The sequence below is a fragment of the Psychroflexus sp. MES1-P1E genome (assembly GCF_002836055.1).
Lineage (GTDB): Bacteria > Bacteroidota > Bacteroidia > Flavobacteriales > Flavobacteriaceae > Psychroflexus.
This window is the reverse complement of sequence record NZ_PJBS01000163.1, coordinates 1-56,310: the sequence shown is the minus strand read 5'-3', so window position 1 is coordinate 56,310 and position 56,310 is coordinate 1. Positions and strand designations below refer to the sequence as shown.

Genomic DNA, 56,310 nt, shown 5'->3' with positions numbered 1-56,310 from the left:
AAATGAAGAATTTGTACATATGGTCTGCGAGAACAATGTAAAAAATACTATAGACCAAATTAGAATAAACAGTCCTATTCTAAAAGAAATGGAAGCTAATGGAGAAATAAAAATTGTAGGTTCCGTTTATGATATGGATAAGGGGAAGGTTGTTTGGTTAGAATAGAGTCCTATTGAAACAAAAAATCCATAATGTAGAATATTTAAGTGCCCTCTTAAAATTTAAAACTTATACCATTTAGATCTACATTAATTTTAAACCAAAAACTCTGTTTAAGAAATTAAACAGGGATTTATTTATTTTACATGATTCTAAACCAAATAGAATTTAGATAATCTTATGTTTTTTTCTGTCCATTTCTTTTAGGTATATTTTTCTAATTCTCAAATGTTTTGGGGTTACCTCCACATATTCGTCTTTTTGAATATATTCTAAAGCCTCTTCTAAAGAGAATTTCCTAGCAGGGACAATTTTTGCTTTGTCATCTGCACCTGAGGATCTAACGCTAGATAGTTTTTTCTTTCAGGCTATCACTCATCCAGTTGTTAAGTACCGAACCGTAAACAGCTGGAAAGTCCAATTGCCATTCCTCTGCACCAAGCTCAAACATCAAGTCAAACACTTTTCGTGTACCTCTTCTGGAGTACAATTAAGCTTGTCGACTTTATTGATAACAACACAAGGTTTAAGATCTAAAGCTTTTTGTAAGACGGAACGATTTTGTGACATAGGACCTTCAAAGACATCTACCACTAGCAGAACTCCATCAGCCATATTCAAAACACGCTCTACTTCTCCTCCAAATCAGCGTGATCGGAAGTGTCAATACTATTTATTTTGGTGTCTTTATAGATGACAGAGACATTTTTAGATATACTAGTAATTCCACCCTAATGCTCCAAATCATTATTATCTAAGATAAGATCTCCTGTTGATTCGTTGTTGCAAAACAATTTACAGTAATGCCTAATTATGTCTGCCAAAGTTGTTTTACCATGGTAGTCGTGAGCAATAATAGCAATATTCTTGATGTTCATAAAAAGGCATAATTTAAAGCATTTAAATTATGGTTTATTTTAATGATATTGCCCTGTTTTATGATGTGAAAATAACAAGACACCAACACCTTACAATATTTTAACGATTTAATAAACTCAGGATATGACTTTCTAACTTAGGATCATTCAGGTTCAAAGAATTATCTGTAATTGTAAAAGATTGATCAACAACATATACCTTATTGAGATAATTTCTAAAAAAAGAATATTTACTAAAGGGTGCATCAGAGATGATTTGAAATTCGGTGCTATATTTAAAGTCGAGTTGTTTTAACGCATTTTGCCAAAGAGCTCCGTTTTGAAAATCTAGGTTTATACTTAAAAACTTAACTTTAGGATATTTAGCTCTCAACTCATCGATTTTTTTCAAATTGCTTTTTTTGGCCTCTAAGGATAAAGCGGACCACGTATACAAAACCACAGGCTGTCCTTGAGCAAGAGATTTAAAACTTAAAGTGTCTGAACTGGTGGATTTAAATCTTGCCTCTTTCAAGCTACTCCCTATTAGATATTGACTTTGAATAGCTGTTAATTGATGTAATTCTTTTTCATCTAATGTAGGGCGATCAAATTTCTGAATGATGGATAAGGTTTCTTCTAGCTGGGCTTTAGTTTGAGAAAAAACAATTTCACGCCGAATTAGTCGATTAAAAAAGTTGGTTTTCAAATAGTCATTTTGAAATAACCCGTGAACTAAATTCAACCGTCGCTTCAAGTTTTTATGGTCATTCAAATCGAAGCACTCTCTGTTGGAAGGTTCACAAACTTCAATAGAATAATTTTTAAGATAATTATCCAAAAATCGCATATAACTAAAGTTGGAAACTAAATCGGAATCATTAAAATTCACATCTTCTCGATAGCTAAAATAATCTTTTGGAAATTCTTTAAATTTTATTGGGATGTATTTCCTTATGAGAAATGCGTAGCGTTCTCGCATATCATAATGTTCATAATTAATAGTACTTAAGGCGATATTCTTAAAATAAGGACTAAAATTCGATTGACTCTCTAGTGTGTTGAATTTTGCCAATCTTAATGCTCTCAAAGAGTCAGTTTTTTTGGTAAAAGCATCTGGAGATATTCTATAGTAGGAAAGAATTAGATCGTTATCCTCTTCATTAAGAAGAAACATATTGATCAAAAAATTATTTTCTTCTGACGAGTCTCCATCAAAACTCAAGGATTCGTCGAAGGCCATAGTATTCACCCTTAATACTGAACTATCTCCGGGCTTCAGATACATCGATTGACTTTCTGGATGGTGTTTAAAAGTATAAACAGATTCTTTATCTATAGAAAATCTGAAACCGAAATTATTGTTAGAATCTAAAGCAATGGTGTCAATAATGTCATCATTATGTTTTAGAGTGACGTAATTAGTATTTGGGTTAACAATTCTACCACCGACATAAGTTTCCTTATCTTCAGTGTGATTTGTACATGACAAAAAACTTAATATTAGTAATAGGTAGGTATATCTCATAAAAACTGAACAATACACACAAATCTAACTTTACCAAATCGTTGAATATGTTAACTCACAGTTAAAAAAGCAGTTTTGTTAATCCTTCATGAATTGTCATAAATTGATTACTTTTGCAAAAAATTAGATTTATTATGCTTTCAGTTTCAAATCTTTCTGTGCAATTTGGTAAACGTATTCTTTTTGATGAAGTCAATACGACCTTTACCACTGGGAATTGCTATGGTATTATTGGTGCCAATGGTGCTGGAAAATCAACGTTCCTAAATATCATTTCTAACAAAATGGATCCCACTTCTGGCAATGTCACCTTAGAGTCTGGTAAACGGATGTCTGTCTTGGAACAAGATCACTCCATGTTTGATAATTATAATGTCCTAGAGACGGTCGTAATCGGGAATGAGCCGCTTTACAAGATCAAAAAGGAAATGGATGAGATCTATGCCAAAGAAGATTTTAATGATGCCGATGGTGAACGCGTTGGAGTCCTTCAAGTTGAATTTGAAGAAATGGACGGTTGGAATGCCGAGAGTAATGCCGCTGCCCTACTTTCTAATTTAGGCATAGAGTCAAGTTCTCACTATACATTGATTAAGGACTTAGATGGACCACAAAAAGTGAGAGTACTCTTAGCTAAAGCTATTTTTGGAAATCCTGATGTATTAATTATGGATGAGCCTACCAACGATTTAGATTATGAAACTATATCGTGGTTGGAGAATTTCTTAGCAAACTTCAATAATACCGTTATTGTCGTTTCTCACGACCGTCACTTCCTAGATGCGGTTTGTACTCATATCTCTGATATAGATTTTGGAAAAATCAACCATTATAGCGGTAACTACACCTTTTGGTATGAATCGTCTCAACTCGCTGCCAAGCAACGTGCACAGCAAAACAAAAAGTCTGAAGAAAAGAAAAAGGAACTTCAACAATTTATTGAGCGTTTTAGTGCTAACGTGTCTAAGTCGAAGCAAGCGACGTCGAGAAAGAAAATGTTGGACAAGTTGGACTTCCAGAATATCAAACCTTCGAATAGAAGATATCCTGCTATTATTTTTGAAAAAGAAAGAGAAGCCGGAGATCAAATTTTACATGCTGAAAACCTATCGGCTAGCATAGACGGTGAAGTCATTTTTAAAAATGTTCACATCAATTTAAACAAAACCGATAAAGTGGTCTTTTATTCAAAAGATTCTCGTGCTACCAGTGCTTTATATGAAATCATAAATGGCAATGCAGAACCAGATACAGGCTCTTATAAATGGGGAGTCACGACCAACCAATCCTACTTACCTAACGACAATAGTGACTATTTCGAAAGTAAATTTTCTCTTGTAGATTGGCTAAGACAATGGGCTAAAACTGAAGAAGAGAGAGAGGAAGTTCACATCCGTGGATTTTTAGGTAAGATGCTTTTCAGTGGCGATGAAGCACTAAAAACTTGTAATGTACTTTCTGGAGGTGAAAAAGTAAGATGTATGGTTAGTAGAATGATGATGACTAGAGCCAATGTTTTAATTTTAGATGAACCTACCAATCACTTAGATCTTGAAACCATAACCGCTTTCAATAATTCTTTAAAGAATTTCAAAGGAAATATTTTACTTACTACTCATGACCATCAATTTGCACAAACAGTAGGTAATAGAGTGATTGAACTCACACCTAATGGCATCATTGACAAATTTTCAACGTTCGATGAATACATGTCGGATCCCAAAATCAAAGAACAACGTGAAAAGATGTATACTGTAGAAGCCTAAAAGGCAATACATCATCAACTAAAAAAGACTTCGAAATTCGAGGTCTTTTTTAGTTGATAGAGGAGATTAAATTTTATCTATAGATCTTTTGCTCATTCACCCAGTTTTGATACAGCCGAGCATTGCGGTTATGCTGAGCATAAGTTTTAGCAAATTTATGATACCCCATATTTTCTGTATCAGCAACGAAATACAAATAGTCATGAGATTCTGCATTCAGCACAGCGTCTATAGAAGACACATCCGGCATAGCGATAAGCCCTGGAGGTAATCCTTTGTTCTTGTACGTGTTATAAGGAGAGTCCAAATCTAAATCCTTATACAAAACACGTTTAATTTGAGTTTCAAAATCTTGATTTTGGTTTTGGATAGCAAAAATTACAGTAGGGTCTGCTTGTAACTTCATTCCTATGCGAAGTCTATTTAAATACACTCCTGCAACCTTGGGTCGCTCCTCTACTTTAGCGGTTTCTTTTTGAACTATAGCCGCTAAAGACATGACTTCTGTAGGTGTCAAATTAAGAGCATTAGCCTTTTTAGTTCGGCTGGTATTCCAAAATTTAGTATAATAATTGACCATTCTATCCCGGAATTCTTCTCCAGAGGTATTCCAGTAAAATTCGTAGGTATTTGGAATATAAAATTTTAGGCTTTCTAGAGCTGTTATTTGTAGAGAATCCAAAAAAGTACTATCCACCATAGCAGATAATAGAGATATGCTGTCGGCTTCAATTTGTTCTGCAATTCGTCCAGAAAGTTCTTCTAGCCTATGTTGGTTGTTAAAGCCAACTTGAATGGGAACATTCCTAGATCGTAAAGTGTTGACAATTCTGTTATTATTCATTCCTTTTTCCAACACAAAATGGCCGGCTCTTATTGAATTTTGATAGCCTTTCTTTTCTGCTACAGTAATAAAATCCTCTGTGTTTATAAGTAAAGGATGAATCTGATCAACAACCTGCTGAAGACTACTCCCTGTTAAAATATAAACCGATTGCTTTTCAGCTTCGAACGTGGTATTTGGGGAGAAAATAGTTGTGTAAATAGCATAACTTATAACACCTAGAATAACTAGACCTACCGCAGAAGCTGCGATTAATATTTTTTTAATGTACATGCATTATTTTTTGAAGTAAATATTCACTTTGAAATTTACCAGCATTAAATCTCCAATCTTTCTTAAGACCAATTTCTTCAAATCCAAAGCTTTTAAAAAGCCTTAAGCTATTTTTGTTATTTTCTATAATTGAAGCGAATATTTGATGCAAATCCAAGACATCAAACGTATAATCTAACATCAATTCCAAAGCTTCTGTACCATAACCTTTAGCCTGGTAATCCTTAAGAATTAGAATACCAAGACCAGCTCGCTTATTTTTAGGATCAAAATCATAAAGATCTATAAATCCAATAGGTTGCTTATTGTGCAAGGCAATAACCAGTCGCATTTGCTTAACTTCATAAATATCTTTGTAAGCATTTTGTAAGTATTCTTTTAAGACCGATCTAGAGAAGGGCTGAACTGTATCACTTAAATACCAAAAGTGTTCATCATTTTCCACCAGCTCAAGAAAATCCAAATCTTCTAAGATCAAGGCTCTAAGTAAAATGTGTGAACTTTTAAGTTTTATCATTATAATTTCCTTCAAATACGAATGTAGCAGGTCCCTTTAACCAAATATTTTTAGCTGCATTTAAACCTTCAATTTCAAAATAAACTTCCAAAGATCCGCCTTTAGTAAGAACCTTCACCGGTAAATCTTCAACTTTATTGGACATTTTTGATGTTATAGCCGCAGCAGTAACTCCGGTGCCACAAGAATAGGTTTCATCTTCCACTCCCCTTTCATAGGTTCTTACATGGACATCTCCGTCAATAACTTGAATAAAGTTAACATTGGTTCCACCTATGGCCTCATAGTTGGGAAGATTTCTTATTCTGCGACCCTGTACAAAAACGTCAAAATCTTTCACATCATCCACAAAAGCTACATGGTGTGGAGAACCTGTATTCATAAAAGAAGCTTCTCTACTTAAATTTACAGTGGGAACATCTATCATTTTTAAACTGACTGTCTCCCCTTTAATAATAGCAGAATGTAAACCATCTACAGCTTCAAAAGTTGTTTCAGAATCGATAATGCCAAGCTGTTTTGCAAAAGCGACTATACATCTCCCACCATTCCCACACATGCTGCTTTCTTTGCCATCTGCATTAAAATAAATCATTTTAAAATCTGAAATAGAATCGGATGGATTTTCCAGTAAAATAAGACCGTCCGCTCCTACACCAAATCGTCTATCACATAAGCCTTGGATGAATTTGGCATCGTTTTTGAAAACTGGAATCCTGTTATCTATAAGTACAAAATCGTTTCCCGTTCCCTGATATTTAAAGAAATGTAAGTCCATTAATTGTAATTGTAACTTGCAAATATAGGATAATAATAAGGGAAACGCTTGGGTTAAAAATGGGTTAAATTCATTCTTAATCTGAAGACATAAAGTAATTTTAAATTCACTAAAATAATACTAGTCATGAAAAAAAACATTAAATTTTTTGCTCTAGCTCTAATGGTCACCTTTCTTAGCGTTGGAGTATATAAAATCTTTTTTGAGGCACCGCCCCTAATTTCTGAATCTTACCAAATACCCTGGCAACAAGATAGCATGAATCCAACAGTGCAGCTTACTTCAGCTCTAAAAGAAAAGTCTGAATTAAGTTTTACTGAGGCTGCAGAAAGAACTGTAAACGCCGTTGTTCACGTAAAAAATGTAGCCACTACAAGGCAACCTAGAAGTTTATTTGACTATTACTACGGAAGCGGAGAAACTCAAAAAGCAATAAGAGGTGCCGGATCTGGAGTAATCTTGAGTCCCGATGGATTAATAGTCACCAATAATCATGTGATTAAAGGAGCCTCTGAACTCCAAGTCACCTTAAATAACAACAAAACCTATGTGGCAGAAGTCATCGGTACTTCATCTCAAAACGACATTGCTTTATTAAAAATAGACGCGACAAATTTGGATTATCTCCCTTTTGGAGATTCCGATCAAATTAAGGTTGGCGAGTGGGTCCTAGCCGTTGGTAATCCATTTAACCTCACCTCTACAGTAACTGCAGGTATTGTAAGTGCAAAGGCTAGAGATTTGAGTGGAAGTGATGATCAATTTCAGTCTTTTATACAAACAGACGCCGCAGTGAATCCTGGAAATAGCGGTGGTGCTTTGGTTAACACACGAGGAGAACTCATAGGTATTAACACCGCTATCACTTCTCAAACTGGCTCCTTCGTAGGCTATTCTTTTGCTATTCCAAGTAACAATGCCAAAAAAATAGTTGAGGATTTAATCGAATTTGGTAATGTAAGAAAAGCAGTTCTGGGGATTAGAGGAACCGACTTGAGTAGCGAGACAGCAAAACAACTGGAAATCAAAATATCACAAGGTTTTTATATCGATGGGGTGGACCCTAAAGGTGGTGCCTATAAAGCAGGTCTTAAAAAAGGTGATATTATTAAATCTATCGATAATATTAAAATCAGAAAGTTTGCAGATATGACAGGTTACTTGAGTTCGAAAAATCCAGGAGAAACTGTGACTATTACTTACTTGAGAAATAATAACGAACGTGAGTCTAAAGTAACCTTGGATATCTTTAAAGTCTACCAGATTGAAGATATCGGTTTAGAAGTATCGGAGATTTCAGAAGATCAACTTCAAAAATATGGTGCGTCTTCGGGCGTGATAATCAGTAAAGTTTTACCAAATAGTTTTACTAAAAACGATATCACGGGAGTATTGATTACTAAAATTAATGACAAGGAGGTTTACACAATTGAAGATGTAAAGTCTATCATAAAAAATAAAAACCCTGAAGAACCTATGCTAGTGACCTTTCTAACCCCAAAAGGACAAGAAAAAACGTATGTATTTAGGTAAATGAAATTAGTTTTTTCAATTCAAAATAGAACTCTCAATCTCATAGATTGGGAGTTTTTTAATTTTACTTTCCTATTCACTGAGTTGTACCCATTAATAGGTTATGAATTCCTATATTTGCGCTTTTATTAATTTCAACAGTATGATCAAAATTCACGATTTAGAATTCGAACCCTATCTAGGTCCTGAAAAGATCCAAGATACTATAAAGCAACTCGCTGAAGAACTTTCCAAAGACTACTCTTCAAAAACTCCTATTTTCCTAGGAATACTAAATGGTGCCTTTATGTTTTTATCTGACTTGTTGAAATATTACAAAGGAGATTGTGAAGTCAGTTTTACTAAATTAGCTTCTTACAAAGGAACTTCTTCTTCGGGTGAAGTGAGCACATTGCTCGGCGCGGGAAACTTGAAAGACAGAGACGTTATTGTAATTGAAGACATCGTAGATACAGGACTTACGCTAGAACATATTGTTAGTCAATTAAAAAAAGAAGGAGTCGCTTCCTTCAAAATAGCAAGCCTATTTTTTAAGCCAGAAGCTTATAAGAAATCCCTTCCCATAGATTATGTTGGGCTGGAAATTCCAAATAAGTTTATCGTAGGTTATGGATTGGATTATAATGGATTAGGAAGAAATTTGCCAGAAATATATCAACTTAAATCAAGTATAGATGATTAACATCGTGTTATTTGGCCCTCCAGGCGCTGGAAAAGGAACACAAGCAGAACACCTTAAGGAGAAATATGGACTTGTACATATTTCAACAGGAGATTTGTTTAGGTACAATATCAAAAATGAAACTGAACTTGGAAAACTAGCCAAATCTTATATGGATAAAGGTGCGTTAGTTCCCGATGAAGTCACCATTAAAATGCTCAATGCCAAAGTTGAAGACCATCTTGATAGCAAAGGTTTTATTTTTGATGGGTTTCCGAGAACTCAATCACAAGCTAAGTCTTTAAACAAATTAATGATTTCAAAAAACTCTCAAATTAACTCAATGGTCGCTTTAGAAGTTGCAGATGGTGTTATTGTTGAGCGGTTATTGGAACGAGGCAAAACCTCGGGGCGTAAAGACGATGCCAGCGAAGAAGTGATACGCAACAGAATAAAAGTATATTATAACGAAACAGAAATTCTTAAGGAATTTTACAAAAAAGAGGATAAATACTTTGGTGTGAATGGTGTGGGCTCAATCTCTGAGATTACTCAACGCATCAGTAAAGTCATTGACTCTTTATATAAATCGAGCATTTAGCTTACTATTATGACAGAAGGTAACTTTGTAGACTATATCAAAATACACTTAAAATCTGGAAATGGAGGAAAAGGCTCCGCGCATCTAAGACGGGAAAAATATATTCCGAAAGGTGGTCCAGACGGTGGTGACGGTGGTCGTGGTGGTCATATTATTTTTAAAACAAATAAAGATCTCTGGACCTTGTTTCATCTTAAGTTTAAAAGACACATTAGAGCTACACATGGAGGACACGGTGGTAAGGAAACAAGTACGGGTGCAGGAGGTGAGGATCAATACATAGAAATCCCACTAGGAACAGTTATCCGTGATACCTTAACCAATGAAGTGATTAAAGAAATGACGGAACATGAAGAGGAATATATCGTTGCACAAGGCGGAATGGGTGGTAAAGGTAATTCTTATTTTAAAAGTTCGACCAACCAAACTCCACGCTATGTTCAACCCGGTATTCTTGGTGAAGAACTAGATATTACTTTAGAGCTCAAACTTCTTGCAGATGTTGGATTGGTTGGATTTCCAAATGCAGGTAAGTCCACTTTACTTTCAGTTATAACCGCTGCAAAACCAAAAATTGCAAATTACGAATTCACCACACTAAAGCCCAATTTGGGTATTGTACAATACAGAGATTATAAAACTTTTGTAGTTGCAGACATTCCTGGAATAATTGAAGGAGCTGCAGAAGGAAAAGGGTTAGGCTATAGGTTTTTAAGACATATTGAAAGAAATTCAACCTTATTATTTCTTATTCCTGCAGATGCTGGAAGCGTTAAAAAACAATATGAAATCTTATTAGATGAACTTAGGCGTTATAACCCTGAACTCTTGGACAAGTCTAGAGTTATTGCAATTACCAAGACCGATCTTTTGGATGATGAGCTAAAAACAGAATTGGCTGAAGAAATTGAACATGCGTTTGATACTATTCCACACGTCTTTATCTCATCTATCGCACAACAAGGATTACAACCTCTGAAAGATTTGTTATGGAAAACATTGAACGAAGATAAGATTAAGAAAGCTTAGGTAGTCTTATTTCAAAGGTAGTCCCCTTCTCTGCAGAACTGGTTAAAACCCGAATTTTACCGTAATGATAATCTTCTATAATTCGTTTAGAAAGTGAGAGTCCAAGACCCCACCCTCTCTTTTTTGTGGAATAGCCTGGCTGAAAAATAGTTTTAAATTTTGAGGCTGGAATTCCTTTTCCAGTATCCTTAATATGGATTTTAAATCCATTCTTATCTTCAAATAACAGAAGACTTAGTTCCCCCCTACCCTTCATAGCATCGATAGCATTTTTGGTGAGATTTTCTATCGTCCAACTTAAAAGGACTGGATTCAGTTTACAAGTGAGTTTCTTATCTGGTAGCTCAACTGAAAACTCGATCAATTTAGAACTTCTATCTCTCAGGTAATTAAAAGAATGCTCCACCACTGTATTAAGGCTAGCCTCTTCCAAGGTGAGCTTTGAGCCTACTTTAGAAAAACGCTCCGTAATTGTTTTTAAGCGATCTATATCTTTTTCAATTTCCTTAATATAATCTGGATTGACATTTTCTGATCTTAAAATTTCCATCCAACCCACAAGTGAAGATAGTGGTGTACCTATTTGGTGTGCAGTTTCTTTAGCCATCCCTGCCCAAAGTTTATTCTTCTCACTGTTTTTTGCAGTGATATAATACAGGTAAATTAGCCCTAGTAAAAGAAAAATAATAAGCAAAAGGATAAAGGGATAATATTTAATTTTAGTAAGCACAGCAGAATCACTGTAATATAAATATTGCTTACCAACCTTATCTAAGTCAATGACTATAGGTTGATTTTGAGCTTTAATAGATTCAAAATATCGCCTGAGTTTTGTAGAGTCTTTTGAAATGCTTTCTGGAATATTATTGACCTCCTTAAATTGATTGAACTCATCAACAATAAACATAGGAATGTCATCATTGGCATTCAATATCTCCAGTTCGAGATTCAAATCTTGCTCTTCTCCTGCTTTATTTATCGATTCTTGGGCGGAAGACCATATCCTCATTTTTTCACGCTCTTCCTGTTTCACACCCTCATAAAACACAGAAATATTCCAGACAACAACCCCAATGACCACAAAAGAAGTGATTAAAATAAAAAACCTAGCATAAACTGTGTTTTCAAAAAATTTCATGGATTTATTATTTGCACAATAATAACGAAAAGCGATATGATGTAGTATACTTCTTTTAAAAATGAAATTTTTTGGAAAAGCACACACCACAGTAAGTAATTCTCTTATTTTTGTGTCATGACACATTACTTCTCATCCGACTTTAAACTTGGTATTTTAGGTGGAGGACAGCTAGGTAAAATGATGCTGTACGACACTAGAAAACTTGATATCCAAACCTATGTTATGGATCCAAACCCAGAGGCGCCTTCAAAAATTTCCTGTAACCATTTTGAGACAGGTGATCTTATGGATTACGATCGCGTCATGGAGTTTGGAAAACAAGTTGACGTACTGACTTTTGAAATTGAATTTGTAAATGTCAAAGCCTTAGAAGACCTAGAGGCTTCTGGAGTAAAAGTATACCCCTCTGCTGCTACTCTAAATAAGATTCAAAACAAATCTGTACAAAAGGAATTTTATAAAGCCAACCAAATACCTACAGCAGATTTTATGACTTATCCATCTCTAGACGCTTTGAAGAAAGATGTTTCTGAAGGAAAAGTCAAATTCCCCTTTGTATGGAAAAGCAGTACAGGAGGTTATGATGGAAAAGGAGTAAGTGTTATTAAATCTGAAAAAAATCTAGAGGCTTTGCCCAATGGTGAATGTCTTACTGAAGAGTTGGTAGATTTCAAAACTGAAATCGCTATTATTGTAGCGAGAAATGTCTCTGGAAATATCAAAACTTATCCGGTGGTGGAGATGGAATTTAACCCCCAAGCCAACCAAGTGGAATATGTGCTTTGCCCAGCAAGAATAGAGCCTTCTATTGCTGAGAAAGCAAGAAATTTAGCACAATTAGTATCCAATAGATTTGAACATGTAGGCTTGTTGGCCATAGAAATGTTTCTAACCCAAGACGATAATATCATTGTTAACGAAGTTGCTCCAAGACCACACAATAGTGGTCATTTTAGCATTGAAGGCAGTTATACAAATCAATTTGAACAACACTTAAGAGCAATCCTCGATTTACCTTTAGGAGAGACTTCCAGTAAAACCAACTCGGTTATGGTCAATTTAGTTGGTGACGAAAATCACACTGGAGATGTGGTTTACCAAGGCATCCAAACCATTATGGATATGCCAGGGGTAACTCCTCATATTTATGGTAAAAAACAGACATACCCTTTCCGAAAAATGGGACATGTCAACATTATCCATAGTGATATAAAAGAAGCTCGAAAAATTGCCGAACACGTCAAATCCACAATTAAAGTTATTTCTAAACACTAAAGCTATGGGTAAAGTTGCTATTATCATGGGAAGTAAAAGTGATCTTCCTGTTATGCAGGAGGCTATTGATATTTTAAAAGACTTTAAGATTGAAATAGAAGTCGATATCATATCCGCTCACCGAACACCTGAACTTATGATGGAATTTGGAAAACAAGCTCACCATAGAGGAATAGATGTTATTATTGCCGGGGCCGGCGGCGCTGCTCATTTACCAGGCATGGTAGCTTCTTTAACGCCTCTTCCCGTAATAGGTGTGCCTGTAAAATCGAGCAATTCCATAGATGGGTGGGACTCTATTCTTTCCATTCTACAAATGCCTAATGGCGTTCCTGTGGCTACAGTGGCACTTAACGGGGCAAAAAATGCTGGTATACTAGCCGCTCAAATCCTAGGAGTGAAGGATCAAAGTATCCAAGAAAAAATATTAAATTATATGAATCAACTCACAGTAAAGGTTCAGGAAATGAGAGATGATCTTTAATATTTTGGTAAGAAAGAGGTCGGTTAACAAACAAAATTCTAAATATTTAAAAAAATGAGAGTCAGCTTTAGCCTATTATTAATTATCCTTTTAATGATTTCATGTAACACACCAAAGGTATTTACCGACTATGCTGCAGAAACCAACTTTGGAGAATACAAAAGTTTTAATTTTTATGCCGTAGAAAATTCTGGCCTATCGCCTTTAGATGAAGACCGGGTTTACGTCACTCTAGTAGATAGTCTAGTTGGTAAAGGTTTTGAAGAAAAGCTTATTCCAGACTTCAAAATTAATTTCTTCGCTGAAGTATTTAATCAAACTTCAAATAGCAATTTTGGAATAGGCATTGGAGGTTATGCTGGTGGAATAGGAACTACGGTCTCCCCACAAAGCTCTAAACGAACCATTGCTCTGACTGTAGAATTTGCAGATGGATTAACCAATAGTTTATTTTGGCAAGGAGTCGTAGAAGCACGCTTTAAGGAAAATTTGAAAGGTAAAGCTAGGGAGGAATTTATTCAAAGCCTTGTTAGCGAAATACTTCAAAAGTATCCACCAGAATCAGAAAAATAATTTATCAACTTATAGAGAGTTAAGTTAAGCCTATAATGACACCTCTGGTTTTTTAAATCAGCCTTATACCAACCTATCCTTCAAATGTTGCATTTTATATTTTGCTTTTTCTTCAAAAGCAAAAGAACTCATTTTTAAAAACAATAGGCTTAAGACTTTGAGTTGTTGTACAAAGATTTTATAATTCCATCAACTAGACCAATCTTAGGCACATGTACAGATTTCGATCTACTCCATTTCATCGCTGATAAATAAATCTTTGCCGCAGGTATGATCACATCTGCTCGATCTTCGTTTAAGCTCAACTCTGAAATTCGCTCTTCATACGTAAAAGAGTTTAAAAGCTGGTAGTAAGAACTTAAGTAAAGATAAGACAAGGGGTTTCCTAGCTTTTTATTGCTGGATTTAAAAATGTTATTGATATTTCCACCAGATCCCACCATTTCAATTCTGGAATACGGTTTGGTAATAAACCTTACCCAAGCCTCCGCTTCCTCCCAGACATCCTTACTTATAGTATTGTTTAAAATACGAACTGTCCCTAGTTTAAATGACCTAGAATCGATGATTTTCCCGTGAGAAAACAAAGTAAATTCTGTACTTCCTCCACCCACATCAACATACAGATAAGTTTTATTGTTACCTACTAAAGTATGCAAGTCTGAGGCCGCAATAATAAAGGCTTCATCACTTCCATCAATTATTTCAATATCGATGTTGGCCTCTTTAGAGACTAAGTTTACCATAGCTTCACCATTTTTCGCATCTCTCATTGCAGAAGTTGCGCAAGCCCTATAGGCTTCAATTTTATGAGATTTCATCAATAAACCAAAGGCTTTCATGGTATCTACTACCCTTTGGCTGTTTTCATCTGAGATATAAGCTTTTGTAAACACATCTTGACCAAGCCTTATAGGCACTCTGACTAATGATGTTTTTTTAAAAGTTACTGGTTTATTATCTGGTTCGGTAATGGTAGAAATTAAAAGCCTAACGGCATTAGACCCAATGTCGATGGCTGCGAATTTTTTTATCGAAAGCATAACGATTACTTTTTGGTTTCTGCTGCTTGCAGTTTATTTTTATAATACGAGTAAGTTTCAAATTGACTTCTAAAATCTGGTCCAGACTTTGGCCTGTAAGCGTTTTCTCTATTAGAAGAGAAATCCCTTGCTTTTACATTATCCTTCCAAGAAATATTAAAGGTCTCTATCAGTTCTTGTTTAATATCATTATCGTAAATAGGGCAAGTCACCTCTACTCTATGGTCTATGTTTCTAGTCATCCAGTCTGCAGAAGAGATGAATACCACTGGGTTATTATCATTCTCAAAAATATAGAGTCTAGGATGCTCCAAAAATTTATCAACGATACTTATAGATTCAATGTTATCGCTCATACCTGGCACTTGAGGGATAAGGCAGTTTATTCCTCTTATAATCAATTTGATTTTCACACCAGCTCTACTAGCCTCATAAAGTTTATCGATCATTCCGTAATCTGATAAACTATTCATTTTAATAGAAATCCCAGATTTTTTTCCTTCTTGTTGATTTTGAATTTCTTGATCAATCAAAATTGAAAATTCTGTCCTTGTGTAGTGAGGCGAAACAATAAGGTGCTTGTATTTTTTAATTTTATAATTCACTTCAAAGAAATCGAAAACCTTGATGATATCTTTTAGAATACCTTGGTGTGCAGTAAACAAAGTATAATCTGTATAAATCTTTGCTGTTTTCTCATTAAAATTCCCCGTACTTATAAAACCATAATATTTTATTTTTCGATTTTCTAAGCGTTCTATAATACAGGTTTTGCAATGTACTTTAAGACCCGTTACCCCAAAAATGAGCTTAACACCTTCTCTTTCCATTTTCTCTGCATACTTTATGTTATTGGCTTCATCAAAACGGGCTTGAAGCTCGATAGAAACAGTAACTCGTTTTCCATTTTTAACCGCATTTATCAAGGAACTCGCTATATGTGAAACAGATGCCAATCGATAAATTGTAATCTTTATTGACTTTACTTTAGGATCTAATGCGGCCTCTCTTAAAAATTTGACGGTATAAGAAAAAGTTTGATAAGGAGTGTATTGCAAGAAATCCTTTTTAGAAATTTTTTCCAATAAACTCCCTTGAATTTCAAGTCCAGGAATTGGAAGAGGTACTATTCTATCGTACAATAAATGCTTAGCACCAAGGTCTGGGAAATTCATGTAATCTCTTCGGTTATGGTACTTTCCCCCAGGAATTAGACTGTCGGTAGTGTCAATTTCCATTTTATTCAATAAAAAGTCTAACGTATCTTGTTCAATTTCTTTATCGTACAAGAATCGAACTGGGTCGCCCTCTAACCTATCCTTTACGCTATCCATTAGCTTTTCTATATAACTTTTGCTCAAATCCCCTTCAAGATCCAACTTAGCATCTCTTGTAATTTTTACCATATGTGCAGAAATACTGGTATAATCGAAAATGTTAAAGATAACATTGAGATTAAATCGAATTAAATCATCCAAAAGAATAACATATTTCTTTCCGTCGTCAGAAGGAATTACAACAAAGCGTTCTACACTCGACGGAATCTCTATTAAAATATATCTGTTTGACAATCGATCTTTTTCAAACTGAACCATTTTCACAGCTAAATAAGCTTTTAAATCTGTCAAATTTGGAACATTGTCAATATCATTCAGCATAATTGTGACTAGGGCTGGACTCACTTTTTCTAAGAAAAATTCTTTTAAAAATTCAGCTTGATCAAGTGTGACTTCTGTTTCGTCGATGATAAAGATATCATGGTCCTTAAGCTGATGCTGGATAGAAGCCAAAATATCTAAGCTTTCTGCTTGATTTTTGATCACAATTTGTGTGATTTCCTTTAGCAGTCTACCCGCATTAAAACCGCCCAAAACTTTCTTACCTGATTTACCAGCTAGATCTATTCGCTTTACTGTGGCATAGCGTACTTTAAAAAATTCATCTAGATTATTAGAGAAAATCCCAAGAAATCGGAGTCGTTCAATTAGGGGAACGGATGGGTCTGCTGCTTCTTGTAACACGCGTTGATTAAATTTCAACCAACTTAATTCTCTATTATCGTATCTATTGTGATGCATTATCTCAAATGTTTTGGAAATAAGTATAAATTGGTTTGCCCTGACTGGACTTTCTTCCATGAGTCAATCTCAAAAAGGATACTTACAAGACCCGTTGTAGGCAAGTTTTGTATAGGTAAACTTCCCAATGTATTAACAAGCTCAGTATAGGCGGGATTATGGCCAAATAGCATTATAGTTTCAACTTCATCACTTACCTTACTTATAAACTTTAAAACATCAATTGCATTGAAAGTGTAGAGCTCGGGTTTGATATGAAAGTGATTATCTGTTATGTGTAACTCTTTTTGGAAGAGTTCCGCAGTAGTTAATGCTCTTTTAGCATCACTCGTAAAGACCTCGACAGGAAAATCTTTATAACTTTTAAAAGCAGAAATAACATGTTCTGCGTCTTTATATGCACGACTAGATAAAGGTCTTTGCCTATCTTCTACTGGAGAATCCCACGAAGACTTTCCGTGCCTTACAAAAATTATTCGTTTCATACTACGGAGCTAAACGTTCAATCTTCCAATCTAAATCATCAATTAGAGTAAATCTGAATCTGTCATGAAGTCGATTAGGTCGACCTTGCCAAAATTCCATACTCTGTGGTCTCACTAAAAAGCCTCCCCAGCTTTTTGGCCTTGGCACTTCTTTATTTTGGTATTTGTCTTCAAGAGATTTTAATTCATTTTCCAAAACTTCTCTATTTTCGATTATCTCACTTTGATTGGACACCAGAGCACCGAGTTGACTCCCTTTAGGTCTTGATGCAAAATAATTGTCTGAAACAGTGTCTGGAAGCTTTTCCGCCAAACCTTTTATAATGACTTGTCGTTCCATATTTGGCCAAAAAAAAGATAAGCAAGTCTTAGGATTATCAATCAAGGCTTTGCCCTTTTCACTCTCGTAATTGGTATAAAATACAAACCCATTTTCATCGTAATACTTTAAAAGTACGATTCGGTTTTTCGGAAAATCGTCTGCTCCAATTGTAGAAACAGTCATAGCATTTGTCTCGTCTAAACTGCCTGATTTTTCAACATCGTTAAACCATGATCTAAACTGCTGTAGTGGATTTTGATTTAAATTCCCTCTATCCAAGCTTGATTTTTCGTATGATTTTCTGTAATCGTGTAAATTGTTATCCATGGTAGCAAATTAAAAAATTAATGAATGAGAAACAATATAATTCATAAAAGATTCCTGCTAATCGCACCTAAATATTTTTCCGGTTTCTGCGTTTTCAGCATTATCAAAAACCACTTTAGCCTCTTTTTCAAAGAGAGACAGATCTTTATAACGCGCCGAAAAATGACCTAAAATTAATTTGTGAACTTTTGCTTTTTGTGCAATAATTCCCGCTTGTTTTGCAGTGGAGTGTTTGGTCTTGTTGCACAAGTGTTCTTGCTCCTCAAGAAAAGTAGATTCATGATATAGCAAGCTCACACCTGTAATTTGAGGAACTATATTTGGCTTAAAAGCCGTATCGCTGCAAAAGGCATAGCTAAGCGCAGGTTTGGGATCTTCGGTTATATCTTTATTGTTTATCAACTCTCCATCTTTGGTTTCGACATCTTTACCCTTGACGATACTTTTGTAATAAGCCTTATCGATATTTAGATCAAGAACTTTGTCGATGAGAAGTTTACGGTCGCCAACTTTAGCCTTAAATAGAAATCCATTGGTATAAATTCTATGATCTAATGGAATGGTTTCTACTGTTAATTTCTCATTATCCAAGATCATTTCAGACTTTGAAGACGCAAGAGTATGGAAAATTAAGGGGTAAGACATATAAGAATGACTAGCCTTAAACTGTAACTTTAGAATCTCCTCCAAACCTTTGGGAGCATGAATATGAAGTTCTGCAGTTCTACTTAATAAACTGAAGGTAGAAAGCAGTCCTATGAGACCGAAATAATGATCTCCATGTAAATGAGAGATAAAAATATGGCTCAAGCGAGAAAATTTTACTTTTTGCTTACGGAGTTGAACTTGTGTCCCTTCCCCACAATCAATGAGCATAAGCTCCCCATTTATATCAAGAATTTGAGCTGTGGGATGAGCATTTGCCCTAGGGGTAGCTGAGTGGCAGCCCAAAATGGTGAGTTGCATCATCTTAAAAGCCTAAATCTCTTTCGAGCTCTTCTAAACCAATGAGGTCCTCGGCTTCTTGCAGAGTTGGGACGACATGTATCTCCTCTGGAACTAAATCTATATTGATGGTATCATTAACAATCACAAAGGATTTTTTTCCTTTTCGATGAGTAGTCGATAATTTTAAAAACATAAGAAGCTCTTCTAAAGTGAGCTCACCATACTTAGTGATGTCCGTAACGATGTTTTTATCTTTGAACCGATCTTGTATTTGAGTTAAGAACTCTGCAAAGTCATTGACATCCTCTTTTTCATCTCTAAATATGGTATAATTATCTTTTTCTTCAGTTTTCATATTGCTTAATTTTTGAAGCTAATAGATACATGACTGCCATTCGAATAGCAACACCATTTTCTACTTGATTAAGGATTATGGAATGTTCAGAATCGGCTACATCACTTGTAATCTCAACGCCTCTATTAATAGGGCCAGGATGCATAATTGTGATAGGTTTGCTAAGGGTATCGAGAAGAGCCTTGTTAACTCCATATTGCTGAACATATTCTCTGGTACTAGGAAAATAAGAATGTTCCATTCGTTCATGCTGTACTCTAAGCATATTAGCAATTTCACACCACTCTAGAGCAGCTGTAAGATTGTATTCAACCTCGACCCCTAAGCTTTCAATATGCTTTGGAATAAGCGAATTAGGACCGCAAACTTTTACTTTAGCCCCCATTTTTTTTAAAGCAAATATATTGCTCAAGGCCACTCGAGAATGCATGATATCTCCAATAATCACAATTTTCTTCCCTTTTACATCACCGTATTTTTCTCGAATTGAATAGACATCTAAAAGAGCTTGTGTAGGATGCTCATGAACCCCATCACCTGCATTGATAATACTTGCCCCAATATGCTTTGAAAGGAAAACTCCAGCTCCAGGATTAGGATGACGCATGACGACCATATCTACCTTCATAGCCAAAATATTATTGACTGTATCCACCAAGGTTTCCCCTTTTGTTACCGAGGAAGAGGAGGCAGAAAAGTTAATAATGTCTGCGCTCAATCGCTTTTCTGCCAATTCAAAAGACAAGCGCGTACGGGTACTATTTTCAAAAAATAGATTAGCAATTGTAATATCTCTTAAACTCGGAACTTTTTTGATCGGTCTATTGATGATTTCTTTAAACTGATCTGCAGTTTCAAAAATAAGGTGAAGATCTTCAGTGGTAAGATATTTTATTCCTAGTAAATTTGAAACACTAAGTTCTTTCATAATTGGCTTTAGTTATTCATAAGATAAATGGCATCTTCTCCATCATTTTCTTTCCAACACACTTTCACATGTTCATCGTTAATGGCGTCTACCTTTCTGCCATTATAATCTGGCTGAATGGGTAGGTGCCGGCTAAATCGTCTATCGATAAGAGTAAGCAATTCAATTTTTGAAGGTCTACCAAAAGATTGTAGTGCAGTTAAAGCTGAGCGAATACTTCGTCCTGTAAAAAGAACGTCATCTATCAAGACGACATTTTTATTTTCGACAATAAAATCAATTTCAGTTTCATTAGCTTTTAGCATCTTATCGCCTCTTCTAAAATCGTCTCTGTAAAAGGTAATATCGAGTTTACCGACTTTTAAGGCGTTCAACCCATAATCTTTATCTAGGATATGATATAATCTCTGTGCTAAGAAACTTCCTCTAGGCTGAATGCCTATAAGGGCTGAATTTTGAAAATCTTTGTGGTTTTCGACTAACTGACAAGCTAAGCGATGAAGAATAATGTTGATTTCTTTTGCGCTAAGAAGCAATTTTTGACTCATCCCGATTTAGTTTAGTGACGCAAAAGTAATTAAAATAAGCTGTAATGATAAAAAGTAATTTCACTTTATGATTTAACTATTGAAATTGTGACATTTTGAAAAAATAGTAATAAGATTGTCAAAATTTAGAACCCCATTTGAAAGCTCTACTTAAATACATCGGACCAGGTTTTTTATTGGCAGGCGCAGCTATTGGGGTTTCACATTTGGTTCAAGCTACAAGAGCAGGTGCTGATTATGGTGTAGTTTTAATTTTCGCAATTTTGATTGCTTGTCTTACCAAATATCCTTTTTTGGAATTTGGATCAAGATATGTCTCCTCCACTGGGAAAAATTTAATAGAGGGCTACAGAACTCTCGGGCGATGTCACGTCGTTATTTTTGCGTTAATCACCATTTTCACTATGTTTATTATCCAAGCCGCCGTAACAATTGTTTCTGCTGGTTTAGCTGAATATTTGTTTGGTTTTGGTTGGTCAAATTTTACTTGGTGTCTAGTATTGTTGATATTCTGCATTCTGATTCTACTTATAGGAAAGTATAATAAATTGGATTTATTGATGAAAATTGTCATAAGTCTTTTAACCATTTCAACGCTTTTTTCTGTCATCATTGCTGGCTTTCAAGTTGATTTTTCAACCATCAGTTTCAATAAATCTACCGAATTATGGACCCTTAGTGGTATTGGTTTCATCATTGCATTAATGGGATGGATGCCAATTCCTATAGATGCAGCGGTGTGGCATTCCTTATGGGCAAGAGAAAAAACCCTTCAAACCAAATACCAGCCAAATTCTAGAGAAGCAAGTTTAGATTTTAATATTGGTTATTTATCAGCAACTTTTCTAGGTGTCTTATTCTTTCTAATGGGACTTTTATTAATGAACGGCAGCGACATAATATTTGCATCTGCTAGTGTGCCTTTTTCGGCACAATTAATAGAAATGTACACTCAAACCCTAGGAGAATGGAGTAGAATTTTAATTGCATTTATTGCTTTTATCACTATGTTCAGTACCACCCTAACGGTAACCGATGCCTTTCCAAGAGTGATGTCAAAATTGGTACAAAGCGAAAAACAAACTCATAAAAAATTCAATGCTTACCATGTCTTTATAATTATCATACCGATGATAGCGCTTGTAATTCTTTATTTTTTGAATAGTACTTTTACAGTTTTGGTAGATTTTGCGGCTGGATTATCATTTTTAGCGTCTCCAGTTTTAGCTTGGTTTAATTTGAAATTGATTATTCAGAATAAAAACAAAGATCTTATTAAAATTAGCCCTAACTATTTACTGTTTTCTAGAATTTGTTTATTCTTTTTAGTTTGTTTTGGCTTAGGATATCTAGTTTTTAAATTTTTATCATAAAAAAAAACCGCTCAGAATTGAGCGGTTTTAGTACTATTAATGTGAATCTATTTTATTTCACTTCTTCGAAATCTACATCTTCAACATCGCTGTCTTCGGTTTTCTTGTCATCACCAGCATCTTTATCTGGTTGTTGATCTCCTCCACCTTTTTGTGGATCAGCTTGTGCTTTATACATTTCTTCAGAAGCTGTTTTCCAAGCTTCATTTAATTTATCTAAAGCTGGAGTAATTGTCTCTAGTTCTTTAGTTTCATAAGCTGCTTTTAGCTCTTCTAAAGCATCTTCAACAGGCTTTTTATTATCGGCTGAAATTTTGTCTCCAAATTCACTCATTTGGCTTTCAGTTTGGAAAATCATAGCATCAGCTTCATTGAGCTTATCTACTTTTTCTTTAGTCTTCTTATCTGCTTCAGCATTAACTTCTGCTTCTTCCTTCATTTTTTTGATTTCCTCTTCAGTCAATCCAGAAGACGCTTCAATTCTGATGTCTTGAGACTTACCAGTTGCTTTATCTGTAGCGCTTACTTTAATAATACCATTGGCATCAATGTCAAAAGTAACTTCAATTTGAGGAGTTCCTCGTTTTGCTGGTGGTATACCGTCTAAGTGAAATCTACCAATAGTATTGTTATCTTGTGCCATTGGACGCTCACCTTGTAAAGCATGTATTTCTACACTTGGTTGATTGTCTTGAGCGGTAGAAAAAACCTGAGATTTTTTAGAAGGAATCGTTGTATTAGATTCAATTAACTTGGTCATCACACCACCCATAGTTTCAATACCTAAAGATAATGGAGTCACATCCAATAGCAATACATCTTTCACATCTCCTGTTAACACACCACCTTGGATACCTGCACCTATAGCAACAACCTCATCTGGATTTACACCTTTACTTGGTTTCTTACCAAAAAAGTCTTCAACAGCTTTTTGAACAGCAGGAATACGAGTAGAACCACCAACTAAGATGATTTCGTCGATATCACTTTTGTTTAGACCTGCAGCTTTAAGTGCTTTTTCACATGGAGTAATGGTTCTTTTAACCAATCCAGAAATCAATTGCTCAAATTTTGATCTAGAAAAAGTTCTTACCAAGTGTTTTGGTCCGCTTTGAGTAGCAGTGACATACGGAAGATTAATTTCAGTTGTACTAGAAGAAGACAATTCAATTTTAGCTTTCTCAGCAGCTTCTTTCAATCTCTGTAAAGCCATAGCATCATTTCTAAGATCTATGCTTTCATCTTTGATGAATTCTTCAGCTAGCCAATCGATAATCACTTCATCTACATCATCACCACCTAAATGGGTGTCACCATCTGTTGCTAATACTTCAAAAACACCATCACCTAATTCAAGGACAGAGACATCATGTGTACCTCCACCAAAGTCAAATACTGCAATTTTTTGATCTTTATCCTTTTTATCCAAACCGTAAGCCAAAGCTGCAGCTGTAGGCTCGTTTATAATTCTGCTTACTTTTAACCCAGCAATCTCTCCAGCTTCTTTAGTCGCTTGTCTTTGTGAATCGTTGAAATAAGCAGGCACTGTAATGACAGCTTCGGTAACCTCATGACCTAAATAGTCTTCAGCAGTTTTCTTCATTTTTTGAAGGATCATCGCCGAAAGCTCCTGAGGAGTATACATTCTGCCGTCGATATCTACACGAGCAGTATCATTTTCACCCTTCACCACTTTGTAAGGGACTCTTTTTATTTCTTTAGTAGATTCTGAGAATTTATTTCCCATAAATCTTTTGATAGAAGCTATCGTTTTTTCTGGGTTAGTGACTGCCTGTCGTTTTGCAGGATCACCAACTTTAATTTCACCATCTTCTACGAAAGCAATTACAGATGGAGTTGTTCTTTTACCTTCAGCATTAGGAATAACAGTTGGCTCATTACCTTCCATTACGGAAACACATGAGTTGGTTGTTCCTAAATCTATTCCTATAATCTTACTCATAATTAAATATTTTAATATTCTTAAAAATTGATTTCGTTTACAAAAAGTCAATCATTATGCCATCAAAACACCTATGACATACTGTCATATTCAATTATAGCTTTTCTTTCTACACATTTTGAAGAATTATGAATTTAATCTCGAAAAAAACTTGAATATTTGTAGATCGATAAACAAAGCTTAAAAGAAATGAAGAAAATTGAATGTATTAGCGTTTTTGATATGTTGAAAATAGGCATTGGCCCCTCAAGTTCTCATACACTTGGACCTTGGCGTGCTTCTCAACGATGGATAGATGAATTGAAAAAGGATGGGCTTATAGATGAAATTGAGAAAATAGAAATTCAGTTATATGGTTCTCTGTCCTTAACTGGCAAGGGGCATGCTACAGATATTGCTGCCACACTTGGCCTTTGTGGTCATGATCCTGTAACTATGGATATCAACCTGATAGATGTTGAAATTGACAGAGTTAGGAAGGATGGAAATTTAAATTTCAACAAAACACGCTTTATCAACTTCGATTTCGATAACGATATAGTGTTCTTAAAATCATTTAAAGAATTTCATCCTAATGGAATTACATACTTAGGAACTTTAAAAAATGGTAAAACTGTTGAATCCACGTTTTACTCGATTGGTGGTGGCTTTGTTGTAAAGGAAGATAGAGAAAATGCAAAACAAAAGAACGAAGAACTTAAAAAATTCCCCTTTCAGATAGACTCTGCTTTAAAGCTTATAGAACATTGCAAGGCTGAGAAAAAAATCATTTCTGAAATTGTTCTAGAAAATGAAAAGTCTTTGAGAAGTGAACTCGAAATAGACTCTGGTCTTCAGAAGATATGGGAAACCATGCTGGAATCGATGTACATAGGTTGTCATACTGAAGGCACTTTGCCTGGAGGACTAAATGTAAATAGAAGAGCTGCTAAAATGAACAAGAATTTACTAGCAGATAAGTTTGAAACGTACAGCACTCCACAAGAATGGTTAGAGACTATTCGAACTAAAGAAGTCAAATTTAGGCAAATCCTGCAATGGGTAAGTTGCTTTGCCATTTCTGTAAACGAAGTTAATGCTTCTTTGGGAAGGGTTGTGACAGCACCTACCAACGGTAGTTCTGGAACAATGCCTGCCGTTATGATGTATTATATGGTTATCGAAAACCACGAGGCTACTTTTGAAGACCTTAAACGCTTTATGCTTGTTGCAGGCGAAATAGGAAGTTTATTTAAAAAAGGAGCCACTATTTCTGCGGCTATGGGTGGTTGTCAAGCAGAAATTGGTGTGTCTTCCTCTATGGCAGCTGGAGCCCTTACAGAGTTGATGGGCGGATCTCCAGAACAAGTTCTAATGGCTAGTGAAATAGCTATGGAACACCACTTGGGGATGACCTGCGATCCTATTGCAGGACTTGTTCAAATCCCATGTATAGAACGCAATGCTATGGGAGCCATAAAAGCGATCAACGCTGCAGAAATCGCCATGGAATCTGATGCTTCAAAGGCTAAAGTTCCTATGGACAAAGTCATTGCAACCATGTGGGAGACCGCTCAAGATATGACCTCCAAATACAAAGAAACCTCGGAAGGTGGATTGGCTATACAAGTAAATATGAGTGACTGCTAATAAAAAACCCCTTTTGAATCTCAATTCAAAAGGGGTTTTTAGTTTATGAGTATCTCTTATTAAGATTTAACCTTCATCAATTCCAAGTCAAAAATCAAGATAGAATTAGCTGGAATAACTCCCCCTACTTCCTGGTCACCGTAGGCTAAGTTTGGTGGTATTACGAATTGAGCTTTCGTCCCTTCTTTCAGCAACAATAAACCTTCATCCCATCCTTCGATAACATGCCCGGCTCCTACGGGAAACTCAATTGGCTCTTTTCTCTTGTAAGAAGAATCAAATACATCACCATTGACCAAGCTTCCTTTGTAATGAACACTTATGTTTTGACCCTTTTTAGGGTGTGGCCCACTTCCTTCATTGATGATTTGGTAACGCAAACCGCTTTTAGTCTTTTGAAATCCCTTTGAAATAGTTTCTAATTGATCTTCATGCTCGGCGCTTTGCTTAGCTTCTTTTACATTTTTTGAATTCTTAAAATTTTCAAAACTTTCTACAGCATCAAAAGCTTTGGCTTTATCACCAACGCGTTCTATTTCTACAGAGTTTAAAGCATCCTTCATCTCTATGCTATCCACGACATCTTGCCCTTCTAGCACATAGCCAAAAACGGTATGTTTACCATCTAACCAACCCGTAGGGCCATGAGTAATAAAAAACTGACTCCCGTTGGTTCCAGGACCTGCGTTTGCCATAGACAAAACTCCAGCTCGGTCGTGTTTTAATTCGGGATGAATTTCATCATCAAATTGATAACCTGGACCTCCAGTGCCATTACCCTTTGGATCTCCACCTTGTACCATAAAGTTCTCTATGACTCTATGGAATTGCAAATCGTTATAATAAGGTGTTCCTAAGTCTTTCGCCGTATTTTTTAGTTTACCTTCTGCTAGACCTATAAAGTTCCCGACGGTGCCGGGAGTTTTTTCAAAGGTCAACTGAACTATAATTTTACCTTTGCTCGTATTAAAATGAGCATATATTCCATTTTCCATAACTTACTTTTTTTGCAAATTTAAGATTAAATCTTATTTACCTGTCGAGTCTATGAATTTTTAAACCTGAATTATTCAAATTTTATTGATTATAAATAAAAATTTCAGTAGCTCCTAAACCGTATTTTTGATAATCTGCATCGTAAAATTCAACTTGGTCATACCGTCTAAAAAGAGTGTATAATTCTGCTTTTAAAACACCCTGCCCAACGCCATGAATAAAAACAATGCGTTTAATTCTCTTTTCGATAGCAAATTCGATTTTCTTTCGAGTGTGTTCCAGTTGAATATTTAGCATTTCAAAATTGGAAAGCTGTCCAGATCTATCGACCAAGTTATGAATATGAAGATCTACTTCCATCGCCGACTGTTGTCTTTTAGGCTTTTGAGAGGGTTGTTTGGGTTTTCGGTTGAGATCAGCATTCAGTTTTTGAATTAAACTGTCATCTCCCATATCGATGTCCAAATCGCCTTCGATTTTTATCACTAAAGAAAATGGAACTTTCATTTCGAAGCCATCAGAGGTTTCAAAAGTAACTTCATGGTCCTCTACTTTTATAACAATACCAGACACGTTATCGTCGAGAAGTTCTACACTATCTCCTATCCTAAAATTTTTATTGCTCATCTTCAGAAGATTCTTCATTATCTTTAGGGTTGTCTTTTGCCCACTGCTTGGTCGAATTATATAAACCCACCATGAGAATAACCAAGCCTCCTATTTTTATAAATACATTATCATCCGTATCGATAAGATCGAAGATAAGAAGACCTGCTCCAATAATAATAAAAGCTGTATAAATAGCTTGTCTTTTAGTATTGATCATGTTTAAAGATTTTTAAAAATCAAAGGTAAGTTCAATTTCTGTTTAGAGACAACAATTCCTCTAGGTATTGCCGATCGTTGGATAATCTCGGAATTTTATGCTGGCCTCCCAATTTATTATTTTGCTTTAACCAATGCTGGAATAGCTTAGGTCTAGCTTCATGAAGCGTCAATAGATCTAAAGTCATATTATTATAGCGCTTAGCTTCATAGTCACTGTTGATGTCTTGTAGATTTTGATCTAAACATTTTCTGAAATCGTTTACACTGCAAGGGGGTTTCTTAAATTCAATAATCCATTCATGCGCCCCTTTCTTTTTACCTTCCATAAATATAGGAGCCGCTGTATATTCTATAACCTCGCAATCAAATTCGCAAGCTGTTTTCTTAATGGCAGCCTCTGCGTTTTCAATAATAAGCTCTTCACCAAAGACATTAATGTGATGTTTGGTCCTCCCTGTGACTCTAATTCTAAATGGATCCAAACACGTAAACCGGATTGTATCTCCAATTTTGTAACGCCATAATCCTGCGTTGGTTGTAATCACTAATGCATAATTTTCATTCAGTTCCACTTCACTTAAAGGAATTACTTTTTCATGAGGAGTGCCGTGAGTAGACATGGGAATGAATTCAAAGAAAATCCCATAATCCAACATCAAAAGCAAGTCATTGGAATCATTTAAGTCTTGAGCGGCAAAAAAGCCTTCTGAAGCATTGTAGATTTCATAATACTTCATTTTAGAGCTTTTAATAAGTTTGTCATATTGATTTCTATAGGGTTCAAAACTTACACCTCCATGAAAATAAACTTCAAGATCTGGCCACACTTCATCAATAAAAGATTTCCCAGTTGTTTTGAGCACATCGTTCATTAGCACTAACATCCAAGAAGGGACACCAGCAAGACTTGTCACTCGCTCTTTTATAGTTTCGTCCACTATAGCTTGCATTTTTGTTTCCCAATCGCTCATCAAAGAAACACCACTGCCTGGAGTACTGCTGAAACTTGCCCAAAAAGGCATATTATAAATAAGCAAAGCAGAAAGATCTCCATAGGAAGTTCCATTGCTTTGGTAAATTTCTTTACTTCCACCAAGTCTCAGGCTTTTACCTGTAAATAGTTTGGAATCGGGATTATTATTGAGATAAATACAAAGCAAGTCTTTGCTTGCGGCATAATGGCAGTCTTCCAGAGACTCTTGGCTCACAGGTATAAATTTGCTTTTGGCACTGGTAGTCCCACTAGATTTGGCAAACATTGTAATAGGTGTTGGCCAAATAAGATTACTTTCACCACGTCTGCTACGCTCAAAAGTAGGCTCTAAGTCTTCATAAACTTGAATAGGAAGCCTCTCTTTAAAAGTATCATAATTTTTTATGCCATGAAACCTATATTTTTTTCCAAATTCCGTATTTTGGGCCTTATAAACCAAATCCATAAGTAATTCGTTTTGGACTTCATTAGGATGTTTTTTAAACAATTCCATATGATGAATGCGCTTTTTCAAAATCCAAGAAGCTATAGAATTTACAATCGGTATGGCCATACAATGAATATATTTAAATTCTGAATTCTTAACTCTTAACTTAGTTAACGGTTAACAATTCATCAAACTTAATAAAAAATGCAATATAGAGGAGTCTTAAGAAAAATGAAAACTGAGAATAATGAAGAAGTCGATTATTTTCTAGAATTTGAAAATGATATTGTTCACATCAATCAATTACTAGATAAGGAAGTAGCGATTTATTTTGTAGAATATCAGTGTTTAAACTGCGGAAAAAATAAAAAAATATTCAGACAAGGTTTTTGTTATGACTGTTTTCAAGAAATTCCTAGTGCAGGAGATTGGATTATGCGTCCAGAATTAAGCAAAGCTCATTTAGGGGAAGAGGATAGAGATTTGGACTACGAGAAAAAAGTACAATTGAAACCTCATATTGTTTATTTAGCTAATTCCAGTAACGTAAAGGTAGGAGTCACTCGAAAAAGTCAAATTCCGACGCGTTGGATAGATCAAGGCGCTCATAAAGCGATTGTTATCCTTGAAACTCCAAATCGATATCTAGCTGGCATAACTGAGGTAGCCCTAAAAAAACATGTCGCTGATAAAACCAATTGGCGAACCATGTTAAAAAATGAAATCGAAGACAAAAACTTAGCAGAAGAACGCGATAAGCTCAAAGAATTTATACCCGATGAAACCAAAGAGTTTTATCTTAAAGACGCACAAGAATTTTCTATGAATTTCCCTGTTATTGAATATCCAAAAAAATTAAAAAGCTTAAACTTAGAAAAGAATAATTCTTTTAAAGGAAAACTGAAAGGAATAAAGGGCCAGTATTTGATTTTTGAAAACGATGTAGTCTTCAATGTTCGAAATAGTGAAGGCTATGTTGTGGATTTTGAAATATTATCTTAAACAAGAATACCCTGTGATTATAAATCACAGGGTTTATATATCCATGTAAAAAATACTACATATTATCCTTCTCTCTCAGAGTTTGGATATATTGAGCTTTTTTCATATTTTGTCTTTTTTCAACAGATTTTTTCGTGAATTGTTTCTTATCACGTAGAGTTTGAAGAACTTTAGTATCTCTAAACTTTCGCTTAAGACGCTTTAATGCTCTTTCAATTTTCTCACCATCTTTAACTTTAACTACTAACATACAATGATTAATTATTTACAGTTGACATAAATTTTCGAATCGCAAATATATATAATTCAAACTTTCCTACCTTCTATAAATTAATAATTTTTAATATTTAATTTGAATTTCTTTTATATCAAAGGAATCTATTCTATCCTCCTCAAATTCAACAATCAACCGACCGTAATTATCTACACCCCTAAGTAATCCTTGTATAAGACTCCCGTCTGGATATTGATACATACCAACTTTATTATATTTGAAAAGATGAGAATAATACAACTCCAATACATCATGATAACTAGAAGTATTAAACTTTATAGGGATATTTTCAATTTCAACAAGCAAATCTTTCAGAAGGATCTCCAAATCGAAAGCGCTTCGGGTGATAGATTTCAAAGAAGACGCTTTAGGCAGTCCTGGAAACTCATCTTGATTAACATTGAGACCGATACCGATGACGCTAGCTCCAGCTCGGTTTTGGTTAAACATATTTTCTATCAATATCCCTCCTATTTTAAACTGACGTGACAGGATGTCGTTAGGCCATTTTATTGATAACTTAGGAGTATTATACTTTTCTAGAGTCTTTACAAGCGCTAAAGCAACCAATGCACTAAGCTTAAACGTTTGTTTGTGTATATCCTCTAAACCAGGAAGGTAGACACTGAAAGTTAAGTTCTTTCCCGCCTGACTTTGCCAAGCTGTTCCCCGTTGTCCTCTACCAGAAATTTGGTTGTCTGCCACCAAACAACAGGGTGCTTTTATAGAATTCAATTTTACGTAGTCCTTTAAATAACTATTTGTTGAACTTGTGGCATCAACTTTGACTAGTTTCATTGAGAGCTTATATATCGAATAATCTTTTGTTAACTGTGGCAAAAAAAGGGATTAAAAACCTATTTTTGCGTTAAAAATCAAGGAATTTTAATGGGTACGAAAAAAGAAAACTTAGACCAACTTATTACAAATATTATACAAGGTATAGAAGAAGTTAAAGGAGATGATATACAAATTATAGATTTGAGAGAACTTGAAAATACGGTTTGTGATTATTTCATAGTTTGCTCTGGTAATTCCAACACACAAGTAAATGCTATTGAAAGTTCTGTAAGAAAAGCGGTGAGCAAAGCATTGCACGACAAACCATGGCACGTTGAAGGACTCGAAAATTCCCAGTGGGTATTGATGGATTATGTGAATGTCGTTGTTCATGTTTTCCAGAAGCAAATTAGAGAATATTACGACATAGAAAGCTTATGGGGAGATGCGAAAATAACATCTGTACAATCTAATTACTAAATAAGAGAGCGAGAAAATGGCTAAAAAAGCAACACAAAAGAAATCAACAAATAAAGAATCGAAGAAACCCAAGTTCAATTCATATTGGATTTATATCGGCATTATTGTCATTTTCTTGGGAGTTCAATTTTTTGGAGGAAGCGGTTTTAGTGAACCCGATAAAACTAGTTTGGCTCAATTTGAGACTTTTCTTAGAGACGGCGATGTTGAAAAAATAAATATTGTCAAAAATTCTAGAATTGCAGAAGTCTTTTTAACCACAGAAGCAAAAGCTAAACCCAAACATAAAGGAACTGGCGAAGATCCAGTTTTCGCCTCTTCCGGCAACCCAGATTATAATTTTGAATTTGGTGATTTACAAAACTTTGAAAATGCCATTGAAAAAATTAAAAAAGATCAAAATATAAACACCAGTGTTTATTATGAAACACGTTCTAATTATTTCAGTGAGATTCTTATAGGTTTACTTCCTATTATTTTAATAGTCGGTATTTGGATTTTTATCATGAAACGCATGAGCAAAGGTGGCGGAGGTGGCCCTGGTGGTCAAATCTTTAATATTGGTAAATCCAAGGCAAAACTTTTCGATGAAAAGAAAGATGTAAAGACATCTTTTAAAGACGTCGCTGGACTAGAAGGTGCTAAAGATGAAGTACAAGAAATTGTAGATTTTCTAAAACACCCTGATAAGTACACTAATCTTGGTGGTAAAATACCTAAAGGAGCCTTGTTAGTAGGTCCTCCTGGAACTGGTAAAACACTACTTGCCAAAGCTGTTGCAGGTGAAGCAGGTGTTCCATTTTTCTCTTTATCAGGATCTGATTTTGTCGAAATGTTCGTCGGTGTTGGAGCCTCAAGAGTAAGAGATCTTTTCAAACAAGCTAAAGAAAAATCGCCTTCGATTATTTTTATAGACGAAATTGATGCCATTGGTCGTTCTAGAGGTAAAGGAGGTATGTCAGGTTCAAATGATGAACGTGAAAACACCTTGAATCAACTCTTAACTGAAATGGATGGTTTTGGTACCAATACAAATGTTATTGTCATTGCAGCCACAAACCGTGCAGATGTTTTAGATAAAGCTTTAATGAGAGCAGGTCGTTTTGATAGACAGATTTATGTAGACCTTCCAGATGTTAAAGAGAGAGAAGAAATATTTGAAGTGCATTTAAAGCCACTCAAAAAGGCAGAAAATGAGCTTGACACTATGTTTTTAGCAAAGCAAACTCCTGGATTCTCTGGAGCCGATATTGCTAATTTATGTAATGAAGCTGCATTAATTGCCGCAAGAAATAACAGTAAAGCTGTTGGAAAACAAGATTTCCTTGATGCTGTAGATAGAATTGTGGGCGGACTGGAAAAGAAAAATAAAATCATGTCCAAAGATGAAAAGAAAGCCATTGCTTTTCATGAAGCTGGACATGCCACGGTAAGTTGGATGTTGGAATACGCATCCCCTTTGGTAAAAGTTACTATTGTACCACGTGGTCGATCTCTTGGTGCAGCTTGGTATCTTCCAGAAGAAAGACAAATTGTACGTACAGAGCAAATATTGGATGAAATGTGTGCTACAATGGGTGGTCGTGCCGCTGAAAAAGTAATTTTTAATAAAATATCGACTGGAGCTTTAAGTGATTTAGAAAAAGTGACCAAGCAGGCTAAAGCGATGGTAACTGTTTATGGTCTGAGTGAAAAGATAGGAAATTTAACCTATTACGATTCTTCAGAACAATCAGATTACAATTTCACAAAACCTTATAGTGATAAAACTTCAGAATTAATTGACGAAGAAATTTCTAGAATTATAGAAGAACAATATCTAAGAGCAATTGATCTTTTAGAGAAACACAAAGATCAATTGACCCAACTTGCAGATTTATTGTTAGAAAAAGAAGTTATATTTAAAGACGATTTAGTAAAAATCTTTGGGGAGAGGCCTTTTGTCAAGCCAGAAATGATTGATAATACCGAAAGACAAAAAAAGAAATCGGACGATAGAGAAGCAGATCAAAAGGCTTCAGAAGAAAAAGCTAAGCAAGAATCAGAAGATAAAGCTGACGAAGACAATAACGATGATTCTAAAAAGGATGATAAAGTGAAAAGCAATTAAATAAACACTTAAGAACCTTTATAAATTTATAAAAAAAGCCTGATTTGGACTTTGTCGAAAATCAGGCTTTTTTTACATTAATTAAAATGTACATTTGAATAAAATTTATGTGATTTTTATAAACTTCATAAAACGCCTTTTAGGCCTCGAGACAAAAGAAGATACCGACGAGTATGGAAATGAGATAGGCAAATTTATGCCTAAGCCTGAAATGCCAGTTGATGAAGAGTTCATGATAAATTTTAAAAAAAATGGTGGTAAGTTTTTGTACTGTGAAGACGAAAATGAATTGAGGCTCAATTTTTTTGAAATCTTAAAAGAAAATCACTGGGAAAAATGTGAAGCTTATTGCAGCAATCTGGAAATCCCAAAAATTTTTGAACACACAAAATTAAAATTCAACAAAAACTTAAGTGCTTGTGTATTTTTGTCTGACTGTGAATTTCTAATTTCAAATACAGGAGCAATTCTAGTTAGTTCTTGCCAAATGGGAGATAAAAGATTAGCAGATCTTCCTCTTAATTTTATCATAATCGCTAAAACTAGTCAGATGATTAAAACCATAGGCGAAGGACTCCAAAAAATTAATAAAAAACACAATAAAATACTGCCTACTAACATCACAACTATTAAAACTTTTGAAGAAAAGAAAGATTCTGATTTTATGACCTATGGAAGTACTCCAAAAAATTTATATTTGCTCCTTTTAGAAGATCTATAGCAAATGTCTGAAATTCTCAAAAGAAGCATCACTGGTGCTTTGTATATTATCATAATTGTATCTACTGCCTTTTTAAGTCATTATCTACTCCTTGTATTTTTTACAGTGGTGGGTCTTATTTGTTTAAGAGAATTTCAAACCCTTTTGCAATTTAAAAATATAATGTCGTACTTTTCTCTAGTAGTTCTTTTGTATTACTTCAACTTTACAGAAACCTACTTACCGGTTCTAATTGCCTATTTGGCTATGACCTTGGTTGTAAAATTATTCCTTTTAAAAGATTTGTATACATTTAATGATATTCCTATTTTTGATGGGAAAAAGCATTTGCTTACTTTGTTTTATATCGTCCCCTCTATTATTTTTTTAACCATGATTCCCGTTTATAAAGAAAATTATGAATACGTCCTCATAGGAACTTTTGTACTGATATGGACGAACGATTCTTTCGCCTATCTTGTGGGTAAAAACTTTGGAAAACATAAGTTATTCGAAAGAATTTCACCAAAGAAAACAATTGAAGGTTTTATTGGAGGAGCAGTTTTCACAGTCGCTATGAGCTACTTAATATTTAACTATATAGACATGTTGCCTTTGTGGGCTTGGATTATTTTAGCGCTGATTGTAAGCGTTTTTGGAACACTTGGAGATTTGGTTCAATCCAAATTTAAAAGAAAAGCTGATGTAAAGGATAGTGGAAAAATAATGCCGGGTCACGGCGGTATATTTGATAGGATGGATAGCATGCTTTTTTCGAGTACTTTTGTTTTTATTTTTATTTTATTCGTTGATTATGTTTCATAAAGAAGGTTATAAAATTTTAGTTTCGAGTTTGATTGGATTGATTATTATTAATCTTCTGTCAAATCTGCTTATAAATAAACAGTGGATTGTGACCACAATTTTCTTGGCCACACTTGTCATGTTCATTCTTGTTGCACAGTTTTTCAGAAACCCAAAGCGGCATGTTAAAAAGAATAAAAAAAATATCTTATCTCCAGTCGATGGTAAAGTTGTCGCTATAGAAAAAGTATTTGAGCCAGAATTTGTAAATGAAGAGCGCTTACAGGTATCTATATTTATGTCTCCATTAAATGTCCACGTAACCAGATATCCCATTGGTGGTAAAATTTTATACACAAAATATCACCCAGGTAAATTTTTTGTCGCTTGGCATCCAAAGTCTAGTGAAGAAAACGAGAGGACCACTGTTGTTGTTGAGACACAAAATTTTGGAAATATTTTATTTAGACAAATAGCGGGTGCTGTAGCAAGACGAATTGTAAACTATGCTAAGGAAGACAAAATAGCAGTTCAGGGAGAGGATTCTGGATTTATAAAATTTGGATCAAGAGTTGATTTATTTCTACCTGTAGATTCGGAAATCTCTGTATCTATCAACGAAAATGTGAAAGGTGGGGAATCTATCATTTTAAAAGCCAAGTAAGATGGATTTAAAAAAACTTACAGAGCAAGAGGTTGAAAATCTTTTTGAACATGCTTATCAAAGGGTAAGTGAAACTGATAAAAAATTCCCTCAAGATGTTCTTTTGTATTTTTATGCCTATTATAAACATGCTAAAAACGAATCCGATTTAAAAGTCACTCAAAGCCCAATTAATGGGGAAGAACTAGTCAATGCTTTTAAAGCAAATGCTATGTTTCAAGTGAAAACATTTTCTCAACAAGAATCCAAATTAAAGTATATCCGACTAGCTCAACTTCAGCTCGGAGACGAATTTGATACTCAATAAGAAAGGTCAATTTTTAATTAAAATTGACCTTTCTTATTGAGTATCATTCTACTTAAAAACTATAAACTTTCTAAGCTCGCTGTAATCGTTTGAATTTGAGCTAGAGCATCCGCTTTCTTTTGCTTCTCGAGATTAACCACTTGTTCAGGAGCATTGTTAACAAACCTCTCATTGGCTAACTTTTTATCCACAGATATCAAGAAACCTTTGTAGTACTGAAGTTCTTCTTTTAACTTTACTTTCTCTGCTTCTATATCAATAGCCCCTTCTACAGGAATAAAGTACTCGTTAGATTTAACTCTAAAGGTTAGACTACCATCAATTGCTGAATCTACGTAAGTAAGGTTTTGGAGATTACCCATTTTTGTAATAACAGGATCGAAGGCTTTTGATGCTAACTCGTTATTGATAATCAGAAAGTCAATTACATTTTTGAAAGCTATATTTTTTTCTTTACGTATAGTTCTTATCCCTGAAATCACTTCAGCAGTAAAAGCAAATTCAGAAATAATAGACGAATTATATTTCCTTTGCTCTGGCCATAAGGATACAGTCAAAGCCTCTGAGGGTTCTCTTTTAGTAATTTGATGCCATATTTCTTCTGTTATAAATGGCATAAAGGGATGTAATATTTTGAGATTATCTTCAAATAAGGCAATAGCAGATTCTAGTGTTTTTTGATCAACAGGCTGTTCGTAACCTGGCTTTATAATTTCTAAAAACCAAGAACAGAAATCATCCCAAACCAGTTTATAACTCGTCATCAAGGCATTAGAAATTCTATATTTTGAATAATGATCTTCTAGCTCACGTAATTTATCTTGAAATACAGCTTCATACCATTGTATTGCAATTCTAGAAGATTCTGGCTGCTCAATAGTTTCGCTTACTTCCCAAGAAGTAATCAATTTAAAAGCATTCCAAATTTTATTGCTAAAGCCTTTACCCTGTTGGCATAAGGCTTCATCAAACAAAAGATCATTTCCAGCAGCATTACTCAATAGCAAGCCTACTCTTACGCCATCTGCGCTATAGTTCTCAATCAGTTTTAAGGCATCTGGAGAATTCCCTAAAGATTTAGACATTTTTTTCCTTTGCTTATCTCTTACTAAGCCTGTGAGATAGACATTTTCAAAAGGCTTCTGACCCGTATACTCATATCCTGCCATAATCATACGGGCTACCCAGAAAAATAAAATATCTGGACCAGTCACCAAGTCGTTGGTTGGATAATAGTATTGGAATTCTTTATTCTCTGGATTTCTTATCCCATCGAATACGCTTATAGGCCATAACCAAGAAGAAAACCAAGTATCCAGAACATCACTATCTTGGGTTAAATCTGATAGTGATAATAATTTTCCTGACTTTTCTTTTGCTAAGTGTAAAGCGTCTTCTTTTGTCTTTGCAACTACATAGTCATTTTCACCATCCCCAAAATAATAAGCTGGAATTTGATGTCCCCACCAAAGCTGTCTCGAAATATTCCAATCACGAATATTTTCCATCCAGTGTCGGTATGTGTTTTCAAACTTCTTGGGGTGAAGGTGAATTTCATCTGACTCCAATACAGCAGTAATCGCAGGTTTTGCAAGATCTTTCATCTTCAAAAACCACTGATCTGATAACCTTGGCTCTATCACGGCTTTTGTTCTTTCCGAGGTCCCCACTTTGTTGGTATAATTTTCGGTTTTAAGCAAAGAACCATGTTTTTCTAGTGCTTTCACAAAGTTTGTCCTTGCTACAAAGCGATCTTGACCTTCATAATCTAGTCCGAAACTATTTAAGGTAGCATCCTCATTGAAAATATCGTAGACCTCTAGGTTGTGTTTTTCCCCTAATACTTTGTCATTTTCGTCATGTGCCGGAGTCACTTTAAGACAACCCGTCCCAAACTCAATATCCACGTAGTCGTCTTCAATAATTGGAATATGTCTTCCCACGATTGGAACAATGGCCTTTTTACCTTTAAGATGAGAAAATCTAGTATCATTGGGATTAATACAAATAGCAGAATCCCCGAAAATAGTTTCTGGCCTTGTGGTTGCTATGGTCAATTTTTCTTCAGAATCTTCTAGTTGATAGGACACGAAGTAAAGTTTACCTTGTTTTTCTTCATAAATCACTTCTTCATCAGACAAGGTGGTCTTAGCTTCTGGATCCCAATTTACCATGCGGTAGCCTCGATAGACCAGGCCTTTATTATGAAGGTCTATAAAGGACTGCACAACCGACTCGTACATGTCATTGTCTAATGTAAATTTGGTGCGCTCCCAATCACAAGAGGCTCCTAGCTTTTTTAGTTGATTCAAAATTCTACCGCCGTAGTCATCGGTCCATTCCCAGGCGTGTTTTAAAAAATCCTCTCGACTCATGTCCGCTTTAGAAATTCCATCTGCTTTTAGCTTAGCAACCACTTTAGCTTCAGTAGCAATAGATGCATGATCCGTTCCTGGCACCCAACAGGCATTTTTACCCAATAATCTAGCTCTTCTTACCAGAACATCTTGGATAGTAATATTAAGCATGTGACCCATGTGTAAAACTCCCGTCACATTTGGTGGAGGAATAACTATGGAATAAGCTTCTCTCTCATCCACCTCAGAGTGAAAAAAATTATGCTTTTCCCAATAGGAATACCATTTTTGCTCTGCTTCTTTAGAATTATACTTAAGTGTACTTGACATGTTGACTGAATATTTGAAGTTGTAAAATTACTGATAAGTCCACAAACTAAAAGAATTAAGATTTAAATTATCCGAAGAATTTTAAGTTTTAAAATTCTTGACTATATTTACTCTATGAAAAACTTTACATTCCTCTGTTTTCTATGGCTTCATTTTATAACGTTTGGACAAAACCCTGAAGGTTTGAACTTCGAAACATCAACTTATGATTTTGGAATTATAGATTCACAAACCAAGGCAAAAGCAGTATTTAAGTTTAAGAATAGCTCAAATTCTACCATTGAAATTTTAAAAATACATGGCAAAAGCCATTGTATCAAAATCGACTCTTCTAGTTTAAGAACTTATGCCCCAAAAGAGAGAGGTGAAATTTTAATTTCTTACGACACTAGCTGCAAGGGTCCTATCCGAAGAACAGTAAGTGTATTTACATCTCAAAAAGAACATACGATTACTTTAAAACTTATTGGAAAAGTCTCTGAGTAAAATCTGTTCAGTTGAGCTGGGATCTTAAAATGATGGTTCTTTTTAAGATCACATCTCCCCTTTTCAAAATCATCTTAATACGGTCTCCCTCATCACCACTAAGCAACTGATTAATTTTATCAAGACCTAAAGAAGTGATTAATCTACCGTTCATTTTCAAGATCCTATCCCCTATTTGAATATCAATTTCTGAAGATGGAGAGTTGGGTCTTATATTAGCAACGTTAAGAATTTTAGAAATTTGTAATCTAATACTAAATTGTTTTGCTGAATTTGTTGTGGTATAAACTGACTTTTCTTTATCATATATCTTAACTCGAATAGGCGTTTTGATGGTATTAATTTCTTCTCCTGTATACTGAAGAAATAATCCACTCCTATCATAATTAAAATTATCATTGAAACTCCTATTCGACTTTAAATATAAATTTTGATTTTTATAGTCAAAAAAAGTTACAAATCGTCTTAAAACTTCAGCACCCAAAATACCATCTTTATAACGATCTACGGTAAACAATTCAGCTGAGACCGAGTCTAAATAGGCTGTCCTAGGTTCTTTCAATTTGTAGCCTCCTAATTGAACTGACTTAGCTTTAGACCTCATCCCTTCAATCACAGTTTCTAACCCATAGCCTATGTAATCAAAAAATGAATTCTTAGGAGCAACAACATCTTTATTTTCAAAAATCCAAAAAGCATCACTAGAACCAGCATCAATTAAGAAAACTAATTCTTTTGCTGTACCATCTTTAAATTCTACTGGAATTTTAATGTGAGGCTTTTTTCTTATAAACCTAAAATTAATTTTATCAAAATCATTGAGTTTTCTATTGAATTTATCGTGTTGATACAGACGAAGTTTATTTCGATTATAATTTAATCTTAAAATAAAATCTTTTAGAAATTCATACCCTATTATACCTTGAACATTTATACCCAGTTTACTAGAAAGATCGAATCTAGGGTCCGTAATAAAGTAAACTTCCTGTTTTTCTCCGCGTATGGGTCCAAAGTCTATGATATTATTTGTCGTTCTAAATGCTTTTACTGGCTCTGAACTTCCTAAGCTCCTTAACGAAATATATTCTGCCTCTACTAAAGATAAAGAATCTTTAACTTGACCAAAGACTTTGGTTTTATTGACACCCGTATCCAGTAAAAAGTTAACTGGTTTTCCATTTAGTAAAGCTGATAAAATGATGAGATTGTTAACTGAATTGAACTTTAAATTCACGGCTCTAACTTCTTCATCTTTAAATTTGAATTGATTTTGAGAAAAGCAATAGTGGTGATAAAATAAACTGCAGAAAACAAGACTCCAAAACCAAGTATTTTTCTTCATAGTTTTAAAATACAAAACATTTAAAATACAATAAAATATCAGCTTTAATTTTAATTAGTATTTAAGACTTTTCACATGGATTTGAAGATTGTGAATCTTGCAATTACTAATTAAAATTACGACATTTACACAAAAATTACACTATGCCTAAAATATCTTCTAAGGGGCTTAACATGCCTCAATCTCCAATACGTAAGTTAGCTCCTTTTGCAGATAGAGCAATAGAGGAAGGAAAAAAAATATTTTTCCTAAATATTGGACAACCAGACATTTCAACTCCAAAAGCAGCCTTGGATGCTGTCAAGAATAATAACCTTGATATTTTGTCTTACAGCCCCTCATCGGGATTTGATTCTTACAAAAAGAAGTTGGCCAAGTATTATGTAGAGAATGGTATTGATATTGAAGCTGATGACCTTATCGTCACTACAGGAGGGTCTGAAGCACTTCTTTTTACTATGGGAAGCATCACAGACACTGGGGACGAAGTTATAATACCTGAGCCTTTTTATGCAAATTATAATGGCTTTGCAGTAGCCTCTGGTGTTGTTGTAAAACCAGTAGAGTCCAAATTTGAAGATAATTTTGCCTTACCTTCAATAAGCGAATTTGAAAAGCAGATTACAGAAAAAACAAAAGCTATAGTTATTTGTAATCCAGGAAATCCTACAGGATATTTATATACAAAAGATGAGATTCAAAAGCTTGCAGATCTTGCTATAAAACATGATCTTTTTATAGTAGCCGACGAAGTTTACAGAGAGTTTGTCTACGATGGTGAAGAACACCATTCTATTATGAGTTTGCCAGAGTTAAAGAATCATGCAATTATGGTGGATTCTGTCTCTAAGCGTTATAGTATGTGTGGAGCTAGAATAGGATGTATGGTTTCTAAAAATAAAGAGTTAATAGCTACAGCTCTGAAGTTTGCTCAGGCCAGACTAAGTCCTCCTACCTTTGCTCAAATTGCCAGTGAAGCCGCCCTAGACACCAAGAAAGATTACTTTATTGAAGTCAATGAAGAATATAAAAGCAGACGAGATACCCTTATCAAAGCTCTGGAGGATATTAAAGGGGTGAAAGTCGCTAAACCTAAGGGGGCTTTTTACTGTGTTGCAGAACTACCCGTAGAAGATAGTGAAGATTTTGCTAAGTGGATGTTGTCTGAGTTTGATTTGAACGGTGAAACCGTTATGGTAGCTCCAGCAGCTGGCTTCTACTCAACTCCCCACACGGGAATGAATCAAATTAGAATTGCTTATGTTATTGAAAAACAAAACTTACTTAAAGCAGTAGCCATTTTAAAAATGGCCTTACAAGCCTACGCAAAAAGATAAATGAAATTGAAAAAAAATATTTCTTTAAAGCCCTATAATACCTTCGGGGTAGATATAAAGGCTCATCAATTCATCTCCGTAAAACGCGAAGATGAATTGATTGGAATATTAAAACGATTTTATGCTTCAGAATTGTTTGTCTTAGGTGGCGGAAGTAACATGCTATTGACCAAAGATATTAAAGAGACTGTTCTCCATATTAATTTAAAAGGTATTGAAGTTATAGAGGAAACAGACTCTCATGTTTTAGTAAAAGCGGCAGCAGGTGAAGACTGGCATGACTTTGTCACCTATTGTCTTGAAAAGGATTATGGTGGCCTTGAAAACCTTTCACTTATCCCAGGAAATGTTGGGACTTCTCCTGTTCAAAACATCGGAGCTTATGGAGTCGAACTAAAAGATGTAATGTCTTATTGTGAAGCTGTAAATAGACAGACTTTAGCAAAAAAAAGATTCAACACAGAAGACTGTAAATTTGACTATAGGAATTCAATATTCAAGACAAAGCTTAAAAATCAATTTATCATCACAAGTGTAATTTTTAAATTAACTAAAAACAACCATCATCTTAAATTAGATTATAGTTCATTAAAAACCGAGCTTGAGTCCCAAAGTATCACTCACCCAAGCATAAAAGATGTTTCTAAGGCTGTTGTGTCCATTCGCCAATCAAAGTTACCAGATCCGAAAGAGATAGGAAATAGTGGGAGTTTCTTTAAAAACCCTATCGTTAATGAAAAAGCTTTCAATAAAATCCAGAGTGAATTTCCAAATTTACCTCATTATAAAATAGATGCTAAATCCATTAAAATCCCTGCAGGTTGGCTTATAGAAAATGTTGGTCTTAAAGGTTACCGAAAAGGAGATGCTGGAGTTCATAAAAAGCAAGCCTTGGTATTGGTAAATTATGGGGAAGCAAGTGGAAAAGATATCCATGCAGTTTCTAAACTGGTTCAAAAAGAAGTAGAAAAGAAATTTAATATCCACCTTGAGAGTGAAGTCAATATTTACAAGTAGTAAAATAAAGGATTTGTTAAAAATTAGAGATAAATTTCTAATTCCTTAAAGATGACCTCAACTTTCATTAAATTTAATCTATGAAATTACTATTGATCACAATTATACTTTTAGGATTAGCCGTTGCAGGAATTGCTATAAAAATTTGGGGAAAGAAAGAAGGTAAATTCGCTGGTACCTGTGCAAGCCAAAGTCCCTTTTTAAACAAAAGTGGAGATGCTTGTAATTTCTGTGGTAAAATGCCAGATGAGCAAACCGATTGTAACGGTTCAGACAAAAGCAAGTAAACGTATTGGTACTTAAGGTTGAAATTTATAATATCAGCTCCGATTTCTATGGTCTTACTGTTAAACTGTTCTAAACGAATTTTAAATCACAATAAAACTCCCTTAAAACACTATCAAGATAATTTCCTGTAAAAGAAACTATTTGTGCTAAAAACTTAAAATTCTTCAAACAGGAATTTTTTTCATGTATCGATATTTATCTTATAAGGCTTATAATTCGATTGGTAGAACTGTGATGTATCAGAAATCAACTTTTTTAGAAAGTGAAAATTTTAAAAATAAAATAAACCTTACTTGAGATGACGATAATTTACTAATTCAGAATATCAAAGACAAGTCTAAAATCAACTTGTCCCTAAATCCAGAAAGCTTTGTTTTAAGCCAACAAAAAAAGCCCTTAAAATTATGTTGGAAACAAATATACTACTCTACCTCACCATTTTACAATAAATAAAGTTTACTATTTCTTGGGGAGCACAATTTTTCTCAATTTTTATTTTGGTCGATATTTTTTGTTTTTTGTTTGAGTAAAGAAAGGATCCCAGTCCTCCTTATATTTAAAATAGCAATTGGTGCTAAATCCTTAATAGCGGTTCAATTTCAAAAGGTTTTTAAAGTTCCAAAGTCTATTTTATGGATATGGCCTAACTTTGGGGCAAGTTGACTCTTTTTAAAAATGAGAATAGGAATAAACGGAATTTTTCAAAAACAAAAAACTTGGCAGTAAAACTAAACATTTCAAACCTTATCGAAAAAGCAAAGTATGGAAATCAAAATGCCTTTAGATCTTTATTGAATCACTATTGGGAGGATGTCTATAGATTTCAACTCAAAAGAACCAAAGATGCTTATGAAGCCGAAGAAATTACAGTACAGACTTTTGCTAGGGCTTTCGACAGAATTGAAACTTACGAAAATGCTTTTAAATTTAAGACTTGGCTCATCACCATCTCTAAGAATATACATATTGACCTCACTAGAAAACAAAAACTAAAAACCTCTGAGATCGATACTAAAAGAGTTTCGCAAATCGCTGATCTTGAACCTACTGTTGAAGATAAAATCATAAAAGAACAAAATTTAAGCAATTTGCTAAGACAAATAAAAGAACTTCAACCTCATTATCAAGAGGTTATTGAATTAAGGTTTTTTAAAGAGATGAGCTATAAAGAAATAGCTGAGAGAATAGATCAACCCATCACAAACGTGAAGGTGAAATTGTTGAGAGCCAAAAAATTACTAGCTGAAATTATTAACCAAAAGTCAGACAATAGATGAAATTTTTTGTAGCTTTTATACTCTTTAATTTTATGATGTCATCGCAGGGATTTAACGACAAACGCATACTAGTTTTAACCGCTAAAGAAATGACTTCTGAAGTGACAGAACAACTAGATAGATTACAAAAGAATTCTCTGGAAGTCCAAAAACGTAGACTTGCAGTTTTTACACTTATAAACGGAAAGGTAAAAGCTATTATCAATTCTAGCGATAAAAGCCTTGAGTTTGTTACTAAAAATAAAGATAACTTTACAGAAACCTCAACTCTAACCCTGTATTTGATAGGTTTAGATCAAGGTTTAAAAAACACCTTTAAAGGATTAGAAAATCCTCAACAGATTTTTAAACAAATAGATAACATGCCGATGCGACAAGCCGAAATAAGAAGAAACAGAGAGTAATTACTGACTTAGGTGAGTTTTTATATTGGCTAATATTCTAGCTTCAATATCTTCAACTTTGGCTTTGCGAAAAGTTTTTCCTGTGATTTTCTCATACAGCTCAATATACCTCTCGCTAATAGAGTTAACAACTTGTGGTGTAAGTTCTGGTATCTTCTGACCTTCTTTTCCCTGAAATCCATTTTCCATCAACCATTCTCTCACGAATTCCTTAGACAGTTGTTTTTGTTTTTCACCTTTAACTTGTCTTTCATTATAGCCTTCTTTATAGAAATATCTGGAGGAATCTGGAGTGTGAATTTCGTCGATCACTACAATTTTACCAGTAGGGGTTTTACCGAACTCATATTTGGTATCCACTAGAAGTAAACCTCTTTGATCAGCAAGTTGGGATCCACGTTCAAAAAGTTTTAAAGCATAATCCTCTAACACTATATAGTCTGAAGAGCTAACAATGCCTTGGGCTAAAATTTCTTCTTTTGAAATGTCTTGATCGTGATCACCTTGCTCTGCTTTGGTGGTAGGTGTCAGTATTGGAGAATCAAACTTGTCATTGACTTTCAAACCTTCTTTCAACTTTACTCCACAAAGCTTTCTATTGCCAGCAGTATATTCTCTAGCGGCATGACCTACGAGATAGTTTCTCACAACCATTTCCACTTTAAAAGTGTCACATTTCACACCTATACTCACGTTAGGATCGGGAACAGCCTCTAGCCAATTGGGAACGATATCTTCTGTAGCTTTCAACATCTCTGAAGCTATTTCATTCAAAATTTGACCTTTATAAGGAATTCCTTGAGGTAAAACTACATCAAAGGCGCTAAGACGATCTGTAGCTACAATCACTATATTGTGATCAGCAAGCGTGTAGACTTCTCTCACTTTTCCCTTATAGTAATCGACTTGTCCTGGTAAATTGAATTGGGTTGATAGAAGAGTTGAGCTCATATTTTAGTCTTGATTTTCAATGGCTTTGTAAGCGGAAATTACTTTTTTAACAAGTCGGTGACGAAGAACATCTTTATCATCGAGATAAATCATTCCTACCCCTTTGACATCTTTTAAGACCAAAAGAGCCTCTTTAAGCCCGGAAATAGATCGTTTGGGGAGATCCACTTGCCCTGGATCACCTGTAATCATAAATTTAGCATTCTTACCCATACGTGTCAGAAACATCTTCATCTGTGGATGGGTGGTGTTTTGAGCTTCGTCCAATATTACAAATGCATTATCTAAGGTTCGCCCTCTCATAAATGCCAAAGGTGCAATTTGAATAGTTCCCTTTTCAATATAGCTTTCCAGCTTTTCTGGAGCAATCATATCCCTTAATGCATCGTAAAGTGGTTGCATATATGGATCTAGTTTCTCCCTTAAATCCCCAGGTAAAAACCCTAACTTTTCACCAGCTTCAACTGCTGGGCGAGTTAGAATAATTCTTCGAACTTGTTTATTCTTCAGTGCTTGAACCGCTAGGGCAACTCCTGTATAAGTTTTACCAGTACCCGCTGGACCAACCGCAAACACCATATCGTTGGTATTCATCAACTCTACCAGTTTTCTTTGATTGGCGGTTTGAGCTTTTATAAGACGACCACCAATACCATGAACAAGGACAGCTCCAGAAGTTATAGGAGCATCATAATCTGCTTTAGATTGACTCGTCAAAATACTTTCGATAGCATTTTCATCTAAGGAATTAAATTTTGAAAAGTGATCGATCAACATTTCAAAACGCTGTTCGAATTCTTCTAAACGCTCGTCTTCACCAAAGACTTTTATTTTATTACCTCGCGCTACAAATTTAAGTTGAGGATAATATTTTTTAATCAGTTCAATATTCGAATTGTGGTGTCCAAAAAATTCTCTTGGATTAATTTCTGAGAGTTCTAAAATTAGTTCATTCAAAAGCGGTAATTTTTGGTTAAAAATAATAGATTCGCATAGCAAATTTACGCATTTTTTTGTCGAAATTTAGCTTCAAAATATTAACTGTGTATTAAATGCCCATTATAACTTTAACTACCGATTTTGGCTTAAAAGATCATTCAGTGGCTGCCGTAAAGGGTGCCTTGCTATGCGAATTGAAACAACCCCAAATCGTAGATATCTCTCATGATATTTCTCCTTTTAATTATACAGAAGCAGCTTATATCATTAAAAATGCTTATCATAATTTTCCTGAAAACACCATCCATATCATCGGGGTAGATTCAGAATTAACTCCTGAGAATAAGCATCTCGCTATTTATTTAGATGGCCATTATTTTATTTGTGCTAATAATGGAATTCTATCCTTGATTTCTTCAGAAATTAAACCTGACAAAATTGTAGAGATTAATATTCATGATACCCTAGAAAATAAATTTTGTGTTTTGGATGTTTTTGTAAGTGTTGCAGCTCATATTTGTAGAGGTGGAGATTTGGATGTGATTGGCAAACCTATCCTTAGTATGCAAGAACTCACTTATGTAAAGCCCTCTGTCAATCAACAAGAAAACCAAATCATAGGTCATGTAATTTATATTGATAATTTCGGAAATGTAGTCTCCAACATAAGCCGAAAATTGTTCAATACCATTGGCAAAGGAAGAGAGTTTGTTATTTCTGCAAGATCCACGAAATTCCATAAGGTATATAAGAATTACTCAAAGGCAATTAATTATGATATCCCTAAAGAAAAAAGAGAAATGGAAGGAAAAAAACTAGCCTTGTTCAATTCATCAGCCTTTCTAGAATTAGCGATTTATAAGAGTAACCCTTTAAGTGTGGGTTCTGCTGCAAGTTTATTTGGTTTGAAATATCTGGATACCCTCACTATTAAATTTTTATAACATGCTCGTTAGAATTGTGAAGATGAAATTTAAGGAAGAGGCTATTGAAAAATTTCAGGAGTTATTTCAAAATAGCAAAGAAAAAATCCGCCATTTTGAAGGTTGTCAACGTTTGGAGCTTTACCAAGATCAAAAAGACAGTTCTCAATTTTTTACCTATAGTTATTGGGTATCCGAGGAGTATCTAAATAACTACCGCAACTCCGCTTTGTTTGCTGAAGTATGGAAAGCGACCAAAGCAGGGTTTTCTGAAAAAGCACAAGCTTGGAGCTTGGATAAACTCGTAGAATTAGACTAATATGCTAGCCATTTTTCTTAAAGAATTCAATAGTTTTTTTTCCTCAGCTATAGGCTTTGTTGTCGCTGGACTATTTCTGCTAGCGACAGGAGTTTTGGTATGGGTCTTGCCTGGAAGTTTTAATATTTTTGACCAAGGATATTCTAATCTAACACCTTTTTTTGAAGTCTTACCTTGGATTTTCTGTGTGTTGATTCCTGCGATTTGTATGCGGAGTTTTTCTGAAGAAAAGAAACAAGGCACTTTAGAGCTTTTGTTGACCAAACCTATTTCTATAAATCAACTTATTGTTGGTAAATTTTTGGGCAGCTTTTCATTGAGTGTTATAGCTTTACTTCCTACTTTATTCTACATCATCAGCATTTCAGAATTATCAGCTGAAGGAGTACGGGTTGATTATGGAGTTATTTTTAGTTCTTATGTTGGAGTTTTGCTCCTCATGTCTTGTTTTACGTCCATAGGGACTTTTGCGTCTTGCCTCACCGATAACTCGTTAATTGCTTTTGTTATCGGTACATCTTTAAGCGTGTTGTTGTATTTCGGATCAGTGGGTGTAAGCTCAATTCCACTTTGGGACTCTCAATTATATACGTTGGACTATTTTAGTCTAAGCCATCATTTCCGGAGTATCTCAAGAGGCATTTTGGACAGTAGAAATCTCATTTATTTTATAAGTATTAGCCTTTTCTTCTTAGTGCTTACCCACTTACAACTAAAATCTAATTTGAAATGAAGTTAAACGCCAGCCACAAAAAAGCCTTAGGAATTATTGTTCTGCTTGTGTTTATCAATCTAGTAGCCACTCAATTTTTTAAGCGTATAGATTTCACTTCAGATGGTCGCTATACCTTAACGGAATCTTCTCTTGATTTGGTTAAAACCATAGATAAGCCTGTACTTATCAAAGTTTTTCTAACGGGTGATCTCCCTTCAGAATTTAAAAGACTCCAAACTGAAGCCCGCTATATCCTAGAGGAATTTAAAGCCTATAATAGCAATATAAAATTTGAATTTGTCGATCCGCTTGAAAGCGACCTAGATGCTATGGAGGTGGCTAATCAATTTTATGAGAATGGCATGTCGCCGGAGTCACTCAATATTCGTAAAAATGGAACATTGACTGAACGCCTGATATTTCCATGGGCAATGGCGGAGTATGGAGGTATGCAAATTCCCATACAACTCTTACAAAAAACACTGACGCAAAGCAATTCTGAAATGATCCAAAGGTCAGTTCAAAATTTAGAATACGCCTTTAGTGATGGAATGACGAAGTTGAGTAGAGAGCGAACAAAAAAAATAGCAATCATTAAAGGTCAGGGTGAACTTAAAGATAGATATCTAGCAGATTTTCTATCCACGCTTAAAGACTATTATCTTATAGCGCCATTCACTTTAGATTCTGTAAACACCTCCCCACAGAAAACATTGGATATTCTCAATACATACGATTTAATTATTGATGCTAAGCCTACCAAATCATTTACAGACGCGAAGAATTACGTCTTGGATCAATACCTCATGAATGGAGGGAAAGCTATATGGCTTACAGAACAGGTCATTGCAGAAAAAGATAGTCTCTACAGAGTTTCCAAAAAAACAGTAGCATTTCCTAGAAACTTAAACTTGTACAGCTTATTTTTTAGATATGGAGTACGCATCAACCCGCAATTGGTCAACGACCTTTACTCTGCTCCTATTGTTTTAGCATCTGGCAGTGGTAACTCTACCCAACTGACAAGGTTTCCATGGTTTTATGACCCTTTAGGCAATCCTGCTGACAACCACCCTATTACAGAAAATTTAAGTCCTGTAAAATTTGAATTTGCAAACCCAATAGACACTTTAGAGTCAAATCTCAATAAAACAATCTTACTGGAAAGTTCAAATCTATCGCGAGTCATTGGAACCCCCTTTGAAGTTACTTTGGATGAGATTACAAAAGAACCTGACCCAAGGTTATACACCACAGGTCATTTTCCACTAGCAGTACTCGTAGAAGGTGAATTCAACTCTGCTTTTAAATCTAAACTAAAGCCTTTCACTCTTCAATCCCCTAAAGACAAAAGCCCGCAGACTCAGCAAGTATTTATTTCTGATGGTGACCTTATTAAAAATCAATTGGAATCTGGAAAACCCTTAGAATTGGGCTTCGACAGATATACTGGACTCACTTACGGAAACAAAACCTTTCTACTAAATGTGGTTAATTATCTATTAGGAGATGAAAGTTTAGTAAAAACACGAAGTAAGTCTATACGCCTAGATGAAATGAATCTCGAAGAATTAGAGTCTACTAAATTAAAATGGCAACTTTTTAATGTGATAGTCCCTATTTTAAGCATTATTGCTTTTGGACTGGTTGTAGTGTATTGGAGAAAAAAGAAATATAAAAGCTAATAATGTTTGAATTTATATTTGCTTCTGTTAAGCCTTAAATAAATTACTAATAGAATTCTCAAAGAATTGGCTAGGGCTAAGACAATAAATCAACCGATTTGTTTTATTCTTAAAGACTGTCATAAAGCAATGAGTTTTAATACGGCATCACCAACTGCGAAAAAAAGAACTAGTCCTAAAAAGAATACATAATCGTCGAGAGAAGTTGTGTTCATGTTAATAGATTTTTAGGATCTAATTTTATATAAAACAAAAAAGAATCTGCATTTATATTAAAAAAGTGAAACTAGGATGAGAATAAAATATTTAAATTTGTCGATATGACCATCAATTGCAAAGGACGTTTACTCGATTTATCTACCCCTAAAGTTATGGGTGTACTCAATTTAACCCCTGATTCTTTCTATGACGGAGGCAAATTCAAAAATGACAAAGAAGCTTTAGAGCAAGTAGAAAAAAATATTCAAGACGGGATGGATATTTTAGACATTGGAGCTTATAGCTCAAGACCTGGAGCAGACCACATCAGTGAAGAAGAAGAATTAAAGAGGCAGAGTTCAGTTTTACAACAAATTACCAAAGAATTTCCAGACCTAATTATCTCCATAGATACTTTCAGAAGCGAAGTTGCTAAAGCAAGTATAGACCAAGGTGCTCATATCATTAACGATATTTCTGCTGGAAATCTAGATGCTAACATGATGGATTTCATAGCAGATTCTCAAGTTCCCTATATTATGATGCATATGAAAGGTACGCCGCAAACCATGAAAAACATGACCTCTTATGAACATCTGGTCACCGACATAATTTATTATTTTTCAAAAAAAGTTTTAGAAGCAAGAGCTAGAGGAATTAATGATCTTCTTATAGATCCAGGATTTGGTTTCGCAAAGACCATAGATCAAAACTTTGAGCTATTAAATCACCTTAAAGCCTTAAAAAGCCTTAATCTACCTATACTTTCTGGAATTTCTAGAAAGTCTACAATCTACAAGACATTAAATATCGATGCTAAAGAAGCCTTAAACGGAACAACTGCGCTCAACATGGTCGCTCTTATGAATGGAAGTTCTATCTTAAGAGTTCATGATGTGTTTGAAGCTAAGCAATGCGTTACCTTGTACCAAAAATTAATCGAGAATTAAATTTTTATGGCCTTAGATTTTTTAGACTTTAGAGTTTTAGATATCCTAGATATTCTACTGGTAGCCGTTTTGCTATACTATATCTATAAGCTTGTAAAAGGCTCTGCAGCGATCAATATCTTTATAGGAATTGTTATCATTTACTTGATCTGGAAACTAACTCAGCTTCTACAAATGGAGATGCTAAGTAGTGTTTTGGGAGAATTTATAGGGGTTGGGATGTTTGCCTTAATAGTGGTTTTTCAGCAGGAAATAAGAAAATTTTTATTGATGATTGGCTCGACCAACTTTAGCAGTAAAAACAACTGGTTTCAACTTAGATTCTCCAATCGAGAAAACAAAACGCTCAATTATGTAGACATTATTGTCGAGGCTTGTAAAAAATTGGGAAGCACCCAAACTGGTGCCTTAATCGTCATTAAAAGGAATACAAAACTAGATTTTGTAAAAAATACTGGAGATACTATGGACATCAAAGTAAACCGTCCTATTATTGAATCTATTTTTTATAAGAACAGCACATTACATGATGGAGCTATTATAATCGAAGATGGGAGAATCACGGCAACACGCGTGATCTTACCAGTCTCCAACGACAGAGATATACCTCTAAGGTTTGGATTGCGTCACAGAGCCGCTGTAGGCATAAGTGAAAAAACTGATGCTGTTGCCTTGGTCGTGAGCGAAGAAACTGGACAGATTTCTTATTTGAAAAACGGAGAATTCAATATTTTTGATGATTTTGAAAATCTGGCAGAACAAATTAAAACGGACTTGAGTTAGTTCAACTCTTCTTCGTGTTTAAATTGTGCTTCATACAAGTTTCTGTAATACCCCTCTTCCCGAAGAAGTAACTCTGAATGGGTTCCTGTTTCTACAATTTTGCCTAAATCCATCACGATGATTTTATCTGCATTCTTAATGGTTGCCAAACGGTGTGCAATCACGATCGAGGTTCGTCCCTTGGTCAACTTCTCAGTGGCATCTTGAATAAGTTGCTCGCTATAACTATCGACTGAAGATGTAGCTTCATCTAGGACTAAGATACTAGGCTTGGTAACATAAGCTCTTAAAAACGCGATGAGTTGACGTTGTCCAGAAGACAACATGACTCCTCTTTCTTTGACGTTGTAATGGTAAGTGTTGGGAAGTGTAGAGATGAAGTCATGAACCCCAATTTCCTTTGCAGCATCAATAACTTGTTCTTCAGTCACATCTTCTTTATTGAGCGTAATGTTGTTGAGAATGGTATCTGCGAACAAGAAAACATCTTGGAGGACCACTGCAATATGAGTTCTTAAGGTCGCAAGCTCATAAGTTTTAAGATCTTTACCGTCCACTTCTATTTGCCCACTGTCTATCTCATAGAATCGACTTAGTAAATTGATTACTGTACTTTTACCGGCCCCAGTAGCTCCTACAATTGCGATAGTTTCTCCGGGCTGTACATCAAAAGAAATTCCTTTTAAGATCTCATCTTCGGGGATATAGCTAAATCTCACATCTTTAAAAGAAATATGTCCCCTTAACTTTTTGGAAACTAAAGTTCCATTATTCTCTATTTTTGAATCCGTATCTAAAATATTAAATACGCGATTGGCAGCAACCATACCCATTTGTAGGGAATTGAATTTATCTGCAATTTGCCTTAGAGGTCTAAACAGCATTTGTGATAATTCAATAAACATGACGATAATACCAAGTGATAGCGCATCTGATTCTACGACTCGTAAACCCCCAAACCAAACAATTAGTCCAATAGTAATAGAAGTGGACATTTCTGCAATAGGGAAGAATATGGCATTGTACCAGACAGTTTTGATCCATCCCTGTCTATGTTTTCTGTTGATGTCTTTAAAACGTCTGTATTCCTCCTGTTCCCTATTAAAAATTTGAACAATTTTCATACCCGTGAGATGTTCCTGCACAAATGAATTAAGATTAGACACCTGAGTTCTCACTTCTTCAAAAGCAACCTTCATTTTCTTTTGAAAAACACGAGTAGCATAAAGAATAAAAGGTAAAACTGTAAGTACTAAGAGAGTTAACTGCCAGCTTTGCCAAAACATGAAACCCAAAACGACTATCATCTTCAGCAAATCGCTTATAATCATAAATAAGCCTTGGCTAAAAATACTAGCGATGGTTTCAATATCACTTACAGCTCGAGTCACCAACCTACCTACAGATGAATTATCGAAATATTGCTTCTTGAAATTCATCATGTGTTTAAAAAGCTTCACACGAATATCCCTAATCACTTCCTGTCCGAGCCAGTTGGCATAAAAAATAAAACTAAATTGAAAAATCACTTCAAAAATGAGAACAACGAGCATTGAACTTACGTAGAAGATTAGGCTTTCCGAATCGCTTTCGATAATTCCCCTATCAATAGTTAGCCTGAGTAAATAAGGCCTTAAAACTGCGAGAACAGAGAGCATTATGGCGGCAAAAACCACAAAATAAAACGTTTTCTGGTAAGGTGTTGTGTACTTTAAAAGACGCTTAAAAAGTTTTGTATCGAAGACGTTACCGCTGTTATTTTTCATTTGTATCACTATATCTTTATCCTATACTGGATATTTTATGTTTGTTAAGACCAAGGCATGTGCTGGAACTGACTTACCAGCTTTACTTCTATCCTTAGCAAGGATAATGTCGTTAAACTCTTCAACTGATATTTTTCCCAACCCAACCTCAATAAGGGTTCCTACTATTGCTCTTACCATATTTCTTAAGAAGCGGTTGGCTGTAATTTCAAAAAAAAGATGATGTGCCTCTTTTTGCCACTCTACCTTTTCTATTTGACAATCAAATGTATAAACATCAGTTTTAACTTTTGAAAAAGATTTGAAATTTTTATGATTAAATAAGAGATTTGAAGCGTTTTGCATGATTTGTAAGTTAAGTTCGTTTTTTACCAAATAACTCCTTCCTACAGAAAACGGGTCTTTCGTTTGGATTATCGAATACCTGTAAGTCCTAGAGATTGCATCGAAACGAGCATGAAAATCATCTTTTACGCCAACCACACTTTGCACTGCTATATCTTGAGGCAATATACTATTCAACTTAAAGACTAACATTTTAAAATCAAGGATTTTTTGGCTACTATCAAAATGGGCCACGTATCCCGAAGCATGTACTCCTGTATCTGTCCTGCCTGCTCCTACAACGTCAACAGTCTCTTGGAGAGCAGTTTTTAAGGCGAGATTTACTTGAGACTGAACACTAATTTCATGCAGTTGTTTCTGCCAGCCGTGATAACTAGTCCCTAAATAAGATAGTCTTATAAGATATCGCAAATCTCTAAATTTATAACATGCAAATATAAGAATACAGCTGCGACTTAAACCTTAAGCTTTACTTATATTGTACCAAAAAAAATATGTCAAAAGCTATCTTATTACTGAGTGATACTCATGGATATATAGACGATAGAATTTTAGAATGGGCCTCCAAAGCTGACGAAGTATGGCATGCTGGAGACATTGGAGATCAAAAAGTTACAGATGCTCTACTAGCCGTAAAGCCTTTGCGGGCAGTGTATGGAAATATTGATGGGCATTTATTAAGAAGTGAATTTCCGCTTCATCACCGATTTACTCTTGAAGGTGTGGACGTTTGGATAACTCATATTGGAGGTTACCCTCACAGATATAGTAAAGATATAAAAGAAGAGATCAAAAAAAATCCTCCGAAATTATTTATTAGCGGTCACTCTCATATTTTGAAAGTGATGAATGACAAACAACTAAAATTGCTACACATGAATCCTGGAGCTGTTGGTGTACAGGGTTTTCATCAAAAGAGAACAATGCTTAAATTTAATTTAGACCAAGGAACCATTAAAGATTTGGAAGTTATCGATTTTGGTAAGCGAGGTCAAAAAACTTCCTCATAAAAACAAAAAACCCCGAATGGCTTCGGGGTTTCAATGCACTAACATTACTAAGATTTCAGGATTATCGCAATCGATCCACAGATTTTACAAGATCTTCGTCCTTTTTGATAGCCTTATTGGCTAGAGCAATAAAAACGATAGAAATTATTGGAAGAAGCATCCCAATACCCTTCTCAGAAATTTCCATTTCTCCAGGTAAACTTAGCGTCCAATATGCAAAAACACCTACTAAAACAAAGTTCAATATGATATTAATCCGTCCTATAACGAATTGAAGTTTTCTTTTTTTGAATAAAAAAATTGTGATGAACGTAATAATAACTGATAAAAAAAACAAAGATATGGCTATGGGTTGAGATAGAGCATATATTTCTTGATTTTTTGAATTTATCCACAATGGCAAGTAAAAACTCAACACACCATTTAGGATAATAACCATAAGCAAAAATAAACTTTGTACTCTTTGTATCATTTGTTGATTATTGAGGGACAAAAATAATAGA

General features: G+C 34.8%; 59 protein-coding genes and 1 pseudogene. 31 read left to right on the top strand and 29 right to left on the bottom strand.

Annotated features, from left to right (window positions below; all coding sequences use genetic code 11):
- Positions 1-166, top strand: a 166-nt coding sequence (locus CXF67_RS07765; RefSeq protein ID WP_374702245.1) for a carbonic anhydrase, incomplete at its 5' end; no start/stop codon positions are given.
- 162 nt (positions 167-328) lie between these two features.
- Here CXF67_RS07765 and CXF67_RS19200 read toward each other — a convergent pair.
- From CXF67_RS19200 to CXF67_RS07755, 3 genes and pseudogenes are all read right to left on the bottom strand, one after another.
- Positions 329-472: a hypothetical protein gene (locus tag CXF67_RS19200; RefSeq protein ID WP_374702244.1), complete on the bottom strand. Its 144-nt coding sequence runs from the start codon at positions 470-472 to the stop codon at positions 329-331.
- A gap of 40 nt (positions 473-512) precedes the next feature.
- Positions 513-1,038: pseudogene (locus CXF67_RS07760) on the bottom strand (GTP-binding protein); the annotation flags it as partial.
- Between the two features lie 100 nt (positions 1,039-1,138).
- Positions 1,139-2,509: a TlpA family protein disulfide reductase gene (locus CXF67_RS07755; RefSeq protein ID WP_257984625.1), complete on the bottom strand. Its 1,371-nt coding sequence runs from the start codon at positions 2,507-2,509 to the stop codon at positions 1,139-1,141.
- A 170-nt stretch (positions 2,510-2,679) separates the two neighbouring features.
- Between CXF67_RS07755 and CXF67_RS07750 the strand changes: the two genes are divergently transcribed.
- Entirely contained in the window at positions 2,680-4,311 is a 1,632-nt protein-coding gene (locus CXF67_RS07750) for an ABC-F family ATP-binding cassette domain-containing protein (RefSeq protein ID WP_102088233.1), read from the top strand.
- A 73-nt stretch (positions 4,312-4,384) separates the two neighbouring features.
- On the opposite strand, the gene mltG is transcribed toward CXF67_RS07750, so the two are convergent.
- Genes mltG through dapF form a run of 3 tightly spaced genes read right to left on the bottom strand, consistent with a single transcriptional unit; the run spans position 4,385 to position 6,723 of the window.
- Positions 4,385-5,428, bottom strand: a complete 1,044-nt coding sequence (gene mltG / locus CXF67_RS07745) for an endolytic transglycosylase MltG (RefSeq protein WP_102088232.1) — start codon at positions 5,426-5,428, stop codon at positions 4,385-4,387.
- Entirely contained in the window at positions 5,418-5,945 is a 528-nt protein-coding gene (locus CXF67_RS07740; RefSeq protein WP_015022992.1) for a GNAT family N-acetyltransferase, read from the bottom strand. Before CXF67_RS07740 ends, mltG begins: the two co-directional genes overlap by 11 nt.
- Positions 5,932-6,723 (bottom strand): diaminopimelate epimerase, encoded by a 792-nt coding sequence (dapF, locus tag CXF67_RS07735; RefSeq protein ID WP_102088231.1) that lies wholly within the window; start codon positions 6,721-6,723, stop codon positions 5,932-5,934. Before dapF ends, CXF67_RS07740 begins: the two co-directional genes overlap by 14 nt.
- A gap of 126 nt (positions 6,724-6,849) precedes the next feature.
- On the opposite strand from dapF, the gene CXF67_RS07730 reads away from it, so the two are divergent.
- From CXF67_RS07730 to obgE, 4 genes are all read left to right on the top strand, one after another.
- On the top strand, positions 6,850-8,256 hold the full coding sequence (locus CXF67_RS07730) for a trypsin-like peptidase domain-containing protein (RefSeq protein ID WP_102088230.1): 1,407 nt from the start codon (positions 6,850-6,852) through the stop codon (positions 8,254-8,256).
- Positions 8,257-8,398: 142 nt separating this feature from the next.
- Entirely contained in the window at positions 8,399-8,938 is a 540-nt protein-coding gene (gene hpt / locus CXF67_RS19060; protein ID WP_102088229.1) for a hypoxanthine phosphoribosyltransferase, read from the top strand.
- Entirely contained in the window at positions 8,931-9,518 is a 588-nt protein-coding gene (locus CXF67_RS19055) for an adenylate kinase (protein ID WP_015022996.1), read from the top strand. Before hpt ends, CXF67_RS19055 begins: the two co-directional genes overlap by 8 nt.
- A 9-nt stretch (positions 9,519-9,527) precedes the next feature.
- The gene (gene obgE, locus CXF67_RS07715) at positions 9,528-10,547 is read left to right on the top strand and encodes a GTPase ObgE (RefSeq protein WP_102088228.1); all 1,020 of its coding nucleotides are present in this window, start codon (positions 9,528-9,530) and stop codon (positions 10,545-10,547) included.
- Here obgE and CXF67_RS07710 read toward each other — a convergent pair.
- Positions 10,534-11,685, bottom strand: a complete 1,152-nt coding sequence (locus CXF67_RS07710; RefSeq protein WP_102088238.1) for a sensor histidine kinase — start codon at positions 11,683-11,685, stop codon at positions 10,534-10,536. The two genes, obgE and CXF67_RS07710, sit on opposite strands and share 14 nt — an antisense overlap.
- 117 nt (positions 11,686-11,802) lie before the next feature.
- Here CXF67_RS07710 and CXF67_RS07705 point away from each other — a divergent pair, with 117 nt between their 5' ends.
- The 3 genes from CXF67_RS07705 (at position 11,803) to CXF67_RS07695 (ending at position 14,020) form a co-directional block, all read left to right on the top strand.
- Entirely contained in the window at positions 11,803-12,963 is a 1,161-nt protein-coding gene (locus CXF67_RS07705) for a 5-(carboxyamino)imidazole ribonucleotide synthase (RefSeq protein WP_102088227.1), read from the top strand.
- 4 nt (positions 12,964-12,967) lie between these two features.
- Positions 12,968-13,447 carry a 5-(carboxyamino)imidazole ribonucleotide mutase gene (gene purE / locus CXF67_RS07700; RefSeq protein WP_102088226.1) on the top strand — a complete coding sequence of 160 codons (480 nt, stop codon included), beginning with the start codon at positions 12,968-12,970 and terminating at the stop codon, positions 13,445-13,447.
- A gap of 93 nt (positions 13,448-13,540) precedes the next feature.
- Positions 13,541-14,020, top strand: a complete 480-nt coding sequence (locus tag CXF67_RS07695) for a DUF4136 domain-containing protein (RefSeq protein ID WP_257984624.1) — start codon at positions 13,541-13,543, stop codon at positions 14,018-14,020.
- Between the two features lie 149 nt (positions 14,021-14,169).
- Here the strand turns inward: CXF67_RS07695 and CXF67_RS07690 are convergent, their stop codons facing one another.
- Genes CXF67_RS07690 through pyrR form a run of 8 tightly spaced genes read right to left on the bottom strand, consistent with a single transcriptional unit; the run spans position 14,170 to position 21,054 of the window.
- Positions 14,170-15,063 (bottom strand): Ppx/GppA phosphatase family protein, encoded by an 894-nt coding sequence (locus CXF67_RS07690; RefSeq protein WP_102088224.1) that lies wholly within the window; start codon positions 15,061-15,063, stop codon positions 14,170-14,172.
- A 5-nt stretch (positions 15,064-15,068) separates the two neighbouring features.
- Positions 15,069-17,141 (bottom strand): polyphosphate kinase 1, encoded by a 2,073-nt coding sequence (gene ppk1, locus CXF67_RS07685; RefSeq protein WP_102088223.1) that lies wholly within the window; start codon positions 17,139-17,141, stop codon positions 15,069-15,071.
- Positions 17,141-17,626: a SixA phosphatase family protein gene (locus tag CXF67_RS07680; protein ID WP_102088222.1), complete on the bottom strand. Its 486-nt coding sequence runs from the start codon at positions 17,624-17,626 to the stop codon at positions 17,141-17,143. The genes ppk1 and CXF67_RS07680 overlap by 1 nt, the downstream gene beginning before the upstream one ends.
- Before the next feature lies 1 nt (position 17,627).
- Positions 17,628-18,275, bottom strand: a complete 648-nt coding sequence (pdxH, locus tag CXF67_RS07675) for a pyridoxamine 5'-phosphate oxidase (protein WP_102088221.1) — start codon at positions 18,273-18,275, stop codon at positions 17,628-17,630.
- Between the two features lie 57 nt (positions 18,276-18,332).
- Positions 18,333-19,241: a ribonuclease Z gene (locus CXF67_RS07670; RefSeq protein ID WP_102088237.1), complete on the bottom strand. Its 909-nt coding sequence runs from the start codon at positions 19,239-19,241 to the stop codon at positions 18,333-18,335.
- A gap of 4 nt (positions 19,242-19,245) precedes the next feature.
- Positions 19,246-19,578, bottom strand: a complete 333-nt coding sequence (locus CXF67_RS07665) for a ribonuclease Z (RefSeq protein WP_102088220.1) — start codon at positions 19,576-19,578, stop codon at positions 19,246-19,248.
- Complete coding sequence (locus CXF67_RS07660; RefSeq protein WP_102088219.1) at positions 19,568-20,506, bottom strand: aspartate carbamoyltransferase catalytic subunit; 939 nt, start codon at positions 20,504-20,506, stop codon at positions 19,568-19,570. The genes CXF67_RS07665 and CXF67_RS07660 overlap by 11 nt, the downstream gene beginning before the upstream one ends.
- An 8-nt stretch (positions 20,507-20,514) precedes the next feature.
- Positions 20,515-21,054 (bottom strand): bifunctional pyr operon transcriptional regulator/uracil phosphoribosyltransferase PyrR, encoded by a 540-nt coding sequence (gene pyrR, locus CXF67_RS07655; RefSeq protein ID WP_102088218.1) that lies wholly within the window; start codon positions 21,052-21,054, stop codon positions 20,515-20,517.
- A 137-nt stretch (positions 21,055-21,191) separates the two neighbouring features.
- On the opposite strand from pyrR, the gene CXF67_RS07650 reads away from it, so the two are divergent.
- Positions 21,192-22,427 carry an Nramp family divalent metal transporter gene (locus CXF67_RS07650; protein ID WP_102088217.1) on the top strand — a complete coding sequence of 412 codons (1,236 nt, stop codon included), beginning with the start codon at positions 21,192-21,194 and terminating at the stop codon, positions 22,425-22,427.
- Between the two features lie 52 nt (positions 22,428-22,479).
- Here CXF67_RS07650 and dnaK read toward each other — a convergent pair whose 3' ends face one another.
- Entirely contained in the window at positions 22,480-24,390 is a 1,911-nt protein-coding gene (gene dnaK / locus CXF67_RS07645; protein WP_102088216.1) for a molecular chaperone DnaK, read from the bottom strand.
- A gap of 189 nt (positions 24,391-24,579) precedes the next feature.
- On the opposite strand from dnaK, the gene CXF67_RS07640 reads away from it, so the two are divergent.
- Positions 24,580-26,019, top strand: a complete 1,440-nt coding sequence (locus CXF67_RS07640) for an L-serine ammonia-lyase (protein WP_102088215.1) — start codon at positions 24,580-24,582, stop codon at positions 26,017-26,019.
- Between the two features lie 59 nt (positions 26,020-26,078).
- Here the strand turns inward: CXF67_RS07640 and CXF67_RS07635 are convergent, their stop codons facing one another.
- The 4 genes from CXF67_RS07635 to CXF67_RS07620 all read right to left on the bottom strand — a co-directional run bounded on the left by CXF67_RS07635 (position 26,079) and on the right by CXF67_RS07620 (position 29,390).
- Positions 26,079-27,014, bottom strand: coding sequence for a peptidylprolyl isomerase (locus tag CXF67_RS07635; RefSeq protein WP_102088214.1), 936 nt, complete (start codon positions 27,012-27,014; stop codon positions 26,079-26,081).
- An 82-nt stretch (positions 27,015-27,096) separates the two neighbouring features.
- Positions 27,097-27,642, bottom strand: coding sequence for a Smr/MutS family protein (locus CXF67_RS07630; protein WP_102088213.1), 546 nt, complete (start codon positions 27,640-27,642; stop codon positions 27,097-27,099).
- Entirely contained in the window at positions 27,632-27,841 is a 210-nt protein-coding gene (locus CXF67_RS07625; protein ID WP_102088212.1) for a hypothetical protein, read from the bottom strand. Before CXF67_RS07625 ends, CXF67_RS07630 begins: the two co-directional genes overlap by 11 nt.
- A 31-nt stretch (positions 27,842-27,872) precedes the next feature.
- Positions 27,873-29,390 (bottom strand): GH3 auxin-responsive promoter family protein, encoded by a 1,518-nt coding sequence (locus CXF67_RS07620; RefSeq protein ID WP_102088211.1) that lies wholly within the window; start codon positions 29,388-29,390, stop codon positions 27,873-27,875.
- A gap of 78 nt (positions 29,391-29,468) precedes the next feature.
- Between CXF67_RS07620 and CXF67_RS07615 the strand changes: the two genes are divergently transcribed.
- Complete coding sequence (locus tag CXF67_RS07615) at positions 29,469-30,266, top strand: DUF2797 domain-containing protein (protein WP_102088210.1); 798 nt, start codon at positions 29,469-29,471, stop codon at positions 30,264-30,266.
- 55 nt (positions 30,267-30,321) lie between these two features.
- Here CXF67_RS07615 and rpsU read toward each other — a convergent pair whose 3' ends face one another.
- Entirely contained in the window at positions 30,322-30,516 is a 195-nt protein-coding gene (gene rpsU, locus CXF67_RS07610) for a 30S ribosomal protein S21 (RefSeq protein ID WP_015023026.1), read from the bottom strand.
- 90 nt (positions 30,517-30,606) lie between these two features.
- Positions 30,607-31,338, bottom strand: a complete 732-nt coding sequence (locus CXF67_RS07605; RefSeq protein WP_102088209.1) for a biotin--[acetyl-CoA-carboxylase] ligase — start codon at positions 31,336-31,338, stop codon at positions 30,607-30,609.
- Between the two features lie 90 nt (positions 31,339-31,428).
- On the opposite strand from CXF67_RS07605, the gene rsfS reads away from it, so the two are divergent.
- From rsfS to CXF67_RS07575, 6 genes are all read left to right on the top strand, one after another.
- Positions 31,429-31,800 carry a ribosome silencing factor gene (gene rsfS, locus CXF67_RS07600; protein ID WP_102088208.1) on the top strand — a complete coding sequence of 124 codons (372 nt, stop codon included), beginning with the start codon at positions 31,429-31,431 and terminating at the stop codon, positions 31,798-31,800.
- A gap of 16 nt (positions 31,801-31,816) precedes the next feature.
- Entirely contained in the window at positions 31,817-33,910 is a 2,094-nt protein-coding gene (gene ftsH / locus CXF67_RS07595) for an ATP-dependent zinc metalloprotease FtsH (RefSeq protein WP_102088207.1), read from the top strand.
- Positions 33,911-34,004: 94 nt separating this feature from the next.
- Positions 34,005-34,631 carry a lactate utilization protein gene (locus CXF67_RS07590; RefSeq protein ID WP_257984623.1) on the top strand — a complete coding sequence of 209 codons (627 nt, stop codon included), beginning with the start codon at positions 34,005-34,007 and terminating at the stop codon, positions 34,629-34,631.
- 3 nt (positions 34,632-34,634) lie between these two features.
- The gene (locus tag CXF67_RS07585; RefSeq protein ID WP_102088206.1) at positions 34,635-35,435 is read left to right on the top strand and encodes a phosphatidate cytidylyltransferase; all 801 of its coding nucleotides are present in this window, start codon (positions 34,635-34,637) and stop codon (positions 35,433-35,435) included.
- Positions 35,425-36,078 (top strand): phosphatidylserine decarboxylase family protein, encoded by a 654-nt coding sequence (locus CXF67_RS07580; protein WP_102088205.1) that lies wholly within the window; start codon positions 35,425-35,427, stop codon positions 36,076-36,078. Before CXF67_RS07585 ends, CXF67_RS07580 begins: the two co-directional genes overlap by 11 nt.
- Position 36,079: 1 nt before the next feature.
- Complete coding sequence (locus CXF67_RS07575) at positions 36,080-36,385, top strand: acyl-CoA-binding protein (RefSeq protein WP_102088204.1); 306 nt, start codon at positions 36,080-36,082, stop codon at positions 36,383-36,385.
- Between the two features lie 59 nt (positions 36,386-36,444).
- Here the strand turns inward: CXF67_RS07575 and CXF67_RS07570 are convergent, their stop codons facing one another.
- Positions 36,445-39,072 carry a valine--tRNA ligase gene (locus CXF67_RS07570; protein WP_102088203.1) on the bottom strand — a complete coding sequence of 876 codons (2,628 nt, stop codon included), beginning with the start codon at positions 39,070-39,072 and terminating at the stop codon, positions 36,445-36,447.
- A 114-nt stretch (positions 39,073-39,186) separates the two neighbouring features.
- Between CXF67_RS07570 and CXF67_RS07565 the strand changes: the two genes are divergently transcribed.
- On the top strand, positions 39,187-39,558 hold the full coding sequence (locus CXF67_RS07565) for a DUF1573 domain-containing protein (protein ID WP_102088202.1): 372 nt from the start codon (positions 39,187-39,189) through the stop codon (positions 39,556-39,558).
- Positions 39,559-39,565: 7 nt separating this feature from the next.
- On the opposite strand, the gene CXF67_RS07560 is transcribed toward CXF67_RS07565, so the two are convergent.
- A complete protein-coding gene (locus CXF67_RS07560; RefSeq protein WP_102088201.1) occupies positions 39,566-40,900 on the bottom strand; it encodes an aspartyl protease family protein in 1,335 nt (444 codons plus the stop codon).
- 143 nt (positions 40,901-41,043) lie between these two features.
- Between CXF67_RS07560 and CXF67_RS07555 the strand changes: the two genes are divergently transcribed.
- The 5 genes from CXF67_RS07555 (at position 41,044) to CXF67_RS07535 (ending at position 45,223) form a co-directional block, all read left to right on the top strand.
- Positions 41,044-42,237, top strand: coding sequence for a pyridoxal phosphate-dependent aminotransferase (locus CXF67_RS07555; RefSeq protein WP_102088200.1), 1,194 nt, complete (start codon positions 41,044-41,046; stop codon positions 42,235-42,237).
- Positions 42,238-43,254 (top strand): UDP-N-acetylmuramate dehydrogenase, encoded by a 1,017-nt coding sequence (gene murB / locus CXF67_RS07550; protein ID WP_102088199.1) that lies wholly within the window; start codon positions 42,238-42,240, stop codon positions 43,252-43,254. It abuts the gene before it with no gap.
- 80 nt (positions 43,255-43,334) lie between these two features.
- Positions 43,335-43,541: a membrane or secreted protein gene (locus tag CXF67_RS07545; RefSeq protein WP_102088198.1), complete on the top strand. Its 207-nt coding sequence runs from the start codon at positions 43,335-43,337 to the stop codon at positions 43,539-43,541.
- A 717-nt stretch (positions 43,542-44,258) separates the two neighbouring features.
- Positions 44,259-44,819 carry an RNA polymerase sigma factor gene (locus tag CXF67_RS07540; protein ID WP_102088235.1) on the top strand — a complete coding sequence of 187 codons (561 nt, stop codon included), beginning with the start codon at positions 44,259-44,261 and terminating at the stop codon, positions 44,817-44,819.
- Complete coding sequence (locus CXF67_RS07535; RefSeq protein ID WP_102088197.1) at positions 44,816-45,223, top strand: DUF4174 domain-containing protein; 408 nt, start codon at positions 44,816-44,818, stop codon at positions 45,221-45,223. The genes CXF67_RS07540 and CXF67_RS07535 overlap by 4 nt, the downstream gene beginning before the upstream one ends.
- On the opposite strand, the gene CXF67_RS07530 is transcribed toward CXF67_RS07535, so the two are convergent.
- Both CXF67_RS07530 and CXF67_RS07525 read right to left on the bottom strand, forming a co-directional pair.
- Positions 45,224-46,174 carry a phosphoribosylaminoimidazolesuccinocarboxamide synthase gene (locus CXF67_RS07530; protein ID WP_102088196.1) on the bottom strand — a complete coding sequence of 317 codons (951 nt, stop codon included), beginning with the start codon at positions 46,172-46,174 and terminating at the stop codon, positions 45,224-45,226.
- 3 nt (positions 46,175-46,177) lie between these two features.
- Complete coding sequence (locus tag CXF67_RS07525; RefSeq protein ID WP_015023043.1) at positions 46,178-47,131, bottom strand: PhoH family protein; 954 nt, start codon at positions 47,129-47,131, stop codon at positions 46,178-46,180.
- Positions 47,132-47,226: 95 nt separating this feature from the next.
- On the opposite strand from CXF67_RS07525, the gene CXF67_RS07520 reads away from it, so the two are divergent.
- The 6 genes from CXF67_RS07520 to cdaA all read left to right on the top strand — a co-directional run bounded on the left by CXF67_RS07520 (position 47,227) and on the right by cdaA (position 52,686).
- Entirely contained in the window at positions 47,227-48,057 is an 831-nt protein-coding gene (locus CXF67_RS07520) for an SAM hydrolase/SAM-dependent halogenase family protein (RefSeq protein ID WP_102088195.1), read from the top strand.
- Position 48,058: 1 nt separating this feature from the next.
- On the top strand, positions 48,059-48,355 hold the full coding sequence (locus CXF67_RS07515; RefSeq protein ID WP_102088194.1) for a putative quinol monooxygenase: 297 nt from the start codon (positions 48,059-48,061) through the stop codon (positions 48,353-48,355).
- A gap of 1 nt (position 48,356) precedes the next feature.
- Positions 48,357-49,088 (top strand): gliding motility-associated ABC transporter permease subunit GldF, encoded by a 732-nt coding sequence (gene gldF / locus CXF67_RS07510; protein WP_102088193.1) that lies wholly within the window; start codon positions 48,357-48,359, stop codon positions 49,086-49,088.
- The gene (gene gldG / locus CXF67_RS07505; RefSeq protein ID WP_102088192.1) at positions 49,085-50,755 is read left to right on the top strand and encodes a gliding motility-associated ABC transporter substrate-binding protein GldG; all 1,671 of its coding nucleotides are present in this window, start codon (positions 49,085-49,087) and stop codon (positions 50,753-50,755) included. Before gldF ends, gldG begins: the two co-directional genes overlap by 4 nt.
- 320 nt (positions 50,756-51,075) lie before the next feature.
- Entirely contained in the window at positions 51,076-51,903 is an 828-nt protein-coding gene (gene folP, locus CXF67_RS07500) for a dihydropteroate synthase (RefSeq protein ID WP_102088191.1), read from the top strand.
- 6 nt (positions 51,904-51,909) lie between these two features.
- Positions 51,910-52,686 (top strand): diadenylate cyclase CdaA, encoded by a 777-nt coding sequence (cdaA, locus tag CXF67_RS07495; RefSeq protein ID WP_102088190.1) that lies wholly within the window; start codon positions 51,910-51,912, stop codon positions 52,684-52,686.
- Here the strand turns inward: cdaA and CXF67_RS07490 are convergent.
- On the bottom strand, positions 52,683-54,452 hold the full coding sequence (locus CXF67_RS07490) for an ABC transporter ATP-binding protein (RefSeq protein WP_102088189.1): 1,770 nt from the start codon (positions 54,450-54,452) through the stop codon (positions 52,683-52,685). The genes cdaA and CXF67_RS07490 overlap by 4 nt on opposite strands.
- Before the next feature lie 21 nt (positions 54,453-54,473).
- A complete protein-coding gene (gene truA / locus CXF67_RS07485) occupies positions 54,474-55,208 on the bottom strand; it encodes a tRNA pseudouridine(38-40) synthase TruA (protein WP_102088188.1) in 735 nt (244 codons plus the stop codon).
- A gap of 83 nt (positions 55,209-55,291) precedes the next feature.
- On the opposite strand from truA, the gene CXF67_RS07480 reads away from it, so the two are divergent.
- Positions 55,292-55,807 (top strand): metallophosphoesterase family protein, encoded by a 516-nt coding sequence (locus CXF67_RS07480; protein WP_102088187.1) that lies wholly within the window; start codon positions 55,292-55,294, stop codon positions 55,805-55,807.
- A 61-nt stretch (positions 55,808-55,868) separates the two neighbouring features.
- On the opposite strand, the gene CXF67_RS07475 is transcribed toward CXF67_RS07480, so the two are convergent.
- On the bottom strand, positions 55,869-56,279 hold the full coding sequence (locus CXF67_RS07475; RefSeq protein ID WP_015023053.1) for a DUF4293 domain-containing protein: 411 nt from the start codon (positions 56,277-56,279) through the stop codon (positions 55,869-55,871).
- Positions 56,280-56,310 lie beyond the last annotated feature (31 nt).

Bases quoted from the DNA above. Each gene is read 5' to 3' on its own strand.
- CXF67_RS07750 (WP_102088233.1), top strand. From the start codon at position 2,680: ATGCTTTCAGTTTCAAATCTTTCTGTGCAATTTGGTAAACGTATTCTT.
- mltG (WP_102088232.1), bottom strand. From the start codon at position 5,428: ATGTACATTAAAAAAATATTAATCGCAGCTTCTGCGGTAGGTCTAGTT.
- CXF67_RS07740 (WP_015022992.1), bottom strand. From the start codon at position 5,945: ATGATAAAACTTAAAAGTTCACACATTTTACTTAGAGCCTTGATCTTA.
- dapF (WP_102088231.1), bottom strand. From the start codon at position 6,723: ATGGACTTACATTTCTTTAAATATCAGGGAACGGGAAACGATTTTGTA.
- CXF67_RS07730 (WP_102088230.1), top strand. From the start codon at position 6,850: ATGAAAAAAAACATTAAATTTTTTGCTCTAGCTCTAATGGTCACCTTT.
- hpt (WP_102088229.1), top strand. From the start codon at position 8,399: ATGATCAAAATTCACGATTTAGAATTCGAACCCTATCTAGGTCCTGAA.
- CXF67_RS19055 (WP_015022996.1), top strand. From the start codon at position 8,931: ATGATTAACATCGTGTTATTTGGCCCTCCAGGCGCTGGAAAAGGAACA.
- obgE (WP_102088228.1), top strand. From the start codon at position 9,528: ATGACAGAAGGTAACTTTGTAGACTATATCAAAATACACTTAAAATCT.
- CXF67_RS07710 (WP_102088238.1), bottom strand. From the start codon at position 11,685: ATGAAATTTTTTGAAAACACAGTTTATGCTAGGTTTTTTATTTTAATC.
- CXF67_RS07705 (WP_102088227.1), top strand. From the start codon at position 11,803: ATGACACATTACTTCTCATCCGACTTTAAACTTGGTATTTTAGGTGGA.
- purE (WP_102088226.1), top strand. From the start codon at position 12,968: ATGGGTAAAGTTGCTATTATCATGGGAAGTAAAAGTGATCTTCCTGTT.
- CXF67_RS07695 (WP_257984624.1), top strand. From the start codon at position 13,541: ATGATTTCATGTAACACACCAAAGGTATTTACCGACTATGCTGCAGAA.
- CXF67_RS07690 (WP_102088224.1), bottom strand. From the start codon at position 15,063: ATGCTTTCGATAAAAAAATTCGCAGCCATCGACATTGGGTCTAATGCC.
- ppk1 (WP_102088223.1), bottom strand. From the start codon at position 17,141: ATGCATCACAATAGATACGATAATAGAGAATTAAGTTGGTTGAAATTT.
- CXF67_RS07680 (WP_102088222.1), bottom strand. From the start codon at position 17,626: ATGAAACGAATAATTTTTGTAAGGCACGGAAAGTCTTCGTGGGATTCT.
- pdxH (WP_102088221.1), bottom strand. From the start codon at position 18,275: ATGGATAACAATTTACACGATTACAGAAAATCATACGAAAAATCAAGC.
- CXF67_RS07670 (WP_102088237.1), bottom strand. From the start codon at position 19,241: ATGCAACTCACCATTTTGGGCTGCCACTCAGCTACCCCTAGGGCAAAT.
- CXF67_RS07665 (WP_102088220.1), bottom strand. From the start codon at position 19,578: ATGAAAACTGAAGAAAAAGATAATTATACCATATTTAGAGATGAAAAA.
- CXF67_RS07660 (WP_102088219.1), bottom strand. From the start codon at position 20,506: ATGAAAGAACTTAGTGTTTCAAATTTACTAGGAATAAAATATCTTACC.
- pyrR (WP_102088218.1), bottom strand. From the start codon at position 21,054: ATGAGTCAAAAATTGCTTCTTAGCGCAAAAGAAATCAACATTATTCTT.
- dnaK (WP_102088216.1), bottom strand. From the start codon at position 24,390: ATGAGTAAGATTATAGGAATAGATTTAGGAACAACCAACTCATGTGTT.
- CXF67_RS07640 (WP_102088215.1), top strand. From the start codon at position 24,580: ATGAAGAAAATTGAATGTATTAGCGTTTTTGATATGTTGAAAATAGGC.
- CXF67_RS07635 (WP_102088214.1), bottom strand. From the start codon at position 27,014: ATGGAAAATGGAATATATGCTCATTTTAATACGAGCAAAGGTAAAATT.
- CXF67_RS07630 (WP_102088213.1), bottom strand. From the start codon at position 27,642: ATGAGCAATAAAAATTTTAGGATAGGAGATAGTGTAGAACTTCTCGAC.
- CXF67_RS07625 (WP_102088212.1), bottom strand. From the start codon at position 27,841: ATGATCAATACTAAAAGACAAGCTATTTATACAGCTTTTATTATTATT.
- CXF67_RS07620 (WP_102088211.1), bottom strand. From the start codon at position 29,390: ATGGCCATACCGATTGTAAATTCTATAGCTTCTTGGATTTTGAAAAAG.
- CXF67_RS07615 (WP_102088210.1), top strand. From the start codon at position 29,469: ATGCAATATAGAGGAGTCTTAAGAAAAATGAAAACTGAGAATAATGAA.
- rpsU (WP_015023026.1), bottom strand. From the start codon at position 30,516: ATGTTAGTAGTTAAAGTTAAAGATGGTGAGAAAATTGAAAGAGCATTA.
- CXF67_RS07605 (WP_102088209.1), bottom strand. From the start codon at position 31,338: ATGAAACTAGTCAAAGTTGATGCCACAAGTTCAACAAATAGTTATTTA.
- rsfS (WP_102088208.1), top strand. From the start codon at position 31,429: ATGGGTACGAAAAAAGAAAACTTAGACCAACTTATTACAAATATTATA.
- ftsH (WP_102088207.1), top strand. From the start codon at position 31,817: ATGGCTAAAAAAGCAACACAAAAGAAATCAACAAATAAAGAATCGAAG.
- CXF67_RS07585 (WP_102088206.1), top strand. From the start codon at position 34,635: ATGTCTGAAATTCTCAAAAGAAGCATCACTGGTGCTTTGTATATTATC.
- CXF67_RS07580 (WP_102088205.1), top strand. From the start codon at position 35,425: ATGTTTCATAAAGAAGGTTATAAAATTTTAGTTTCGAGTTTGATTGGA.
- CXF67_RS07575 (WP_102088204.1), top strand. From the start codon at position 36,080: ATGGATTTAAAAAAACTTACAGAGCAAGAGGTTGAAAATCTTTTTGAA.
- CXF67_RS07570 (WP_102088203.1), bottom strand. From the start codon at position 39,072: ATGTCAAGTACACTTAAGTATAATTCTAAAGAAGCAGAGCAAAAATGG.
- CXF67_RS07565 (WP_102088202.1), top strand. From the start codon at position 39,187: ATGAAAAACTTTACATTCCTCTGTTTTCTATGGCTTCATTTTATAACG.
- CXF67_RS07560 (WP_102088201.1), bottom strand. From the start codon at position 40,900: ATGAAGAAAAATACTTGGTTTTGGAGTCTTGTTTTCTGCAGTTTATTT.
- CXF67_RS07555 (WP_102088200.1), top strand. From the start codon at position 41,044: ATGCCTAAAATATCTTCTAAGGGGCTTAACATGCCTCAATCTCCAATA.
- murB (WP_102088199.1), top strand. From the start codon at position 42,238: ATGAAATTGAAAAAAAATATTTCTTTAAAGCCCTATAATACCTTCGGG.
- CXF67_RS07545 (WP_102088198.1), top strand. From the start codon at position 43,335: ATGAAATTACTATTGATCACAATTATACTTTTAGGATTAGCCGTTGCA.
- CXF67_RS07535 (WP_102088197.1), top strand. From the start codon at position 44,816: ATGAAATTTTTTGTAGCTTTTATACTCTTTAATTTTATGATGTCATCG.
- CXF67_RS07530 (WP_102088196.1), bottom strand. From the start codon at position 46,174: ATGAGCTCAACTCTTCTATCAACCCAATTCAATTTACCAGGACAAGTC.
- CXF67_RS07520 (WP_102088195.1), top strand. From the start codon at position 47,227: ATGCCCATTATAACTTTAACTACCGATTTTGGCTTAAAAGATCATTCA.
- CXF67_RS07515 (WP_102088194.1), top strand. From the start codon at position 48,059: ATGCTCGTTAGAATTGTGAAGATGAAATTTAAGGAAGAGGCTATTGAA.
- gldF (WP_102088193.1), top strand. From the start codon at position 48,357: ATGCTAGCCATTTTTCTTAAAGAATTCAATAGTTTTTTTTCCTCAGCT.
- gldG (WP_102088192.1), top strand. From the start codon at position 49,085: ATGAAGTTAAACGCCAGCCACAAAAAAGCCTTAGGAATTATTGTTCTG.
- folP (WP_102088191.1), top strand. From the start codon at position 51,076: ATGACCATCAATTGCAAAGGACGTTTACTCGATTTATCTACCCCTAAA.
- cdaA (WP_102088190.1), top strand. From the start codon at position 51,910: ATGGCCTTAGATTTTTTAGACTTTAGAGTTTTAGATATCCTAGATATT.
- CXF67_RS07490 (WP_102088189.1), bottom strand. From the start codon at position 54,452: ATGAAAAATAACAGCGGTAACGTCTTCGATACAAAACTTTTTAAGCGT.
- CXF67_RS07480 (WP_102088187.1), top strand. From the start codon at position 55,292: ATGTCAAAAGCTATCTTATTACTGAGTGATACTCATGGATATATAGAC.
- CXF67_RS07475 (WP_015023053.1), bottom strand. From the start codon at position 56,279: ATGATACAAAGAGTACAAAGTTTATTTTTGCTTATGGTTATTATCCTA.